This is a genomic window from Brevibacterium sp. LAARM2_SD2 (assembly GCF_057364785.1).
This window is the reverse complement of sequence record NZ_JBNFOM010000031.1, coordinates 1-49271: the sequence shown is the minus strand read 5'-3', so window position 1 is coordinate 49271 and position 49271 is coordinate 1. Positions and strand designations below refer to the sequence as shown.

At 68.9% G+C, this 49271-nt stretch carries 44 protein-coding genes, 1 tRNA gene and 1 pseudogene; 18 read left to right on the top strand and 28 right to left on the bottom strand.

All coding sequences use genetic code 11. The features are described from left to right. Positions 1-84: 84 nt before the first annotated feature. Positions 85-1005 carry an NADP-dependent oxidoreductase gene (locus tag AC2W7K_RS16300; RefSeq protein ID WP_198500690.1) on the bottom strand — a complete coding sequence of 307 codons (921 nt, stop codon included), beginning with the start codon at positions 1003-1005 and terminating at the stop codon, positions 85-87. A 136-nt stretch (positions 1006-1141) separates the two neighbouring features. Between AC2W7K_RS16300 and AC2W7K_RS16295 the strand changes: the two genes are divergently transcribed. Continuing rightward, complete coding sequence (locus tag AC2W7K_RS16295; RefSeq protein WP_198500689.1) at positions 1142-2290, top strand: putative glycolipid-binding domain-containing protein; 1149 nt, start codon at positions 1142-1144, stop codon at positions 2288-2290. A 97-nt stretch (positions 2291-2387) separates the two neighbouring features. Here AC2W7K_RS16295 and AC2W7K_RS16290 read toward each other — a convergent pair whose 3' ends face one another. Beyond that, the gene (locus AC2W7K_RS16290) at positions 2388-4550 is read right to left on the bottom strand and encodes a 3-hydroxyacyl-CoA dehydrogenase NAD-binding domain-containing protein (protein WP_198500688.1); all 2163 of its coding nucleotides are present in this window, start codon (positions 4548-4550) and stop codon (positions 2388-2390) included. Between the two features lies 1 nt (position 4551). Further along, the gene (locus AC2W7K_RS16285) at positions 4552-5760 is read right to left on the bottom strand and encodes an acetyl-CoA C-acetyltransferase (protein ID WP_198500687.1); all 1209 of its coding nucleotides are present in this window, start codon (positions 5758-5760) and stop codon (positions 4552-4554) included. Positions 5761-6122: 362 nt separating this feature from the next. Between AC2W7K_RS16285 and AC2W7K_RS16280 the strand changes: the two genes are divergently transcribed. Next, the gene (locus AC2W7K_RS16280; protein ID WP_198500686.1) at positions 6123-6515 is read left to right on the top strand and encodes a hypothetical protein; all 393 of its coding nucleotides are present in this window, start codon (positions 6123-6125) and stop codon (positions 6513-6515) included. A 9-nt stretch (positions 6516-6524) separates the two neighbouring features. Here the strand turns inward: AC2W7K_RS16280 and AC2W7K_RS16275 are convergent, their stop codons facing one another. Further along, positions 6525-7379, bottom strand: a complete 855-nt coding sequence (locus AC2W7K_RS16275) for an SA1002 family membrane protein (protein ID WP_198500685.1) — start codon at positions 7377-7379, stop codon at positions 6525-6527. 191 nt (positions 7380-7570) lie between these two features. Here AC2W7K_RS16275 and AC2W7K_RS16270 point away from each other — a divergent pair, with 191 nt between their 5' ends. From AC2W7K_RS16270 to AC2W7K_RS16250, 5 genes are all read left to right on the top strand, one after another. Beyond that, positions 7571-8887 (top strand): C45 family autoproteolytic acyltransferase/hydrolase, encoded by a 1317-nt coding sequence (locus AC2W7K_RS16270; protein WP_198500684.1) that lies wholly within the window; start codon positions 7571-7573, stop codon positions 8885-8887. Positions 8888-8908: 21 nt separating this feature from the next. Beyond that, positions 8909-9400 carry an HD domain-containing protein gene (locus AC2W7K_RS16265; RefSeq protein ID WP_198500683.1) on the top strand — a complete coding sequence of 164 codons (492 nt, stop codon included), beginning with the start codon at positions 8909-8911 and terminating at the stop codon, positions 9398-9400. A 222-nt stretch (positions 9401-9622) separates the two neighbouring features. After that, positions 9623-10288: a M48 family metalloprotease gene (locus AC2W7K_RS16260; protein ID WP_486006400.1), complete on the top strand. Its 666-nt coding sequence runs from the start codon at positions 9623-9625 to the stop codon at positions 10286-10288. Further along, positions 10285-10491 (top strand): hypothetical protein, encoded by a 207-nt coding sequence (locus AC2W7K_RS16255; RefSeq protein ID WP_486006399.1) that lies wholly within the window; start codon positions 10285-10287, stop codon positions 10489-10491. Before AC2W7K_RS16260 ends, AC2W7K_RS16255 begins: the two co-directional genes overlap by 4 nt. 73 nt (positions 10492-10564) lie before the next feature. Continuing rightward, on the top strand, positions 10565-12085 hold the full coding sequence (locus AC2W7K_RS16250; protein WP_198500681.1) for a hypothetical protein: 1521 nt from the start codon (positions 10565-10567) through the stop codon (positions 12083-12085). 106 nt (positions 12086-12191) lie between these two features. On the opposite strand, the gene AC2W7K_RS16245 is transcribed toward AC2W7K_RS16250, so the two are convergent. Continuing rightward, positions 12192-12593 (bottom strand): hypothetical protein, encoded by a 402-nt coding sequence (locus AC2W7K_RS16245; protein ID WP_198500680.1) that lies wholly within the window; start codon positions 12591-12593, stop codon positions 12192-12194. A 334-nt stretch (positions 12594-12927) separates the two neighbouring features. Continuing rightward, positions 12928-13000: transfer RNA gene (locus tag AC2W7K_RS16240), tRNA-Thr, on the bottom strand. Between the two features lie 279 nt (positions 13001-13279). Here AC2W7K_RS16240 and AC2W7K_RS16235 point away from each other — a divergent pair. Continuing rightward, positions 13280-14371: a M20/M25/M40 family metallo-hydrolase gene (locus tag AC2W7K_RS16235; RefSeq protein ID WP_232623851.1), complete on the top strand. Its 1092-nt coding sequence runs from the start codon at positions 13280-13282 to the stop codon at positions 14369-14371. Between the two features lie 69 nt (positions 14372-14440). Here AC2W7K_RS16235 and AC2W7K_RS16230 read toward each other — a convergent pair whose 3' ends face one another. Together AC2W7K_RS16230 and tmk are read right to left on the bottom strand one after the other, a co-directional pair. Further along, positions 14441-15598 carry a DNA polymerase III subunit delta' gene (locus tag AC2W7K_RS16230; RefSeq protein WP_198500678.1) on the bottom strand — a complete coding sequence of 386 codons (1158 nt, stop codon included), beginning with the start codon at positions 15596-15598 and terminating at the stop codon, positions 14441-14443. After that, a pseudogene (gene tmk / locus AC2W7K_RS16225) lies at positions 15595-17354 on the bottom strand (dTMP kinase). Before tmk ends, AC2W7K_RS16230 begins: the two are co-directional and overlap by 4 nt. Before the next feature lie 1429 nt (positions 17355-18783). On the opposite strand from tmk, the gene AC2W7K_RS16220 reads away from it, so the two are divergent. Further along, positions 18784-19518 carry a lipoate--protein ligase family protein gene (locus AC2W7K_RS16220; protein ID WP_198500892.1) on the top strand — a complete coding sequence of 245 codons (735 nt, stop codon included), beginning with the start codon at positions 18784-18786 and terminating at the stop codon, positions 19516-19518. A gap of 312 nt (positions 19519-19830) precedes the next feature. On the opposite strand, the gene AC2W7K_RS16215 is transcribed toward AC2W7K_RS16220, so the two are convergent. The 4 genes from AC2W7K_RS16215 to AC2W7K_RS16200 all read right to left on the bottom strand — a co-directional run bounded on the left by AC2W7K_RS16215 (position 19831) and on the right by AC2W7K_RS16200 (position 25696). After that, the gene (locus AC2W7K_RS16215) at positions 19831-20181 is read right to left on the bottom strand and encodes a ribbon-helix-helix domain-containing protein (protein ID WP_198500677.1); all 351 of its coding nucleotides are present in this window, start codon (positions 20179-20181) and stop codon (positions 19831-19833) included. Then, positions 20168-20461, bottom strand: coding sequence for a BrnT family toxin (locus AC2W7K_RS16210; RefSeq protein WP_198500676.1), 294 nt, complete (start codon positions 20459-20461; stop codon positions 20168-20170). Before AC2W7K_RS16210 ends, AC2W7K_RS16215 begins: the two co-directional genes overlap by 14 nt. Positions 20462-20776: 315 nt before the next feature. Beyond that, entirely contained in the window at positions 20777-23611 is a 2835-nt protein-coding gene (topA, locus tag AC2W7K_RS16205; protein ID WP_198500675.1) for a type I DNA topoisomerase, read from the bottom strand. A gap of 135 nt (positions 23612-23746) precedes the next feature. Then, on the bottom strand, positions 23747-25696 hold the full coding sequence (locus tag AC2W7K_RS16200) for a methyltransferase (protein ID WP_344251398.1): 1950 nt from the start codon (positions 25694-25696) through the stop codon (positions 23747-23749). Between the two features lie 152 nt (positions 25697-25848). Here AC2W7K_RS16200 and AC2W7K_RS16195 point away from each other — a divergent pair, with 152 nt between their 5' ends. After that, complete coding sequence (locus AC2W7K_RS16195) at positions 25849-28125, top strand: DEAD/DEAH box helicase (RefSeq protein ID WP_198500674.1); 2277 nt, start codon at positions 25849-25851, stop codon at positions 28123-28125. A gap of 93 nt (positions 28126-28218) precedes the next feature. Here the strand turns inward: AC2W7K_RS16195 and AC2W7K_RS16190 are convergent, their stop codons facing one another. The 4 genes from AC2W7K_RS16190 to AC2W7K_RS16175 form a co-directional block, all read right to left on the bottom strand. Next, positions 28219-28536: an Rv3654c family TadE-like protein gene (locus AC2W7K_RS16190; RefSeq protein WP_198500673.1), complete on the bottom strand. Its 318-nt coding sequence runs from the start codon at positions 28534-28536 to the stop codon at positions 28219-28221. Further along, on the bottom strand, positions 28533-28904 hold the full coding sequence (locus AC2W7K_RS16185) for a TadE family type IV pilus minor pilin (protein WP_198500672.1): 372 nt from the start codon (positions 28902-28904) through the stop codon (positions 28533-28535). The genes AC2W7K_RS16190 and AC2W7K_RS16185 overlap by 4 nt, the downstream gene beginning before the upstream one ends. Before the next feature lies 1 nt (position 28905). After that, positions 28906-29289 (bottom strand): DUF4244 domain-containing protein, encoded by a 384-nt coding sequence (locus AC2W7K_RS16180; RefSeq protein WP_198500671.1) that lies wholly within the window; start codon positions 29287-29289, stop codon positions 28906-28908. A 170-nt stretch (positions 29290-29459) separates the two neighbouring features. Next, the gene (locus tag AC2W7K_RS16175) at positions 29460-30377 is read right to left on the bottom strand and encodes a LysR family transcriptional regulator (RefSeq protein ID WP_198500670.1); all 918 of its coding nucleotides are present in this window, start codon (positions 30375-30377) and stop codon (positions 29460-29462) included. Between the two features lie 99 nt (positions 30378-30476). On the opposite strand from AC2W7K_RS16175, the gene AC2W7K_RS16170 reads away from it, so the two are divergent. Beyond that, the gene (locus AC2W7K_RS16170) at positions 30477-31511 is read left to right on the top strand and encodes an MBL fold metallo-hydrolase (RefSeq protein ID WP_198500669.1); all 1035 of its coding nucleotides are present in this window, start codon (positions 30477-30479) and stop codon (positions 31509-31511) included. 214 nt (positions 31512-31725) lie between these two features. Further along, positions 31726-33084, top strand: coding sequence for an MFS transporter (locus AC2W7K_RS16165; protein ID WP_232623848.1), 1359 nt, complete (start codon positions 31726-31728; stop codon positions 33082-33084). Between the two features lie 136 nt (positions 33085-33220). On the opposite strand, the gene AC2W7K_RS16160 is transcribed toward AC2W7K_RS16165, so the two are convergent. The 6 genes from AC2W7K_RS16160 to AC2W7K_RS16135 form a co-directional block, all read right to left on the bottom strand. Further along, complete coding sequence (locus AC2W7K_RS16160) at positions 33221-33817, bottom strand: GNAT family N-acetyltransferase (RefSeq protein WP_198500668.1); 597 nt, start codon at positions 33815-33817, stop codon at positions 33221-33223. A 142-nt stretch (positions 33818-33959) separates the two neighbouring features. Next, positions 33960-34607 (bottom strand): type II secretion system F family protein, encoded by a 648-nt coding sequence (locus AC2W7K_RS16155; RefSeq protein ID WP_198500667.1) that lies wholly within the window; start codon positions 34605-34607, stop codon positions 33960-33962. Positions 34608-34613: 6 nt separating this feature from the next. Continuing rightward, positions 34614-35303, bottom strand: coding sequence for a type II secretion system F family protein (locus AC2W7K_RS16150; RefSeq protein ID WP_198500666.1), 690 nt, complete (start codon positions 35301-35303; stop codon positions 34614-34616). Then, on the bottom strand, positions 35300-36469 hold the full coding sequence (locus AC2W7K_RS16145) for a TadA family conjugal transfer-associated ATPase (protein WP_211978042.1): 1170 nt from the start codon (positions 36467-36469) through the stop codon (positions 35300-35302). Before AC2W7K_RS16145 ends, AC2W7K_RS16150 begins: the two co-directional genes overlap by 4 nt. Next, complete coding sequence (gene ssd, locus AC2W7K_RS16140; RefSeq protein WP_211978043.1) at positions 36466-37473, bottom strand: septum site-determining protein Ssd; 1008 nt, start codon at positions 37471-37473, stop codon at positions 36466-36468. Before ssd ends, AC2W7K_RS16145 begins: the two co-directional genes overlap by 4 nt. Positions 37474-37691: 218 nt before the next feature. Next, complete coding sequence (locus tag AC2W7K_RS16135; protein WP_486006398.1) at positions 37692-37862, bottom strand: hypothetical protein; 171 nt, start codon at positions 37860-37862, stop codon at positions 37692-37694. A 438-nt stretch (positions 37863-38300) separates the two neighbouring features. Between AC2W7K_RS16135 and AC2W7K_RS16130 the strand changes: the two genes are divergently transcribed. The 4 genes from AC2W7K_RS16130 (at position 38301) to AC2W7K_RS16115 (ending at position 43660) form a co-directional block, all read left to right on the top strand. Further along, positions 38301-38744: a hypothetical protein gene (locus AC2W7K_RS16130; RefSeq protein WP_486006397.1), complete on the top strand. Its 444-nt coding sequence runs from the start codon at positions 38301-38303 to the stop codon at positions 38742-38744. Between the two features lie 1208 nt (positions 38745-39952). Further along, positions 39953-40534 (top strand): hypothetical protein, encoded by a 582-nt coding sequence (locus AC2W7K_RS16125; protein ID WP_486006396.1) that lies wholly within the window; start codon positions 39953-39955, stop codon positions 40532-40534. Positions 40535-41203: 669 nt separating this feature from the next. Next, positions 41204-43138, top strand: a complete 1935-nt coding sequence (acs, locus tag AC2W7K_RS16120; RefSeq protein WP_198500663.1) for an acetate--CoA ligase — start codon at positions 41204-41206, stop codon at positions 43136-43138. A 114-nt stretch (positions 43139-43252) separates the two neighbouring features. After that, positions 43253-43660: a phage holin family protein gene (locus AC2W7K_RS16115; RefSeq protein ID WP_140955493.1), complete on the top strand. Its 408-nt coding sequence runs from the start codon at positions 43253-43255 to the stop codon at positions 43658-43660. Positions 43661-44025: 365 nt separating this feature from the next. Here AC2W7K_RS16115 and AC2W7K_RS16110 read toward each other — a convergent pair whose 3' ends face one another. Both AC2W7K_RS16110 and nth read right to left on the bottom strand, forming a co-directional pair. Then, on the bottom strand, positions 44026-44799 hold the full coding sequence (locus tag AC2W7K_RS16110) for an NUDIX hydrolase (protein ID WP_249120904.1): 774 nt from the start codon (positions 44797-44799) through the stop codon (positions 44026-44028). Then, positions 44796-45536: an endonuclease III gene (gene nth, locus AC2W7K_RS16105; protein WP_211978045.1), complete on the bottom strand. Its 741-nt coding sequence runs from the start codon at positions 45534-45536 to the stop codon at positions 44796-44798. Before nth ends, AC2W7K_RS16110 begins: the two co-directional genes overlap by 4 nt. Before the next feature lie 199 nt (positions 45537-45735). On the opposite strand from nth, the gene AC2W7K_RS16100 reads away from it, so the two are divergent. Further along, positions 45736-46413, top strand: a complete 678-nt coding sequence (locus AC2W7K_RS16100; protein WP_137827074.1) for a Crp/Fnr family transcriptional regulator — start codon at positions 45736-45738, stop codon at positions 46411-46413. A gap of 157 nt (positions 46414-46570) precedes the next feature. Here the strand turns inward: AC2W7K_RS16100 and AC2W7K_RS16095 are convergent, their stop codons facing one another. The 4 genes from AC2W7K_RS16095 to sp36 are packed head-to-tail and all read right to left on the bottom strand — an operon-like array spanning position 46571 to position 48955. Beyond that, entirely contained in the window at positions 46571-47335 is a 765-nt protein-coding gene (locus tag AC2W7K_RS16095) for an MBL fold metallo-hydrolase (protein WP_344251400.1), read from the bottom strand. Next, on the bottom strand, positions 47332-48306 hold the full coding sequence (locus AC2W7K_RS16090) for an NUDIX hydrolase (protein ID WP_140955490.1): 975 nt from the start codon (positions 48304-48306) through the stop codon (positions 47332-47334). The genes AC2W7K_RS16095 and AC2W7K_RS16090 overlap by 4 nt, the downstream gene beginning before the upstream one ends. Next, entirely contained in the window at positions 48296-48769 is a 474-nt protein-coding gene (locus AC2W7K_RS16085) for a RidA family protein (protein ID WP_140955489.1), read from the bottom strand. The genes AC2W7K_RS16090 and AC2W7K_RS16085 overlap by 11 nt, the downstream gene beginning before the upstream one ends. Before the next feature lie 30 nt (positions 48770-48799). Then, positions 48800-48955 (bottom strand): Sp36 family protein, encoded by a 156-nt coding sequence (gene sp36 / locus AC2W7K_RS16080; RefSeq protein ID WP_171007136.1) that lies wholly within the window; start codon positions 48953-48955, stop codon positions 48800-48802. Between the two features lie 99 nt (positions 48956-49054). Between sp36 and AC2W7K_RS16075 the strand changes: the two genes are divergently transcribed. Then, a partial coding sequence (locus tag AC2W7K_RS16075; RefSeq protein ID WP_486006395.1) for a hypothetical protein occupies positions 49055-49271 on the top strand: 217 nt, incomplete at its 3' end.

Below are 49271 nucleotides of genomic sequence, written 5' to 3'. Positions count from 1 at the left end.
GAGCTGCGGGCGGCAGCGACCGCGGCGCTGGGGATCGGCTGAGCCCCGGCCGCGGACGGATCCGCCGGCCGGGATGCGGGCCGGTCAGGGGACGATGACGAGCTTGCCGCGGGTGTGCCCGGTCGCGCTCGAGCGGAACGCGTCGGCCACCTCGGCGAGGGGGAAGATCTCTGCGACATCGACGGTGAGCTTGCCCGCGTCGACGAGCTCGGTGAGCCGGGCCGTCGTCGCTCCATCGGGACGCACCCAGATGTAGCGTCCGCCGTGCTCGGTCACGGTCGGGTCGGCGATCGAGGCGTGGGCTCCGTCGTCGGCGAGGACGGCGAGCGTGGTCTCGAGCTGTCCGCCGACGAAATCGGCGACGGCGTCGACGGGACCGCCTGCGAGCTCCGTGACCCGGTCGGCCAGGCCCTCGCCGTAGGTGACGGGTTCGGCCCCGAGACCCGTCAGGCAGTCGTGGTTGCGCTCCGAGGCGGTGCCGATGACACGGGCGCCGGCGGCCTTGGCGATCTGGACGGCCATGCTGCCGACACCGCCGGCGGCACCGTGGATGAGGACGGTCTTCCCGTCGAGGTCGCCGAGGGCGTCGAGGGTGCGCAGGGCGGTGTTGCCGGCCAGCGGCAGTCCCCCGGCCTGTTCCCAGGTCAGTCCCGCGGGCTTCTTCGTCACGGCGTGGACGGGGACGGCGACCTTCTCCGCGAAGGTGCCGCCGCCGAGGACGTCCTTGCGGGCGTAGGCGACGACCTCATCGCCGATCTCGAACTCCGGGGTGTCGAAGCCGAGGCCGATGACGGTGCCGGCGACGTCCCAGCCGGGGATGACGGGGAACTGGGTGGGCAGGAACTTCTCGAGCCCGCCGCCGACGAGCTTCCAGTCGACGGGGTTGACCCCCGCGGCCTTGACCTCGATGAGGACGGAGGCCGGCGGGACCTTCGGATCCTCGATCTCTCGGACGGTGATGTCGTCGAAGTCATCGGTGAACTGGTCATAGACCGCTGCGCGCATCGCGCCTCCTCAAAGGGGCTGTCGAGTCAGATGTGCGGGCACCGTTGTGCGCCCGTGCGACGCACAACGCCCCCGGCCCGCGCGCTATTCCGCCGGAGTCCCCGACGATGTCAGTGCCCCGGCGTAGTCTCATGACATGACTGTGCTCGCGGATCCTCCGCCACCGGACTATGTCTGCGACCGTCTCATCCTCAGGCGGTTCGACGATGCCGATGCGTCGTTCGTCCACGGCCTCCATGCGAATCCGGATCTCCTCCGCTTCATCCCGAAGGCGGCGCTGCCGCGGATCGAGGACGCCGCCGCGTGGATCACGACGGAGAATGACTCGGCGTCGCCGGGACGCGGCTGGTGGTGCGTGACTCTCCACGACGGCACCCCGGTCGGCGCTGCGGTCCTCAAGCCGATCCGCTACAGCGCCGGGGAAACGGGGGACGAGGTGGAGATCGGCTGGCGGTCCCATGCCGCGCACGCGGGCAGGGGTTATGCCGCCGAGGCGGGGGCGCTGCTGCTCGCTGCCGGTTTCGCCGGCGGACTCGAGCGGAGCATCGCCGTCGTCCGCCCGGACAATCCCGCCTCACAGGCGGTGGCCCGGCGCATCGGGATGACTCCGCTCGGTGCCACCACAAGGTACTACGACACGACGATCGAACACTTCGAGGCGACCTCCGCCGATGCACGCTCACGGCAGGTCGCTTGGAGGGGTCTCGACGATCCTGATCGCCGCGACAGCGCCGAGGTGCTCCTCGCCGACGGTCTCCACGCCGTCGGACGGCAGGTCACGGACGACTACGCGGCGGCGTGGACGGTCGACGCCCGCGACGGGTGGATCACGAGGACCGTCGCGGTCGCCGTGCAGGGCCGCGGCTGGTCGCGCGCGCTCAGCCTCACGCGGGATCCGGACACGGGTCGCTGGTCGAGTGAGACTGAGCAGTCGGGGACGCCGCCCTTCCCTTTGCCGTCGCCGGGCATCGTCGACGCCGATGCCCTCGACGGTGCGCTCGACTGCGATCTCGGACTGTGTCCGCTGACGAACACGATGCCGATCCGCCGGCTGTCCCTGCAGACCGACACGACGGCCGAGCATTCGCTGACGATGGCGTGGATCGACATGCCCTCCCTCAATGTCATCGCCAGTCCGCAGATCTACACGGGCATCGACGCCGACCGCGTCCGGTACACGAGCGGGACGCGGGATTTCACGGCTGACCTCACGATCGATGAGGACGGACTGGTCCGCACCTACCCGCAGCTGGCCGAGCGCACGGCGGTGGACCGACCGGCCTGACTCTGGGTCGAGCACACCGGAGGCCCGGACGAATCGCGTCGTCCGGGCCTCCGGTCTGTGGGCGCTGTCGGAATCTCGCCGAGCCGCTGACGTCAGCTCACTCGTAGGTCTCCCCCGACTTCGCGCGGGCGAGCAGCGACTTCGGCGGGGTGAACCGCTCACCGTAGGTCGCGGCGAGTTCCTTCGCCCGCTCGACGAAGCCGGGCAGCCCGCCCTCGTACTGGTTGACGTATTGGAGGACGCCGCCGGTCCAGGCGGGGAACCCGATGCCGTAGATCGAGCCGATGTTGGCATCGGGCACCGAGGTGAGCACGCCCTCGTCGAGGCATTTGATCGTCTCGATCGCCTCGGCGAAGAGCATCCGCTCCTGCAGGTCGGCGAACGGCTCTTCCCTCGATCCGGAGTCGAAGTGCTCGCGCACGCCGGGCCACAGGTGGGTGCGCTTGCCGGTCTCGTCGTACTCGTAGAATCCGGCGCCGTCCTTGCGTCCGGTGCGCCCCTGATCGACCATCCAGTCGATGACCGCCTCGGAGGGGTGCTCCTCCCAGTTGCCGCCGCCGGCTTCGACCGCGGCGCGGGTCTCCTGGCGGATCTTCTGCGACAGGGTGAGCGTGAGCTCGTCGAGGAGCTGGAGCGCACCGGTCGGGTACCCGGCCTGGAGGGCCGCCTGTTCGACGCTGGAGGGTTCGACGCCCTCGCCCACGGCGGCGACCGCCTCGGCGATGAAGGTCCCGATGACCCGCGAGGTGAAGAATCCGCGGGAGTCGGTGACGACGATCGGGGTCTTCCGGATCTGCTGGACGAAGTCGAAGGTCCGGGCCAGCGTCTCATCCGAGGTGTTCTCCCCGGTGATGATCTCGACGAGCGGCATCTTGTCCGCGGGTGAGAAGAAGTGGACGCCGATGAAGTCGGCCTGCCGCTCGACCCCGGTCGCGAGTTCCGTGATCGGCAGGGTCGAGGTGTTCGAGCCGAGGACGGCGTCGGGGGCGACGATGTTCTCGATCTCCCCGAAGACCTGGTGCTTGACGGGCACGGACTCGAAGACGGCTTCGATGACGAAGTCGACGCCGGCGAAGTCCTCGACCGAGGCCGACGGGTGGATGCGCGCGAGCACCGCCTCGGACTTCTCCGGGGTCGTCTTGCCCTTGGCGAGCGCCGCCTCCTCGCGCTTGACCGCGTAGGCCTTGCCCTTCTCCGCGGCGGCGAGTTCGACGTCCTTGAGGACGACGTCGATGCCGGCGCGTGCGGCGGTGTAGGCGATCGCGGCCCCCATCATCCCGGCGCCGAGGACGCCGAGCTTCTTCACCTGACGGGATTCGACGCCGTCGGGTCGGGAGCCGCCGGAGTTGATGTGGCCGAGGTCGAAGAAGAACGCCTTGATCATGTTCTTCGCCACCGCGGTGTGGGTGAGGTTGACGAAGTAGCGGGTCTCGACGGTCAGCGCGGTGTCGATGTCGACGAGCGCACCTTCGACGGCCGCGGCCATGGCCGCGCGCGGGGCCGGCATCGGGGCGCCCTTGAGCTGGCGGCGCAGGGTCGAGGGCAGCGCGGGCAGCAGCATCGCGATCGACGGTGAGGTCGGGGCGCCGCCGGGGATCTTGAAGCCCTTGACGTCCCACGGCTGCACCGCGTCGGGGTTGGCCTTGATCCAGGCCTTCGCACGGTCCTCGAGATCCGCGGCGGGGGCGAGCTCATCGATGAGACCGAGCTGCTGGGCGTCGGCGGCGGTGAACTTCGTGCCCGGCAGGATGACCTTCTGCAGGGCGTTCTGCAGGCCGATCATCCGCACGACGCGCGAGACTCCGCCGCCTCCGGGCAGCAGTCCGAGGGTGACCTCGGGCAGTCCGAAGCGCGCGGACTTCACGTCGTCGGCGGCGATCCGGTGGTGGGTGGCGAGCGCGATCTCGAGGCCGCCGCCGAGTGCCGCACCGTTCATTGCGGCGACGACGGGCTTGCCGAGCTTCTCGAGGCGACGCAGGAGCGACTTGATGTGCTCGACCTGCGCGGTCTCCGCCTCGGCGTTCTCCGGATCGGCCCGGCGCAGGCGGTCGAGGTCACCGCCGGCGAAGAACGTCTTCTTCGCCGAGGTGATGACGACGCCGGTGATGTCGTCGACGTTGGCCTCCAGCCAGTCGACGGTCTCCTCGAGGGCGGCGCCGAAGTGGTCGTTCATCGTGTTGACCGAGGAATCGGGGTCGTCGAGGACGACGGTGACGATGCCGTCGGCGTCGGTGGTGCGGGAGTAGTGAGCGTTCGTCATGTCAGACCCTTTCGATGATCGTCGCGATGCCCATGCCTGCACCGATGCACAAAGTGATGAGGCCGCGGTTCAGGTCGCGGCGTTCGAGCTCGTCGAGGACGGTGCCGAGGATCATCGCCCCGGTTGCGCCGAGCGGGTGGCCCATGGCGATCGCCCCGCCGTTGACGTTGACCTTCTCGTGCGGGATGTCGAGGTCCTTCATCCACTTGAGGACGACGGCGGCGAAGGCCTCGTTGAGTTCGAAGAGGTCGATGTCGTCGACGGTGAGTCCGGCCTTGTCGAGGACCTTCTGCGTGGCCGGGGTGGGGCCGGTGAGCATGATCGTCGGTTCGGAGCCGACGACGGCGGTGGCGACGATGCGGGCGCGCGGCTTCATCCCCATCGTCTTCCCGACCTCCTCGTCGCCGATGACGACGAGGGCGGCACCGTCGACGATGCCCGAGGAGTTCGCGGCGGTGTGGACGTGGTCGATCTCCTCGACCCAGTGGTACTTCTGCAGGGCGACGTCGTCGAAGCCGGTCTGCTCGGCGAGCTTCGCGAACGCCGGGGGCAGCTGGGACAGGGAGTCGACGGTCGAGCCGGGGCGCATGTGCTCGTCGCGGTCGAGGATCGTCACCCCGTTGAGGTCCTTGACGGGCACGACGGAGCCGTCGAAGCGTCCGTCCTCCCACGCCTCGGCGGCGCGGCGCTGGGACTCAGCGGCGTAGGCGTCGACGTCGTCGCGGGTGAAGCCCTCGGTCGTCGCGATGAGATCGGCGCCGATGCCCTGCGGCACGAAGTAGGTGTCGTAGTTCGTCGTCGGATCCTGCGACCAGGCGCCGCCGTCGGAGCCGAGAGGAATCCGCGACATCGATTCGACACCGCCGGCGAGCACGAGCGATTCGAAGCCGCTGCCGACCTTCTGCGCGGCGAGATTGACGGCTTCGAGCCCCGAGGCGCAGAACCGGTTGACCTGGACGCCGGCGACCGATTCGTCGAGCCCGGCGACGAGTGCCGCGGTGCGGGCGATGTCCGAGCCCTGTTCGCCGACCGGGGAGACGACGCCCAGGACGATGTCGTCGATCGCGGCATCGTCGAGGTCAGGGTTGCGCTCGCGCAGGGCGTCGATGAGTCCGACGACGAGGTCGATGGGTTTGGTGCCGTGCAGCGCTCCGCCGCGGTTCTTCCCGCGCGGCGTGCGCACTGCGTCGTAGATGAACGCTTCGCTCATGTGGTCCTCACAGTCTTGAGGGCGCGCAGTGCGACCGTGTGATCGCCCGCGCGGATCCCTGCAAATGGTGGTGAATCGGGGTGTCGGGCGGCATGCGCCGTCCGACGGCGCTCACGCTCGATCGAAGCTGATCGATCGTTCACTAATACTCACGGTCACCATTGAACACCGCATCGCTGTGATGGTCAACACACCGGACTCACCCCTCGCCGAGGCGGTCGCCGGGCACCCGTGGCACTGTGACGAAGGTCTCAGTGCCGGCCCGCCTCCGGACTCGTCTGACAACAGCCGCAGTGCTTATGATGAGGCGACTGCCCTGTCCGAGCAGTCGCCTCATCCCGCACTCATCCCTCAGGAGACTCATGTCCGTGATCACCCCTGCCCGCCTGCGCCCGGGCCTCGCTCTCGTTCTCGCTGCCGGTCTCCTCGCCGGGCCGATCGCCCTCGACGCGACCCCCGCCGAGGCGGCGACGAAGTCGTGCAAGGTCTCGATGTCGAACTCGAAGCCGAAGCAGTACTCGTGGACGACGGTCAAGGTCTCGAAGGTCGGGGCGAAGGCGAAGGTGACGACGACCGCGCACTACAAGACGACGAAGACGAAGAAGAACGCGACCGCCTCGAAGAAAGGCGCGGCGAACCTCGACTACTACATCTCGGGCGCCACCCCGGGCAAGAAGGTCAAGGTCACCGTCACGGCGAAGAAGGGCAAGACGTCGTGGTCGTGCTCGACGTCGTTCACCCCGAAGAAGAAGTAGCCTTCCGCCTCAGTGCTTCGGCCTGTGCCGCCCGGTCCCGTCGGTCCTCTCCGGATCGGCGGGACTCTGCGTTTCCGGGGTCGACTCTGCTGCTCGCGGGGCCCGTTCCGCGCCTGCCCTGCCCTCAACCTGCTCGCTGCGTTCGGTGATCTCGGCGTTCTCCCCCGCCTCGGCGCCGGAGGGGTCCTCCGTGACGGTCAGGCGCTCGACCTGCACGACTCGACCCTCGCCGGGCTCCTCGGTCCGGTCGGCCGCCTCGGCGCCGGAGGACGCGGACACCGCAGCCGTCGCACTGTCGTCGTCGGTGGAGAACGGGGCATCGAGGCGGATCTTCGCGATCGCCACGGCGACCCAGATCGACAGGAGCACCGGGAGGAGGATCGCGATGAGGGCCGAGGGGTCGAGGATCGAGGAGAGGTAGGAGTTGAGCTCCTGCGTGAGGTCGCGCTCGTTGACGACGCGGCCGAGTCCGTTGAGCTGGTCGAAGATCACCTGGTAGACGGTGACGTAGATGAGGAACCACTGGATGTAGTACTCGGTGATCGCGAGGATCTCCAGGCCGACGCCGGTGCGCTTGAAGATCGGCTGGACGATGAGGAACATGATGATCCCCGACGCCAGAGCCACGGAGATGACGCCGAGGAAGAGGCCAGGGCCGATGTTGATGAGTGCGACGCCGACGATGTAGAGGCCGAGCATGACGATGAGGATGACCATCCCGACGACGGTCATCGCCAGGCCCAGGCCGATGGCGCCGAGGAACCCGCCGATCCGCTTCCAGTCGCGGTTGCCCGGCGGGGTCGTGAGGATGCCCATGATGATGAACAGTCCGCACAGGACGACGAGGTGGACCAGCAGCGACATGTCATTCTCCGTTCGCCTCGACCGGAGCCGATGATGCCCAGGCCGCTTGCCCTCAAGGGTACACAGCCTCGGGGTCAATGACGCCGCCACAGGCCCGGTGACCACGGAGAACACCGCAATCCGCCCATACCTCGCGTAGAGTTGTCAATATTTTCTTGACACTCGACAGAGTGTCAACCTAGCCTTGACACATGACTTCTTTCACTTTCTACGGAATCACCGAAGACCGCCCCTCGACCCGCTGGCAGGCACTGTTCGACACCGTGTGGCCGGCCTACCGCGCCTGGTACCTCAGTGAGGGCGACTGGGCTCGACCCGATCTGGCCACCGCGGAGGCCAAGCTGCGTGAGCACATGCCCGAGCTCGTGCCGACGTGGGAGCGCCTCGTCGAACTCACCGGCAACGATGAGACGGCCGCGCGGATGCTCACTCTGTGGAACCCGCCGCGCTTCCTGCCCGGCTGCTCCCAGGTCGCCATGTCCTCTCCCGAACCGGCGCTGCTGCGCAACTACGACTACGGCCTCGAACTCTTCGAACAGGTCCACGCCTCCACCCGGTACGGCACCCGACGGGTAATCGGCACCTCCGACTGCCTGTGGGGTCTGCTCGACGGGTTGAACGAGGACGGGCTGGCCGTGTCCCTCGCCTTCGGCGGACGGCCCGGCGACGGGGACGGCTTCGCCGCGCCGCTCGTCGTCCGTTTCCTCCTCGAGGTCGCCGGTGATGTGCCCGAGGCCCTGCGCCGGCTCGAGACCGTTCCGGTGTCGATGTACTACAACCTCACGATGGTCGATGCGACCGGCAGGACCGTCACCGCGTACGTCGGGCCGGGAATGGCCCCGGAGATCATCGAGGATCCGGTCGCGACGAACCATCGGGGACGGCACCCGGACTACCCCGACCACGCTCGCCGGTTCCGCAGCGTCGAGCGTCAGGAGCTGCTCACCGAGGCACTCGAGGACGGGCGCGGAGTCGAGGAGATGGCCGAGGCGATGCTCGCACCGGGAGTCTGGAGCGGAGACTACGACAACGCATTCGGCACCCTGTACACTGCCGTCTATCGGCCCCTGAGGGGCGAGGTCGAATACCGCTGGCACTCCCGCAGTTGGACCCGCAGCCTCAACTCTCCAGAGGAGATGATCGTTGTGACACTCGACGACGACAGCACCGAACCGGTGGATCTCAGCGACTCCGGCACCGCGTCCTCCAACGCGGGGACGGCCGGCAGCGCGCACTCCGGAGGCGGCACCCGGTTCACGGCAGCCGATGCGCATGCCGATCCCGGAGTGGAGGCGGTGGCCGAGCTCATCGCCTCGGCGCGGGAGGCGATCAACGGTCTCGCCCACTCCCCCGACCCTGCGGCGTTCACCGCCCTCATCTCCCTGTCCTCCGAAGTCGGGGAGGCACTCGGCACGAGCGCCCGCCTGCTCGCCGAGCACAATTCGTGGGCCCGCGTCGCCGAACTCGCCGACGTCAGCCGCCAGGCCGCCTGGCAACGCTGGCGCTGATCGCACCCGTCAGGAGGCACCATGAACGGCACCGAGGATCTCATCACCCGCGCCGAAGCGATCGCTCGGAAGGCGCACACCGGCCAGGTCGACAAGGCGGGCCAGGACTACATCGACCATCCGCGGCGGGTCGCAGCCAACGCCGCCGCCATCGCCGAAGAGCAGGGTCTGGACTCCGCCGATGCCGAGTTCGCGATCGCGGCGGCGTGGCTCCACGATGTCGTCGAGGACACCTCGGTGAGCGCGGAGGATCTGCGTCGTGAGTTCCCCGCCGAGGTGGTCGACGCGGTCGACGCGGTGACGAAGCGCAGCGGCGAGGCCGTCGAAGACTACTTCGCCAGGGTCCGGGCCGACCGGCTGGCCGTCATCGTCAAGACCGCTGACCTCGCCGACAACACCGACCCCGCCCGGCAGGCCGCGCTCGACGATGAGACGCGCGTGCGCCTGGCCGCGAAGTACCGTCGGGCCTATGAGCTGCTCGGCGTCGACCTGCTCGGGGAGGACGCCGACTGAGCCCGTCGACGACCCGCGGCAGGCGGTGCTGTCGGGAACCGCGCTGAGGCACCCTCGCATCGGCAATGGTGGTTGCGGTGTTCTGTGTTAGTGTTTCGCAGGCTTTCGGCCGGACGGCCCCGTCCGTGAGCCCGGCGCCTGACGGGTGGTCCCTGCCGCCTCGGCGCTCTCATCCCCATCCCCCGGCTCGCCTCGAGTCGACGACGAAGAGGACACAGATCCATGACAGCCAACCAGACTCCCACCCCGGTGAGAGCCTACGGCCCCTCGGTCAGTCAGCTCCGCCACCGTGCCGAGATGCCGATGCTCGTCCTCGGCATCGTGCTCACTGCGATCGTCTCCATCGGCGCGCTCACCTACCTGCTCCTGGGCCTGCGCCTCGATGAGTGGGCCGTCGGCATCCTCATCGGCCTGTTCGCGCCGATCGTCAGCTTCATCTACATCCGCTATCTCTTCTGGTCGCAGATCTCCAACGGCGTCGAGGTCACGGATGAGCAGTTCCCGGAGCTCTACCGGGTCTACCACGATCTCGCCGTGGAGATGGGCTTCGGTGCCGGCACGGGACGGATGTCGACGATCCCGCAGATCTACGTCATCAACGGCAACGGAATGATGAACGCCTACGCATCGAAGTGCCAGCTGCAGCGCGGCTATGTCGTCGTCTACAGCGACATCGTCGATCTCGCGTACATGTACGGTGACTTCGGGGCGCTGCGCTTCATCATGGCCCACGAGCTCGGGCACATCAAGTGCGGTCACGTGAACCTGTGGCGCAACGGCATCTCCAGCCGATCCTCGCCCTGCTGCGGCTCTCGCCGACGCTGTCGCGCGCCCAGGAGTACACGGCTGATCGCACCGCGTCGTTCTACGCCCCGCAGGACGCGATGAAGCTCATCGCCCTCTTCGCCGGCAAGAACATGGCCAAGCACGTCGACGTCGACGCCTACATCCGCTCGGTCGATCGGCACAAGAACGGGTTCTGGCTGCGTCTGTCGAACTTCCTCGCCGGTCATGCCGTCGGGTTCCGCCGGATGAAGGCGCTCAGTCTCGTCAAGACCCAGGGGTGGAATGTGCAGGGCAAGATGCTCTGAGGCCGGCCGAGGCTCACGAGCCTCCCAGCCTGTATGTGATGACTGACACACGCCGGGGTGGAAGAATGAAGGCGTGCGCTCAGTCCTCGTCTCGGCGAATGCCCTCGGATCCGGTCGTCCTCTGCGTCTGCTGCTGTGGCCTCTGCTCGCCGCCGTCGCAGTCTTCATCCTTGCGCTGGCGGTTCTCGCCCCCGCGCTCGCGCAGCTCGAACGCTCCATCGCCGCGAGCAGTCAGCCCGGGCCTCCGGCGGACGAGTCCGCGGCGGTGAGCGTCGAATCGCCGCCGAGCTTCTCCGTCGCCGTCGGGGTCGATGACACGGTCTCAGAGATGCCGGCCCTGCAGAGCGCCATGGTCGACTACCTCGCGTTCTCCGACGAGTATGCCAAGCGCCTCAAGGAGGGTGCCCTGGTTGAGGAGTTCGGAACCGAGGAGCGTGTGCTCTCCCCCGCCGGGGCCCGCGCTCAGGTCGAGGACGGGACGTCCGTTCTCGCGGTGGTCCTGCCGGCGCAGCTGACACCGACGGTGCTGTCGGACATCCGCGACTACTCCGCGGGACGGCTCGCTGAGGCACCGACGTATCCGATCACGATCGTCGCCGGACCGCAGGCCCTCAACGAGGACCGCTTCATCGTCTCGAAGTACGAGGACGAGGTGGTTCGGCAGGCCAATGAGTTCGTCGCCGACCAGATCCGCACCGTCGCCGGCGAGCTCACGTGCGATCCTGCCGGCAGCAGCCTCGACTGTGCCCGGTCGACCGATGAGACCGCGCGGGCGTTCGAGCGCCCATTCACGACGACCGTCGACGAGGTGTCGGGCCCTGACCCGGTCGACTACTTCGGCCCGGACGCTGACGGTGCGGCAGCGATGCCGTCGGCTGGGGACCCGCCTGAGGCGACCGCCCAGGTCAACCCCGTCGCCGAGGATGTTGTCAGTGATGAGCCTGCGTGGGCGTCGTCCGCGTGGATGCCGTCCGTGGTCATCGCGTCGGCGCTCGCGGCACTGACCTTGGCATTGACGGCGTCGTTCGTCGTCAATCGGGCGGCGGGGCTGAGCATCGTCCTCGTCGGTCCGTGGCGCACGATGCGCACGCAGCGACCGTTCCCCCGGCAGACTCTGCTGAAGATCAAGCTGCTCATCGGAGCGGTCGGTTCGGTGGTGCTCGGTCTGGCCGCGGCCATCGCGGCAACCGGTATCGGCACGTTCGTCTTCCAGCATGCCGGTGGACATGCGGAGGTGCGCTTCGTCGCGGTCCTCGTCTTCAGCGGTGTGGTATCCGCGATGCTCGTGAGCATCGTGCTCGCGAGCAACGACCTGGCCGGCACAGTGTTCGGTGGCTTTGCTGCCCTGGCTGCGGTCATCGTCGTCGCGGCGAACTCGGGACTGCCCCGCCTCCTCACCCTTCCCGTCAGCGATCTCGACCTGGCGATTCAGCTGGAGATGCTCGTGTCATTGGGAAGCCCGACGACCCTGCTCGCCGAGATCGTGCCGACGCTGCTGGGATTCGCCGTCGCGACGGTCGTCGCTGCAGTGGCTGGCGTTGTCGGAACCCGCTTCTACGACCGTGCGCACAGCACGAAGGTCGACGTGCGGTGAGGTTCCGTCGCGTCGTACGGTCGACATGACGGTGCTCTCTGGTGTTGCCGTCGTACGCATACCCGTCTCCCCCTAGATTCTCTGGACCCTGTCGGGCTGGTGACTGTCAGAGGTCCGAGGGGCTGTCCGGCGGCGTGAAGTAGCGCCTCCGAAGGAGATGGAGGACAAGCCAGACGACGGCGCCGGCAATGACCGCGGTGACCACCAGATCGATGATGTCGGTACCACGACTGAAGAAGCCTGGAACCACGAACGCGAGAACGCAAACGCTCAGCAGTGCGGCACCCTGCGGAACGCTGCCGACGAAGCTCTTGACCTCGGGCCGGAGGCCCCTGGATCGGAAGTACCACCAGACACCTCCGGCGGCGAGCGTCGAGAGGACCATGAGGACCCCTATGCCGTTCACAATCGGCTGCTGGCGAAGCAGCGCTTTCACGATCTCCGCGAGAGACCCCCATGCGCACAGCGTGGTGACACCGAGCAGCACGGTGCAGGTCTTCGACGTCATACGGTTGCGCGCCTTTCGTTCAAACGGGCCCGTGGCGCGTCGTCCGCCGGGCCTGTTGGGAGCCGGAGTGTCCTCTCGCCGTCGTCGGCCATGTCTTCACGTCATTCACCGTAAGCAGGTGGCTTCGGCATGGTCAATTGCTGCGCCGATCCGGTGCGTCATCACCGGCCCGCACGCCGCCGACGCGTGACTCGGCATCGGCACGCTTGACATAGCTAACCGTGCGCACAGCACGAAGGTCGACGTGCGGTGAGGTCCCGTCGCGTTGCAGGGTCTGGGGGACGAATCAGGCCGGCTGACTCAGCATGTCTGCTGGTCAACCGGCCTGTTGCCGAGCCGCCTGCGGGAATCGAACCCGCGACCTATTCATTACGAGTGAATCGCTCTGCCGACTGAGCTAAGGCGGCAACCGCACCAACTCTAGCCAATCCGAGCACCGCGGGTCAAAACGGACTACGGACCACCTCGGTGCCTGGAACCACCCACCCCACACGTGCGCGTGCATGCCGCTGATCTGCGGTTTCAACCGCCCCGACGACGGTGATCCGCGACTCTCCCACGACCTCCATCTGCTGGTGAGAACGGGTGCGACACGTGTCACACTCAACCGACCCGCTAACCTTGGGTGATACCGACTGCGAAACTGAGAGGCCGATTACGTGAGAGAGTTCGATTCGACAGAGTTCATGAGCGACTTCCAAGCGCTCATCGAGTGCGAATCGTTCTCCCATGACCCCGCGGCGCTGGCCCGCAGCGCCCAGCTCATCTCCCGCATCGGCACCGGCCTCCTCGGAGCCGCGCCGCACGTCATCGAGACCGACGGCCATCCGCACCTGCTGTGGCGCTTCGGCTCCGGAGAGCGCGAGGTCGTCCTCATCGGCCACCACGACACCGTCTGGCCGACCGGCACGATCGAGTCCTTCCCCTTCTCCGTGGCCGACGGGGTCGTCCGCGGGCCCGGTGCCGATGACATGAAGGGCGGAATCCTCATCGCCCTCTACGCCATGGCCCGACTCCGCTCCGAACGCGGCAGCCTCGACGGCGTGAGCGTGCTCATCACCTCCGATGAGGAGCTCGGCTCCCCCGGGTCACGGCAGATCATCGAAGACGAAGCGCGCGGCGCGAAAGCCGCCCTCGTCTTCGAAAGCGGCGCCCCGGACGGCTCGGTGAAGATCGCCCGCAAGGGCGTGGCGATCTACTCTCTCGAGGTCGCCGGTCTCGCCGCGCACGCCGGAGTCGAACCCGAGAAGGGCATCAACGCCACCGTCGAGATCGCCAACCAGGTCGTGTCGATCGCCGCCCTCCACGCCCCGACAGTCGGGACCTCCGTCGTGCCCACCGTCATGCGCAGCGGCTCGACGACGAACACCGTCCCCGCCGAGGCGGTCGTCGGCATCGACTCCCGTGCCGCAACCGTCGCCGAACAGGAGCGCATCGACGCCGAACTGCGGGCGCTCACCCCCACCGTCGCCGGTGCCCGACTCGATCTCAAGGGCGGGATCAACCGGGGTCCGCTCGAAGAGGAGATGGCACTCGGCCTCTACGCCCGCGCGCAGCGCCTCGCCTCGCACCTCGGCCACCCGCCGCTGCGGTCGGTGGCCGTCGGCGGCGGCTCGGACGGCAACTTCACCGCCGGAGTCGGGACACCGACCCTCGACGGTCTCGGCACCGTCGGCGGCGGCTCCCACGCACGCACCGAACACGCCCTGCAGGTGTGGATCCCCCGCCGCGTCGAACTCACCGCTGCCCTCGTCGGCGAACTCCTCGACGAGGACTGACCACAGCAGACTGTTCACGGCATCCGCCGCTCCGAGTCCGGCTCCATTCGTGCAGAGGACGGGCAAGACTCAGGCGGCACCGTCGCGGTCGGTGAGCAGCCAGGGATTCGACAGCAGCACGAACGCCGATTCGACGATGAGCACCGGTGACATGTTCGTGGCCAGACGCCGCCGCGCCTCGGCGATCGCATCGATGCGCAGCAAGGTGGTGTCCGCAGTGTCCCGGTTGCCCTGTTCGGTGATGAGTTCGTCCTCGCCGGCATTGATCCACCCGTCCCGCATGCCCAGCTGGTACATGAGGATGTCGCGGTAGAGACTCATGAGCTCGAGGAAGATCCGGTCGAGTTCGTCATTGCGGGCCCGCACCGACCGCCGCTTCTGCTCCTCCTCGAGCTTGCGGATCTGCGCTCGCGCCGACGGCGGAACGGTCTTCTCCCCGGCGATGCCGAGGGTCTCCATGAGGTCGCTGCGCTCCTTCGCATTGCGCTCCTCGACCCGGGCCTTCGCCGTCTCCGCGGCTTCGTCGACGATGCGCCCGGCCAGCCGGATCGTCGCCCCCACCGAGGTGAGTTTGCCCGGAATCGCGAGGATCTTCCTCCGCTCGTCGGCCGCGAAGTCGCTCAGCGCCATGTACTTCGCCCGACCGATGTGGTTCTGGGCGACGGCCGCGGCCCAGCGCGCCCGCTCGGGATCGACATGGTCGCGGTCGATGAGCAGGCTCGCCACGGCCTCACGTGAGGGAATGCGCAGGCGCACGGGACGGCACCGCGATCGGATGGTCGTGAGGACGTCGATGGGGCTCGGGGCGCAGAGCAGCCACACGGTCGCCGGCGGGGGTTCCTCGATCGCCTTGAGGAGGACGTTCGCGGTGCGCTCGGTCATCCGGTCGGCGTCTTCGATGATGACGACGCGCCACGGGGAGTTGACCGGTGCGGTCTGGGCCTTGCCGACGAGTTCGCGCACCTCGTCGATGGCGATGACCGACTTCTGCGTCGACATGATCGTCAGCGACTCGTGGTGGCCGGACATCACCCTGGCCGTGACATCATTGGGCGCCTCACCGCCGGAGATGAGCGCGGCCGCAAACGCTCTGGCCGCGTTCGACCGACCGGAGCCGGGCGGACCGGTGAAGAGCCACGCATGCGTCATCGCCGCCGGCGAATGAAGCGCGTACTCGAGTTGGCGAACGACGTCGTCCTGTCCGACGAGTTCGTCGAAGACGCTCACCGGGACCCTCCGGGACCGTTGAAGCGGTTGCGGTTGCGCTCCCGCTGCTGGCGCACACGCTCCCGGGCCTGCCGTTCGATCTCAGCCTGTGCCTGGAGGCGTTCGCGGCTCATCTGCCGGGCGCTGCGGGCCGGAAGCACAGTCGTGGCCGCTTCGTCGGAGCCGTTCGACTCCTCAGTCGCCGAGGTCTCGATGATCGTCGTCGGCGCCTCATCGGGATCGTCCTCGTCGGTCACCGGTGCCTGCGGCCGGAACGTGCCTGCCGAGAGCACCGTGGTCTCGGCTTCCTCTCGCTCATCCGGCGTCGCTGCGCTGCTCGTGCGCTGCTCGATCTCGACGGCGTCGTCATCGCCGACGACGTGGGCGGCTTCGGTCACCGAGTGCACTCGGGTCTCTGCCTCACCGTCGGTGACGAGCGGTCCCTCATCGCCATCCTCTGCGTCGGGACCATCGCTTGCCGACTCCGGTGTCCGCGCGTCATCGTTGGTTTTGGTCTCGTCGTCTGTGCTGCCCCGGTCCTCGGTGCTGCGACCGAGGAACGGCTCGCTCCGGTCGGCAGTCGTCTCGTCGGCATCCTCACGCAGGTCGGCACCGAGGTCGACCTTGTCGGTGGGAACGCTATCGTCATCATCGGTCGGTGATCCGACCTCGCTGACGGGGACGAAACGCGCCCGCGGACCGTCGGCGGACTCACGTGACGGTCGCTCCTCCGAGGCCGTTGCCGCAGACGCATCGTCTGCCGCGTCGCCCTCGGCGGTGCGGGTCGACTGTCCGACGGTCGGCGAGTCCTCGGGCACTAACGGGGCGGCCTGCGTCGCAGGCAGCACGCGCTCGCCGGTCCCCCGGCCAGCCTCATCGCGGCTGGGCGAATCGTCGTCCGCGCCACCGGCGGGTGAGGGCGTCGTGGTCTCAGCGCTGTCCGGCCCGTCGCTCTGCGGCCTGGGTGTTGCGGCGGCCGCCGCGCCTCCGACGGCCGGCGTCGCCGACTCGGCGTCGGTCGCGGAACCGGGGACCGCCTCGGCGACGGAGCCCTTCCTCAGGGTGTGCGGCAGGCGCGCATGCACGGCTGCGAGGATCTGCCCTGCCAGCTCCTCCTGGGTCACGGACGCGTCGAGGACGACATAGCGCTCGGGGTCCTTCTGGGCGCGGTTGAGGTAGGTCTGACGGACCCGCTGATGGAACTGCTGGTTCTCCTGGTCGAGGTAGTTCGACTCCCCGCGGGCGCTCATCCGGGCGGCGGCGACCTCGGGTCGATGTCGAGGACGATCGTCAGGTGCGGGATGAGTCCTTCAGTGGCCCAGCGGCTGAGCGCGAGGATCGTCTTCGGGTCGAACTCGCGGCCGGCCGCCTGGTAGGCGACGGTCGAGTCGATGTAGCGGTCGGTGATGACGATGCTTCCTGCCTCGAGGCCGGGATCGACGAGCGAGGCCACATGGTGGGCGCGGTCGGCGGCGAAGAGGAGGGCTTCGGTGCGGGCGCTCGGCGGTTCGGCGTCGAAGAGCACCGAGCGGATCTTTCGCCCGAGTTCGGTGCCGCCGGGTTCCCGGGTCGCCTCGACGCTGTAGCCCTCGTCGGCGAGTTCACGGGAGAGTCGGGTGATCTGCGTGCTCTTGCCCGATCCGTCGCCGCCTTCGATGGCGATGAAGAACCCGGGGCCGAAGCGGTCGGCGAGGGCGCCGACGCCGTCCTTGTTCGCGTCCTCGGACTGGCTGGGCGGGCGGAAGCCGTGGACGATGTCGACCGAGAGTCCCTGCATGCCGTGCGGGTCGAAGATGCAGAGGCCGATGATGCCGGCGACGAGCGCGGCGAACCCGATGACGACGAACGCGACATCGGCCGGCGGCAGGGTGAAGATCGCGTCGGTGCTGATCGGGGCCACGGTGATGTCGGCGGCGTTGATGAGGAGGGCGATGAGGGCACCGCCGACAGCGCCGATGCGGCGGGAGAAGACGTAGACCTGGGAGCGCACGCCGATGCCGACGAGGAACGCGACGACGCCGGCGAGCACGACCTTGCCGGAGAGTTCGTCGATGGCGCCCGTGGCGATGAGGAGGACACCGGAGACCGTGAGCGCGAACGCCGAGACGCGCGGGCGGGACATGCCCGGCGCGAACGTCGGCCCCATCTCGAAGCCGATGGCCCATCCGAGGAGGGCGACGACGAGCATGAGCGCGTACCCGGCCTGACCGAACTCGTGTTCGACGGCGGTGGGTTCGGCGAGGATGAAGGTCGCACCGAGGACGCCGAAGAGGGCGATCGGGACCCACGGCTTCTCGATGCTCGCCGGGGGCCTGGCGACCCGCGCCTTCGCGACCGGGAACGACCCGGTCGTCGACGATTCCGCGTGCAGTGCGCGTTCGGGCGTGAGGTAGATCATCACGGCGCCGATGACCATGGCGATGCCGACGAGCAGGCTCATCCAGCCCAGCGCACTCGTTCCGGCCACCGCCCCGCCCATGATCTGGAAGGAGCAGGCGAGGAAGAGGAGGACGGTGGCGGGAACGCCGACCCGGCGCCACGGCTTCTCGTTCGTGAAGGGGGTGAGGCTCATGAGGAGGCCGATGACAGCACCGAGGACGAGACCGGTCACCCAGGTCAGCCACGCGCTCGGGGCGAGGCTGAGGACGATGAGGAGGGCCGCCTCGACGACGGCGGAGATGCTCAGGGCCCGTTTGCGCACGGCCGGCCCCCGACCGGCAAAGACCTTCGACGGGATGAAGAGACCCGCACAGGCGAGGACGAAGACGATGAGCAGGGACAGGCTGCCGGCCTGATTGTCGAACTCGCCGGCGCCGAGGGTGTCGGCGAGCGTCGTGAACGCGCGACCGCTGACGGTCGTGAAGAACCCGCTGGTGCCGGCTACGACGTAGCTGATCGCGGCAAGGACGATGAGGGCGCCCCACACCGCGGTTTCGGTGACCAACCGGCCAGGAGCGCCGGGAAGTCGATGTCCTGTAGTCGTCAACATGCTCACGCCACTACCCTATCTTCAGGTGCTGACATATCTCTTGGAAGCCCCGTGAGTCTCGGCTGGCCTTCCGGTGAGTCCCGCCGGTGTCGGGTGCGCGGTCGCCGCCAGTGTCCGGCGTGTGTGGGCCATCCTCTACTCTTGATCCGTGACGACAGACCGTGAACCCGCACCGGACGATGCCGGCCCCACGACCGGAGACGACTCCCGCACCCCGATGGATCGCGTCGAGACCGAGGGCCTGTCCCCGATCGACGAGCTCGCGTTCGCCCGTGTCCTCCTCGACTCGGTCAAGGCCGGGCGCCGAGGCGCGACGCTGCGGCTCTACCGTCCCGCCCCGACCGTGGCCTTCGGTGCCCGCGACCGCTTCCTCCCCGGCTTCCCGGCCGCCGTCGAAGCCGCCCGCGACCACGGGTTCACCCCCGCTCTGCGCAGCCTCGGCGGACGCGCCGCCGCCTACCATGAGGGCTCTCTCGTCATCGATCACATCGAACCGAGCGATTCCTTCATCACGAACACCTCCGCGCGCTTCAGCCGCTTCGGCGAAGATTATGTCTCAGTGCTGCGCGGCATCGGCGTCGACGCCCGCCTCGGCGAGATCCCCGGCGAATACTGCCCGGGAGAGTACAGCGTCAACGTCGCCGGACGGATCAAGGCCATCGGCACCGCGCAGCGCGTCGTCTCCGGGGCGTGGCTGTTCTCGTCCTCGGTCATCGTCACCGACCCCGATCCGATCCGCGCCGTCCTCACCGACGTCGAGGCCGCACTGGGCGTGACGTGGGATCCGCTGACCGGCGGGGCGATCAGTGAGGTGCACCCGGAGATCACGGTCGATGCCGTCGCCGAGGCGTTCGCCTCCTATTTCGCCCGCGACTTCGCGCTCACGCCCAGTTCGCCGACGGCAGACGAACTCGCCGCCCTGCCCGCACAGGCCGCCGGACACGTGCTCTGAAGACGGTGGCGGCGGTGCCCTGGGAGATGCTCTGCACGCGGGGTCCGGGTGGGCGTCCGGTGGCGGGGAGACGCAAACGGACTTCACGGCGGCCTTCCGCGGCCACCCCGGATTGTGCGCCAGGTTCAGGGTGGAATCTGCTCCGATTTGACCCTGAACCTGGCGCACAACCACCGTCGTTGCGGCGCACACTCGATGTGAGGCCGCTTTTCGGCGGTCCGCCGACCGCTGAGCATGTGAAGAGCCCCCGGGTACGTACCCGGGGGCTCTCACTTGCGTGAAGCAGCGGCCTGACTCGAGGAGTCTGCGTCTTCACTGCTGGCCGGGGATTACGCAGCCTGCTTGAGCTCGCGCCTTCACTGCCGCCACATCGCGTTCCAACCGGTCCAGTGCCGCAACGAGATCTTCGTCGCCGCGATTCGACAGTCCCTCGGCGATGAACTGTCGCGTGAGCGCTGAGACGGACACTCCTGACTCCTCCGCGAGCGCCTGGAGCTTCTCAAGAACATCAACAGGGACTCGCACGGTCAGCAGCGGTGAGGCACTTCGATTCGATTTGCGCCACTCACCTTCTGCCAACTTGTCCCGGTAATCAGCGGTATCGGCATCCAATTCGGCGCGCAGTGCTGCGCGCGCCTCGGGAGGAACACTACCTTTCGTCATGACGGCTTCCTTCGTAGAGCTTGCGATGCGATTCATTGGCGGGCCAAGCATTGCCGCCGTAGAGCAGACCTTCGTGCCTGACAACGATGACGACCAGCACCTCTGCCCGCGTGGAACTCCACCCGATGTATCGATCAGATTTGCCGGATCTGCTGGCCGGATCAGGCGTCAGCAGGAGGGCTTCCGGATCATCGATTGCCTCCTCTGCCTCTGTCTGCGTGACACCATGGCGCCGCCACATGTGTGCAGCTGCGCGCGAATCCCACTCGATCGCCGTCACACAGAAAGTGTATGACATTCGTTATACAGTGCAATAGCCCTTTACGCCGCAGAGTTTCCTACTGCCCACTGGCAGTCAGCCGGATTGTGCGCCAGGTTCAGGGTGGAATCAGCTCCGATTTCACCTTGGAGCTGGCACACAATCACCGTCGATGCGGCACACCTTCGATGTGAGGCCGCTCTTCGGCGGTCCGCCGACCGCTGAGCATGTGAAGAGCCCCCGGGAACGCACCCAGGGGCTCTCGCACGCGCAGAACGCAGAGCAGTCGCCTGACTCGAGGAGTCCTGCCTCGCCGCCGGCCTCAGGCCGCCCGGCTCAGGGGGTCTTCGGCTTGGCCGCAGTCGTCTTCGAAGCCGTGGTCTTCTTCGCCGCCGTGGTCCGTGACGTCGTCGACTTCTTCGCCGCAGTTGTCTTCGCCGCGGTGGTCTTCGCCGTCGTCGACTTCTTCGCCGCGGTCGTCTTGGCTGCAGTCGTCTTCTTCGCCGCCGTCTTCTTGGCGGGAGCCTTCTTCGCCGGTGCCTTCTTCTTCGCCGGGCCCTTCGCACGCTTCTCGGCGAGGAGTTCGGCGCCACGCGCTGGAGTGATCGACTCGACGTCGTCATCCTTGCGCAGGGTCGCGTTCGTCTCCCCGTCGGTGACGTAGGGGCCGAAGCGACCGTCCTTGACGACCATCGGCTTCTTCGTCTCCGGGTCCTCGCCGAGTTCCTTGAGCGGGGGCTTGGCCGTGCGTCCGCCGCGCTGCTTCGGCTCCGAGTAGATCTTCAGCGCCTCCTCGAGGGTGATCGTGAAGATCTGCTCCTCATCGGTCAGCGACCGCGAATCCGTGCCCTTCTTCAGGTACGGGCCGTACCGGCCGTTCTGCACCGTGATGTCCGTGCCCTCCTCGTCCTGGCCGACGATGCGGGGCAGGCTGAGCAGCTTGAGCGCGGTCTCGAGGTCGATCGTGCCGACGTCCATCGACTTGAAGAGCGAACCGGTGCGCGGCTTGGGCTTCTTCGCGCCGCGCTTGGGCTTCTCCTCGGACTCGGGCAGCACCTCGGTGACGTAGGGGCCGAACCGGCCGTTCTTCGCCACGATCGTGTGCCCGGTCTCCGGGTCGACACCGAGTTCACGGTCGCCGTCGCCCTGGTTCTCGATGAGTTCGGCAGCCTTGGCGGCGGTGAGCTCATCGGGAGCGAGATCGTCGGGAATCGACACGCGCTTCGGGTCCTCGCCCTCGACCCCCGAGGTGACCTCGAGGTACGGGCCGTAGCGTCCCACGCGCAGGGCGACGCCGTCGCTGATGCGCACCGTGTTGACTTCGCGGGCGTCGATCTCGCCGAGGTCGTCGACGATCTCCTTGAGACCCTCGCGGTCGAGGCCCTTCCCGCCGAAGTAGAACCGGGCCAGCCAGGCCTTGCGATCCTCTTCGCCCATCGCGATGCGGTCGAGTTCGGATTCGAGATCGGCGGTGAATTCGTAGTCGACGAGTTCGGTGAAGTGATCTTCGAGCAGGCGGACGACGGAGAACGCCAGCCAGCTCGGCACGAGCGCATTGCCGCGGGAGGTGACGTAGCCGCGGTCCTGGATGACCGAGATGATCGAGGCGTACGTCGAGGGGCGGCCGATGCCGAGCTCTTCGAGCTGCTTGACGAGGCTCGCCTCGGTGAAGCGCGGCGGCGGGGCGGTCGTGTGACCGTCGGCGGCGACCTTGACGACGGAGAGCTTCTGGCCCTGCTCGACCTGCGGCAGGCGGGATTCGCCGGACTTCGTGTCGTAGCGGCTCGCGTCCTGACCCTCCTCGTAGGCGGCGAGGAAGCCGCGGAAGGTGATGACGGTGCCCGAGGCGCTGAAACCTGCCTCATGGCCGTCGCCGAGGTCGGCTGCGACCTTGATCGTCGCCGTCGAGCCCTTCGCGTCGGCCATCTGACTGGCCACGGTGCGCTTCCAGATGAGGTCGTAGAGACGGAACTCGTCGCCGCTGAGCGACTTCGCCACCTGCGCAGGCGTGCGGAACGAGTCTCCGGCGGGACGGATCGCCTCGTGGGCCTCCTGCGCGGACTTCTGCTTGCTCGCGTACTGGCGCGGGGACTGCGGGACGTACTCCGGACCGTAGAGCTCGGTGACCTGGCGTCGGGCCGCGGCGATCGCCTGCCCGGACAGCGCCGAGGAGTCGGTGCGCATATAGGTGATGTAGCCGTGCTCGTAGAGCGACTGGGCGGTGCGCATCGCCTGGCGGGCGCTCATCCGCAGCTTGCGGCCGGCCTCCTGCTGCATCGTCGAGGTCGTGAACGGGGCGGCGGGCCGCCGCGAGTACGGCTTCGATTCGACGCCGGAGACGGTCAGCGCGTTCTTCGCCGGCCCCGCGAGCAGGGTTGCGAGCTCTTCGGCCTTCGCCTGGTCGACGACGACGGCGGACTTGGTCTTCAGCTCGCCCTTGTCGTTGAAGTCGCGACCGCTGGCCACCCGCGACCCGTCGAGGGTCGTGAGGTTCGCGGCGAACGGGTTCGACCCGTCGGGCAGTCCGAGATCGACGTCGAGGTCCCAGTAGTCGGCGGAGACGAACGCCATGCGCTCGCGTTCGCGTTCGACGACGAGCCGGGTCGCGACCGACTGGACGCGGCCGGCGGACAGGCCGGCGCGGACCTTGCGCCACAGCACCGGGGAGACCTCGTATCCGTAGAGGCGGTCGAGGACGCGGCGGGTCTCCTGCGCGTCGACGAGGTCGATGTCGATCTCGCGGGTGTTCTCGAGTGCCCGGGAGATCGCCTCGGGGGTGATCTCGTGGAAGACCATCCGCTTGACGGGGATCTTCGGCTTGAGCACCTCTTTGAGGTGCCACGCGATGGCTTCGCCCTCGCGGTCCTCATCGGTGGCGAGGAAGAGTTCGTCGGCGTCCTTGAGCAGGCGCTTGAGTTCCGTGACCTTCTTCTTCTTGCCCGGATCGACACGATAGTAGGGGTCGAAGCCGTTGTCGACGTCGACGGCGAACTTCCCGTACGGCCCCTTCTTCATGTCGGCGGGCAGCTCCGACGGCGTCGGGAGGTCGCGGATGTGTCCGACTGAGGCCTCGACGTCGTAGCCGTCGCCGAGGTACCCGACGATCGTGCGCGCCTTCGTCGGGGACTCGACGATGACGAGACGACGGGGCTTCTTCTCGGTTGTGGCCACGCTCACTCATTCCTTTCGGGGCACGGGGTGATCGACGAGATGGTCGATCCGAGCCAATGTAACACTGTTGTTGTCCGGGTTCTTCCCGGGGTGCGTTGGCGGTGGCCCATACTGTGGCATCCGCGTCCCGTCGTGTCAATCGCCGCCGGGAAGCAGCATGCCGGCCGCGACCAGCCCTCTGACCTGGGCGATGAGCTGGTTCCCCAGCGCCGCCTCGTCGACGCCGAGGAGCTGGGCGAGCGCCGCGGCGGTCTGGCGCAGAGTGAGACTGCCGTCGGCGACGGAGAGGAACCCGGCCAGGGCCGTGTCGACGTCGATGACGCGTCCGAAGCCGATGCCCTGTTCGACGGTGATCGACGTCGGGTCCGTCTCCCCCGGCACGAAGTGCCGATGCTCGACGAGGTCGGGTGAGCGGGTGAATGCGGTGGCCGCGATCTCCTCGTCACCGGCGGACTCCGCCCAGGCACCGAGTTCGTGGATCGTCTGGACGAACGCGCCGATTCCGTGGGGGTTCGTCGCCGGCGCCGAGGTGATGCGCACCCGCGCGCGGAACGCCGGCACAGCCCCCGCCTCGGCGAGGTCGGTCCGACCCAGGGTAGTGCCGGTGGCCTGCGGGGAAAGTGATGAGGAATCGTTATCTGCCCGGTGCATGAGGACGTAGCCGAAGACGATCTCCGTGACCTTCCGGGAGGCGAAGTCGTCCAACCACGCCGAGGTGGCTGCGTTCCACTCGGCACTCGCGCGGGGGATGCCGCCGTCGCGGATCCAGGTCTCGGCGTAGGTGACGGGGTCGAGGATCTCGCGTTCGATGACGAACACGGAGGTCTCCGCGGCCGCGGTAGAGGTGTCGCGGGAGTCCCTGGCTGGGGTGGCAGTGGCGGTGTCATGGGAGGCAGCAGTCGCAGTGGTGGTGTCGTGGGAGGCGGTGGGCTCGCGAGTCCCGTCGGCAGTGCTGCTGACCCAGGTCTCCGGACCGCTCGTCGAATCGGGCGTGACCTCCCAGTTGCCCAGGCACACGGCTCGACCGCCGGGGGCAAGGACGGAGGGGATCTCGGTGAAGAGCTCCCGGACGAGCCGGTCGGCGCGCATCCCGCCGTCCCGGTAGTCGAACGCGGGCAGCGCTGCATCGGCCTCCGCACCGCGCGGGGTGATGACGAACGGCGGATTCGACACGAGGAGGTCGACGGTGCTGTCGATGGGGTCGAGCAGCGATCCCTGACGCAGGTCGAGGTTGGTGACCCCGTTGAGCGCGGCGCCGAGTGCGGTCAGGTGCAGGGCACGGGCGGAGATGTCGGTGGCGATGACGCGGTCGGCATGCCGGGCGAGGAGGAGTGCCTGGATGCCGCAGCCGGTGCCGATGTCTGCGGCGAGCGCGACGTGGTCGCGCGGGGTGAGAGAGACAAGTGTCCGTCCCGCGCCCCCGACGCCGAGGACGAAGTCACCGTCGAGGACGTCCGGGCTGGTCAGGGTGCCGTGGTCGCTGACGAGGTAGAGGTTCTCATCCCCCGGTCGCAGACCGCGCGGGACGCCGACGGGAAGGTCGAACGGGGCGACGGCGAACGGGGCGGTGACGAATGAGGCGGAGGCGTCCCGTGTGGAGGAGTCCCGGTCTCGGTCATCGCCGGTGCCCGGACCGGAGGCGTCAGCGAGGAGGCCGAGGTCGAATGCTGTCGCACAGTCGGCTGCGCCGAGCGCCGCCTCGAGAAGGGCGGTCGGCAGAGTGTCGCGGAGGAGGAAGGTGAGCGCGAGCACGGCGAGCCGCTCGTCGAACGACAGGTCCGCCGACGCCGCCTCCGTGGCGGAAGCCTCACCCGCGCCGCTCGGCGAGTCTGAGCTGCTCGGCGAGTCCGTGCCGCCACCGGGCCCGGTGTCCGCGCCCCTCGCCCTGAGTACCTGCCGGCAGTGGCGGAGGGCGGGGGCTGCGTTGTTGCGGGCGAGCGCGTCGGAGACGGGTCCTCCCCAGAACTGCCGCAGCCGAGGCTCGGTGTACCCCGCCGCATAGAGCGCAGCACCGAGCCGTTCCGCGCCGGCACGCTGCTCGGCGCTCAGGGACGGAGTCCCGCTCCCGTCACCGCGGTTCCCCACCACAGTGGTGGCACGGCTGTCAGAGTTGTCACGACTGTCCGGGGTGTCACGAACGTCAGGGGTATCGCGAACGTCGGGGGTGCGGCTCACATCTGCTGTCTCTTCGGTCACAGGTGAATCCTAGTCACAGGCGACTGCGCCATACTGGGATCATGGCCGATTCCCCTCTCCACGACATCGTCTCCGGGTTCGGTGTCAGGGACGATCGGATCGTCCACACCCGCGATATTCCACAGCGGTTCGAACACGAGTCGGACTGGCCGGAGTGGGTCGATGAGGAGTTGCGGCACGCGACCCACGCGATCGGCGTCGACCGCCCGTGGCGGCATCAGGTCGAGGCGGCGCAGGCGGCCCGTGACGGCGAGGACGTCGTCATCGCCACCCCCACCGCCTCGGGCAAGTCGCTCGGATTCTGGCTGCCGGTGCTCGAGTCGATCCAGACGACGCGGGAGGGTCTGCGGACCTCCTCGGCGATCTACATCGCTCCGACGAAGGCACTCGCCGCCGATCAGCTGACGAAGCTCGAGCAGCTCATCGTCCGCGGTGTCCGCCCGGCGGCGTATGACGGCGACACGTCGCAGGCGGCCAAGGACTGGGCGCGCCGGCACGCGAACATCATCTTCACCAACCCGGACATGCTCCACCGCGGGATCCTTCCCCAGCACGAGCGCTTCGCCCGGCTGTTCAAGTCCCTGCGCTTCATCATCGTCGACGAGGCCCATCGGTATCGCGGCGTGTTCGGCTCCCATGTCGCGCTCATCCTCAGGCGGCTCCTGCGCATCGCCGCTCACTACGGCGCGCATCCGGTCGTCATCGGCGCCTCGGCGACGATGGCGCAGCCGGATGCGGCGTTCGCGCGGCTGACCGGGCGGCCGGCGCACCCGGTGACCGAGGACGCCTCCCCGCGTGCCGCGGGCAGCTTCGCGCTGTGGGAGCCGCCGGTGTCACCCGACGGTGATCGTCGCAGCGGACTCGCCGAGGCGGCCGACGTCCTCACCGACGCGATGTGCGCAGGCTTCCGCTCGATCGCGTTCATCGCCTCCCGCCGCGGCTCGGAGGCGCTGGCGTCAACGGTCCGCGAGCAGGTGGGAGCCGTCGATGACTCCCTGACCGGCAAGGTCGCCGCCTATCGCGGCGGATACCTCGCGGAGGAGCGCCGCGCCTTGGAGGCGGCTCTGCGGTCGGGGCGTCTGCTCGCGGTGGCATCGACGAATGCCCTCGAACTCGGCATCGACATCTCCGGACTCGACCTCGTCATCATCTCCGGCTGGCCCGGCACTCTGGCCTCGCTGTGGCAGCAGGCCGGCCGTGCGGGCCGGGCCGGACAGAAGTGGATGGCCGTCTTCATCGCCCGGGACGACCCGCTTGACACGTACGTCGTCCACCACCCGGAGGTCATCTTCGACGCTCCCGTCGATGCCGGGGTCATCAACCCCGGAAACCCGTATGTCCTCAGCGGGCATCTGTGCGCGGCCGCGGCCGAGGTGCCGCTGACACCGGCCGACCTCGCCCATTTCCCCGACAATGCCGCCGAGGTCGTCGACGACCTCGTCGAACGGAAGATGCTGCGGGCAAGGCCTGCCGGGTGGTTCTGGGCCAAGGACATGCCCGCCACCGACCTCGCCGACATCCGCGGCACCGGCGGCGGTCAGTTCCGCCTCGTCGAGGCGAGCACGGGAACGCTGCTCGGCACCGTCGACGAGGCGGGCGCGCACACCGGTGCCCACCCGGGAGCCGTCTACACGCATCAGGGCACGGACTTCCTTGTCGCCGACCTCGATCTCGACGAGAGAGTCGCGTTCATCGAGCGCGCCGAGGTCGACTACACGACGCAGCCGCGGTCGACGACGGAGATCTCCATCGTCGACACCGCCTCCCAGCGCACCCTGCCGTCGGGGGTGACCGTGGCCAGCGGCACCGTCGACGTCACCGATGAGGTCATCGCCTACCGGATGCGGGCGAAGCGCGGTGGTGCGATCATCGCCGAACACGACCTCGACCTGCCCGAGCGCACCCTGCGGACCTCGGCGGTGTGGTGGACGATCCCGCAGGCTCTCCTCGAGGAGACGGAGGTCCTCAAGGCCGATCTGCCCGGAGCCGTCCATGCCGCCGAGCACGCCTCGATCGGCCTGCTGCCGCTCTTCGCCGGGTGCGACCGCTGGGACATCGGCGGGGTCTCGACGGCGCTGCACGCCGACACCGGCATGGCCACGGTCTTCGTCTACGACGGACTGGCCGGCGGGGCCGGATTCTCCGAGCGCGGCAGCGAGGTCATCGAGGAGTGGCTCGGCGCCACCCGGGATGCGATCGCGGCCTGTGAGTGCGTCGACGGCTGCCCGTCGTGTGTGCAGTCGCCGAAGTGCGGCAACGGCAACGAACCGCTCGACAAGGCGGCCGCCCTGCGCCTGCTCCGCGGCGTCCTCGACTGAGGCCACCGGCGTCGACACCGGACGCTGTCATCGACACCTGAGGTCGCGGTCGCCCGCACCCGACGCCAGGGCCCCGCAACGACAGCCCATTCCCTACCGTCCCGCCACAGCCTCCTCCCGCACCGCCGGCAGAGGACCGGGGATGTCGACGTCGACCTCGACGAACGCACTCTGCTGCGCGCTCGAGGCCCGACAGTCCCGCAGCGTCGCACCGTTGCGCTCGGCCACCTCCTTCGCCGTCTCGCAGGGGTCGCCGGTGGTCAGACCCCGCGCGGCGTCCGCGGCGGCAAGCGCTGCGAGATCGGCGGCGGCCTGAGCCGTGCTGTGGGCGACGAACGCCTGGCTGAGGGCCCCGATCGCCGTGACGAAGGCGACGATCATCCCGCACAGCCCGATGACGATGTTCGTCATGACCCGTCTCCCCGTCCGCCCTCGGAACGCGCCGTCGCCTCGGCGCTGACCTCGTCGAGGAAGAAGATCGCGTCGGGCAGGGCGATCGTCACGGTCACGGTCGCATACCCGCCGTCGGTGCCGACGGTGACCGTCGAGGACGTACCCGCGTGCTTCTTCGCCTCGTCGACGACGGCGGCCCGCGGTTCGCCGCGAGCGATCTCACGTGCGGCCGACCGCGCGGCGTCGAAGGCTCTCAGCTGGGAGAATCCCACGGCGGCGGCTCCCGCGAGCACGACGACGAGCAACACGAGGGCCGGGAGGACGACGGCGAACTCCGCGGTCGCCGTGCCGGCGTCGTCGTGACCGCGGGACCCGGGCGCGCGCATGTCAGGCGCCGAGGCCGAGGGCTGCCTGGATGACGCCGGTGACGAGTTCCTTGATCGGCTCCGATTTGAGGATGACGACGAGAAGCGCGGCGAAGCCGCAGGCCGCGAGCGTGGTGATCGCGTACTCCGCCGTCGTCGCCCCGGTGTCGGCACCCCACCCCGCGTCTGCCCGCAGCGCACCGTCGAGGTGGTCATCCGCTCCGGAGTGGTCGGCCGGCAGGCGGTCGGTTCGCGGCGCCGATTCGAGCGACGACGCGGTGTCGGCGCTCGTCCCGGAACCGACGGAATCGCCGCCGGCCGCCGGTGCGGGTCCACTCCCCCACGCGGGATAAGTCGGCGCGGTGCCTGTGCGGAATGTGTCTGTGCCGGTGGTGTCTGTGCTCATGGTCTCCTCCTCGAGGACGGTTCCGCACACTCTGCGCGGACGGACCTCCAGACTGGTCAGCGAGCACCGCGGAGGTCGAGGCCCGAGAACACCCCTGTGGACTCCGCTCGAGCGTCCACAGGCCCAGCGCACACGAGTTCGCGACTCGTCCACAGGCGACTGCACGCAAGTCAGTACGCGAGCCACTCCCAGGTCGGACTCTGCTCGATGAAGTAGTCGACGATGCTGCTCACCCGCCGCGGCACCGGATGCCCGGTCTCGTAGACGGCGACGATCGAGTTCGGCGCCTGAGGATCATCGATGGGGATGTAGGCGATGCCGTCGTCGGAGTCCCGGCCCTCGGCCTCCGAGCCGATGTTGCCCACCGAATAGCCCAGCCCCCGGCGCACAAGTCCGCGCACCGTCTCCGGACTCGCACTCTCCCAGCGGACATCGGGCTCGACTCCGGCCCCGCGGATCATCGCCTCGACCCTGTCCCGCGACGGCGGCTGGTTGAAGAGGATGACCGGCATCTCGGCGACCTCGCGGAAGGCGATCTCCTTGCGGCCGGCCAGCGGATGGTCGGCCGCGAGGAGGATCACCTGGCGGAAGCTCGCGATCTCCTGCGCCGGCACCGTCGGCGGAAGCTGACCGCCGAAGGTGAGGACGAGATCGAGGCGACCGACGTCGAGCTCTCGCCGCAGATCCCCGGTCGCCCCTTCGGTGAATGAGATGTCCAACCCGGGATGCGCCTCGGCGAAATCACTGATCAGCTGCGGCAGCAGATACGGCCCGAGCGGGAAGATGCACCCGACCCGGACCGAACCGACGATCGTCGACTGGTCCCCCATGGCGACGTCGGGGATCTCGCGGGCCAGATCGAGCATCGCCCGGGCCCGCGACACCAGGGCCGTCCCCGCGCTCGTCGGCCGAACCCCGGCCGTGCGACTGCGCACGAGCAGACGGGTGCCCACGGCCCGCTCGAGTTCGTTGAGCGCCGTCGACACCGTCGCCTGCGTGACGCTGCACGTGCGCGCCGCAGCCGTGATCGACCCGTCGTCGAGGGCGGCGAGGAAGTATTCGAGCTGGCGCAGCGTGATGTCGCTCATTGAGATTCCCTATGTGCGTTCGACATTTAATTAATTGGATCAATTTTATGACCTCGGCCACACTGGATGAAACCCCGACACCGACGAGAGGTCACCACCATGCCATCCACCAGCTCCACTGCCACCCGCGTCATCACCCTGGGCGTGGCAGGCGGACCCCGCTGGTGGCCGGCCACCGCCTCCGAAGAGCCCTCGGGCATTGCGACCGCCGTCGTCGTCGGCGACGCCTTCTACCTCATCGACGCCGGCTCGGGCACCGGCCGCAACCTCGTCCGGGCGGGCCTGCCGATGGAGCGGATGCGGGCGATGTTCCTCACCCACCTCCACTCCGACCATGTCGCCGCCCTCCCGAGCCTGCTCCTCTTCAGCAGCTACGAAGCCAAGAGCGAGAACAGCGACCCGATCCGTATCATCGGCCCCGGTGACCGCGGCACACCCCCTCCTCTGTCGGAGCACGCCGCAGCGTCCGACGGCACGGCCGCCCGCACCCCGCTCTACCCGGAGAAGCCGACGCCGGGCACCGCAGACATGGTCGACCTGCTCTTCCGCGCCTTCGCCACCGACCTCAACGACCGCTACCTCGACGGGCTCAAACCCACCGCGAAGCAGCTCTTCACCGCCTCCGACATCGCGGTGCCCACGACCATCGGCTATCACCCCGATGACGATCCGGCCCCGGAGATCAGACCGTTCGCGATCTACGAGGACGATCGCGTCCGAGTCCTCGCCACCCTGGCACTCCACCCACCCGTGGCACCGGCGTTCGGCTTCCGCATCGAGACCGATGACGGCGTCGTTGCGATCTCCGGGGATACGACGTTCACCCCGAACATGATCGCGCTCGCCGACAATGCCGACATCCTCCTCCACGAGGCGATCGACGAAGAGTGGATCGACGCCGTCCACGGCTCGCCGACCGACCCCGTCGCCCGCGCCTCACGGGCCCACCACCTGAGGTCCCACACGACTGTCGCCGATGCACTGAGGGTGGCTGACTCCGCTTCAGCCAAGCAGCTCCTCCTCCATCACATCGTTCCCGGTAACAACCGGTCGAGCATCCAGGCGCAGCTGTCCGCGGTTCGGAACTCGCGGGCATCCATCCCACACGACCGAGACGAGTTCATCCTGCGCTGACACCGGTTCGGAGCCGCCACCTCGGCGAGCGACTCCGGATCACCATCACGACGGTGCCGACCCAGCGCACCACTGACCGGCCGCACCACCGGGCCACCGCACCCGCACCGTCGCCGCACACCGCGCTGACGCTCCACCCTGCGCCGATGCCTGCCTGCACGTTCGACGATCTGCACTCCTGGCAGAGAATTCCGCACGATCCGAGGAGAATCCCGTGACCCAGCCCTCTGCACCCCTGCCCGAAAATCCGCCCGCACACACCCCGGACCCCAAGGAAGTGCGCACCGTGCTCGCCTCCGGCTTCATGGGGACGATGCTCGAGTACTACGACTTCATGCTCTACGCGACGGCGGCCAGCCTCGTCTTCGGGCCGCTCTTCTTCTCCGGTCTCGGCCCGCAGGGGGCGCTGCTCGCGTCGTTCTCCACGCTCGCCGTCGGCTACCTCATCCGTCCGCTCGGCGGCATCATCCTCGGTCACTTCGGCGACAAGATCGGACGCAAGCCGATCCTCGTCTTCACCCTCGCCCTCATCGGCGTCGCCTCGGTGGGCATCGGCCTGCTGCCGACGACGCAGGACGGCAACTACTTCGGTGTCTTCGCCCTCGTCTTCCTCCGCGTCCTCCAGGGCATCGCCGTCGGCGGTGAGATGACCGGAGCCGCCCTCATGGCCGTCGAGCACGCCCCGGAGAAGAGCCGCGCCTTCGCCGGCGCGATCGCCGTCTCCGGCGGTCCCGCGGGCACCGTGCTCGCCGCCCTCGTCGTCGCGACGACCGCCGTCATCTCCGGCGATGACTTCCTCGTCTGGGGATGGCGCGTGCCGTTCCTCCTCAGCGCTGTCCTCGTCGTCGCCGCGTTCATCATCCGCCTCAAGGTCACCGAGTCGCCGCTGTTCGAGCAGCTCGAGGAGGAGAAGAAGGAGAAGCGCCTGCCGATCCTCGACGTCTTCAGCAAGCACCTGAAGACGATCCTCATCGGTGTCGGCGTCTACACCTCGATGGTCTTCACCCAGCAGATCGTCACCGTCTACGGTCTCGCCCTGGCCACCCAGAACGGCGTCGACGTCTCCGACTCCCTCTACCTCAAGGCCGGCGGAGCGCTCGGCCTCATGCTCACCACGGTCCTCTTCGCCCGCCTCAGCGACCGGATCGGCACGACGAAGGTGCTGATGATGGGCGCCATCGCCGGCGGCGTCCTCGCGATCCCCATCCTCCTCATGCTCAGCAACGGCACCGTGTGGGGCTTCGTGCTCGCGATCGTGCTCGGCAACGTCATCATCCAGGGCGCTCTCTACGGACCGTTCGCGGCCTTCATCGCCCGGCGCCTGCCGACGGCCGTGCGCTTCACGGGCACCGCGCTGGTCTACAACATCGCCTCGACCCTCGGCGGGCTCGCCCCGACCGTCGCAGCGGCCCTGGCCGTCGCCTTCGCCGGCAGCGTCCTGCCGCTGGGCTTCCTGTGGATCGTCGTCGCGCTCATCACGGTCCTCTCGCTCATCGTCGCCCCGAAGTCCGGCCCGGCAATGGTGCACACCTCGCGACCGGTGACGATGGACCGCCACGGCATCAAGCGCTGAGGTCGGCATCAGAGGCCGGCGGCTCACGCTTCAGGTGCCCTGCCGCCGAACCTCGTCAGCTGCCGGTCCGAGGGGGCGTCCCGATCCCGGGACGCCCCCTCGGACCGGCAGCTGCGCCCAGAAACATTCTTGCGAGTCAGCCGGACCAGTCGTCGCGCAGGATCGCCATGATGACCTCGTCGTGGCGGCGGCCGTTGAAGAACACCGCCTCGCGCAGGCGGCCCTCTTCGACGAATCCGGCGTTCGCGTATGCGGCGATCCCGCGAGTGTTGAAGGCCCAGGTGCGCAGCTCGACACGGTTTAGTCCCAGCTGCAGGAAGCCGTAACGCAGGGTCAGACGGACGGCGTCGGTGCCATAGCCGCGCCCGTGGAATTCAGGTCCGAGGATGATCGCCAGGGTGGCGGATTGGTTGATGGCGTTGCGCCCGAATAGCGTGACGTGACCGATGAACTCACCACTCTCGATGAGCTCGATGCTGAAGCCCACGGAGCTGCTGTCGGTATTCGCACTCCACTGCAGGAACTGCTCAGACACCGCACCTTCGGGTCGCGGCAGAACGGTGGCATTCTGAAGCACGACGATTGCGGGATCGAACCACCACTGTTCAAGGTACGGCAGGTCCTCCTCGCGCAGGGGACGCAGCCGAACGGACTGCCCGGCGAAGAGGCTCTGCGCGTACTGTGCGGCCTCGTCGACATCGTCAAGGCAGTGGAACGGTGGAACTGAAGGCATGGGGCGACCTTATCAAGAGCTTCCGAGGGGTCCGATCCAGCTGCGAGCCGCGTCCCCCACCGCGTGGATCACCGGCGCATGGATCACTGGCGCAGGAGTCCACGATGAACCGCTGAGCGAAACTGTCTGCCCCGGCACCGAGTCAGAAGAACACCGAGGTGAGATCGGTCAGCAGGGAGATGACGACGGGCACGACGGAGAGGAGGAGGAACGCCGGCAGGATGCACACGCCGAGCGGCACGACGAGGCGCACCCCGAGTGCGGCGGCCGCTTCCTGCCGCCTGCGCCGTGAGGAGTCCCGCAGCTCCCCGGCGACGGCTTCGATGAGCGGGGCCGGTCCGACCCCGGTGTGCTCGGAGAAGACGAAGACGTCGAGGACCGGTCGCAGCCGGTCGTCCTCGGACAGGTCGTCACCGCCGATCGTCTTCGCCCGTGCGATCCGCAGCAGCCCCGACCGGTCGCCCGTCGCCTCGGCGGTGAGGGTGAGCGCCACAGGGATCGGCAGTCCGGCGGTGAGGCAGATCGCGACGAGGTCGAGGTCGAATGCGAGCTGTTCGTCGGCGACCGCGGTCCGCTCATTCGCCGAGGCGGTGCCCCCGTCCCCGCTCCTCGCCGAGGCAGCCCCACCGGCCGTCTGACCGGCCGTCAGACCGGTCGTCCCAGGACCGGGACCGGACCGGCGGCCCGCCCGGACACCACCGCTGAGCAGCATCTCCAGCCGTCCCGCGGGGCGGGCGGTCCACAGCAGCACGGCCGCGGCGACGAGGAGTCCGACGAGGATCGCAGCCATCGTCCCTCAGCGCTCCGCCCGGGTCATCATCCGCATCATCCACCACCGGCCGAGCGCGTAGAGGACGATGCCGCCGCCGATGCTCAGCTGCCCCGGCAGACCGGTGAGGAGCGCGAGCGGGCGGACGCCGATGAGCAGGCCGAGGCCCATGCCGATGAGGGGAAGCCAGCTGAGGACCCGCACGGTGGCACGGGGTCCGGCCATCGCGATCCGCCGCTCCCGGCTCGCATCGAGGGCATCCCGCTGAGCAGCGGCGTAGCGGAGGATCATGTCGGCCGCGGGCGCCCCCGACCGCTCAGAGACCGTCCACACCGCAGCCATCCCGGTGAGCACCTCGGCGGCCGCGGCGGGCAGACCCTGACCGCGGGCGGCGATCGCCCGCCCGGGATCGTCACCGAGCGCGATCGCCCGGGAGATCGGACGAAGGCGATCGTCCTGCCCGGCCAGCGTCGCCATCACCGCCTGCGGGGTCATCCCCACCTTGAGCAGATGCGCGCAGCTCTCCACCGCCCCGATCGCCCACAGCTGGTCGGCCTCGGCCTCCTCCCGTCCGCGCCGCGCCAGTGATCGCGGTCCCGGCGGGCCGCCTCGGCGAGGGTCTGCCGCCAGGAGCTGGGCCAAGCGCGCCCGCGGATCGGGTGGGGCCGCGAGCACGATCCCGGCGGCGATGAGCACGGCGACGGTGAGGACGATCATGCCGACCGCGTCTCGAGGACGGCTTCGAAGCGGGCGAGCGCACGCCGGTTGAACTCCCCGGCCGACCGCGGGGAGGGTCGACCCCACACCGGTTCCATCGTCATCGTCTCCCCCTCCGGCCCGGTCGGGATCGCCAGCTCGGTGAGCCCGCGGTCGGAGCCGACCCGGCGGAGGTGGACGACGAGGTCGATCGCGGTCGCGAACTGCGCATGGACGGCCTGCGGACTCATCCCCGCGAGCGCCCCGAGCGCGGCCAGGCGACTGGGGACCGCCTCGGCGGTGTTCGCGTGGATCGTCGCGCACCCGCCTTCGTGCCCGGTGTTGAGCGCGGTGAGCATGTCCCTGACCTCCGGACCGCGGCACTCCCCGACGACGAGGCGGTCCGGACGCATCCGCAGGGCGTTGCGGACGAGATCGGTGAGCGTGACCTCGCCCCCGCCCTCGACATTGGCCTGCCGGGCCGAGAGCTGGACGACATGACCGTGGCCGATGATGAGCTCGCGGGAGTCCTCGACGACGACGATCCGGTGGGCGGGGTCGACGAGTCCGAGGAGCGCGCCGAGGAGGACGGTCTTGCCGGTGCCCGTGCCCCCGGAGATGAGGATGTTCGCCCGCGAGCGCACCGCCTCGGCGAGGAGGTCGTGCACGGCGGCCGGGATGAAGCCGTCGCCGAGGAGGTCAGCGACGGTGAACCCGGACCGTCGAGGCACCCGGAAGGAGATCGTCGTGTGGTCCCCGGAGATCGGGGGGACGATCGCGTTCATCCGCACCCCGTCGGGCAAGCGGACATCGACGAACGGACTCGAATCGTCGAGGCGACGCCCGCCGAGCGCGGCCAGGCGCACCGCGAGCGAGCGCACGTCGTCCTCGGAGCCGAGGGAGAGGTCGAGGCTGGTCGGCCCGGATCCGGTGTCGGCGAAGATCTCACGCGGGCCGTTGACGAAGACGTCGGTGGTGCCGGGCACCTCGAGCACGGCCTGGAGCGGACCGGCACCGGACAGCTGCGCGGACAGGCGGGTGACGAGATCGAGGAGGGCCGCCGAACCGAGCACCCGGCCGGTGCGCTGGACCGCCTCGGCGACGGCGGCGGTCGTCACCGGTCCGGGATTGTCGAGCAGGGTCTTGCGGACCTCGGCGACGAGGGAGGCGTCGAGCCATTCGCTCATCCGACCCACTCCCCGAGGAGCCGATCGACGAGGCGGCCCAGGCGCGCCCCGCCGGGGATGCCCTCACCGCGGTCGACGGCGGCGGAGAGTCCGCGATCGTCGCGGATGCTGCCGGCCAGACCGAGTCCGATCGAGTCGGCGAGGAGGTCGGAGTCGAGGCCGCCGGCTCCGGTCTCCCGGACGACGAGGCGCACATCCGGGTGCGAGTGGGAGAGCCGTTTGGCCACCTGTGAGGCGGCGACCGCGGAGCGGACCCGAGCGGGGGCGACGAGGAGGACGTGGTGGCAGCGCCGCGTCCACTGCGGCGGTGCGTGGCGAGGCAGGTCGACGATGACGAGATCGAAGGCCTGACCGGCGGCAGCGAGGACGTCGTCGAACACCTCCGGGGCGAGATCGAGGGTGTCATCGCGTCCCCAGGAGAGGATCGCGAGTCCGTCGTGGACGGGCAGGGCGTGGCGCAGCGCCGAGGGGCGCAGCTGGCCGCGGGAGGCGCTGAGGTCCGCCCAGCGAGGGCCGGGCACCTGTTCGGCGCCGAGGACGAGGTCGAGTCCGCCGCCGAGCGGGTCGGCGTCGACGAGGACCGTCGAGACCTCCTTCGCGGCGCGTCTGGCCAGGGCGCTGGCGAGCACCGAGGCGCCCGCTCCCCCGCAGCCGGCGACGATGCCGACGGTCACCCCGGGAGTGACCGGGGGCTCGACGGCGGCGATGATCCGCTGGCTCAGCCATTCCGCGGCCGAGGGCAGCATCGCGAGCTGTTCGACGCCGAGGGTCGCGGCTCGCCGCCAGGCCGATGCGGGTTCGTCTCCGTCGAGGACGACGAGGATGCGGTCGGCGCGGTCGGTCATGGGGACCTCGCGGACGTCCTCGCCGAGGAGGATGAGCGCCGCGCCCTGCCAGCCGCCGGAGTCCGGTGGCAGCACCGTGAGCTCGATGCCGATGCTCTCGGCAACGCGGGCGCACTCCTCGGTGATGGCGCCGAGGTTGGTGATGAGGGCGATCTGCATGCGCACAGCCTGCCCCCGGCGGTCCCCTCCCCGCCAGGGTCGGGAGTGGGCCTGTGGACAGAGCGGAGAAGGGGCGGCTCCTGTGCATCTGAGTCACAGGAGCCGCCCCTTCGGCGACGATGCGCGCATCACCACTGGTGACGGCGCTGAGCGTGGACGGCCCGGGCGGGATCGACCCGCGCTGTGCGCTGGGCCCGTCCACAGGCCCAGCACACGAGTCAGCCGCGCTGGATGCCCTCGATGTTGCGCAGCAGGCCCTCCTTGCCGTCGGAATCGCGGACCGTGAACGTCGTTCCGCGATCCTCGAGCGCGAGGAACCATTCGCCGGGGTAGATCGTGAAGACCGGCAGGCCGGTCTTCTCGTCGACGGCCTCCCGCGGCTCGGGCACGGCGAACCAGAAGGCCTGGATGACCCCCCGCTCACCCTCGTCCGCACCGCTGCGGTCGCTCGAGGCAGCCGCATCGGTCGACGCCGAGTCGGCAGACGAGCACCCGTGCCGGCCGCAGGCGCACCGGTGCGGGCGTCCCTGTCGGAGTCCTCCCGGTAGTTCGCCATCGGCACGTACTGCGTCGGCTCGTCCGAGTCGGGCGGAGTCGTCCGCTCGCTGCTTCCGCTGCCAGCAGCACCGTCGCGCTCGCTCGGGGCGGCGGAGCGGGTGGTGTCCGTGCGGGCAGTGTCCGCCCCGGCTTCCGTGCGGGCAGAGTCGGTGCCCGCGGTTTCCGTGCGATCAGCGTCCGTGCCCGCGGTTGCGGTGCGGTCGCCACCGGATGCGGCAACGTCCCGGACGGCGGCCGCGTCGAATCGCGCAGTCGCGTCATCATCCCGGGTGACATCGGCGTCCGTGCCGGCCGACGGGCCAGCTGTCGCCGAGTCTCCACCTGCGGAGCCGCCCGCGGCCGCGGTCGTCGCGCCGGCAGCTCCCGTCGCGGAGCTCGAGGAGTCCGACGACCGGCGGTCGTCGGCGACATCGGTGCCGGTCGGATCGGCGCCGGGCGCCTCATCGATGTGTCCGTCAGCGGTGACGACGGTCGCCTCCGTCGTGCGGATGTTCGTCTCATCGCCGTCCGGGGTCGCCGTCTCGTCGACGACGGTCGTCTCGGTGCTCTCCTCGGTCACACCGCCGGGGCCGCCGACGAAGATCCCCATCGGACCGGGACCCGGCTCGTCCTCGCCGGTCGCTGTCGAGGAGGCCACGGTGTTGCCGTCGGCGAACCGGGCCGCTGCGGTGGTCTCGGAATCAGCGGGCGTTCGGTCCCCTGCGGATTCGTAGCTCGTGGCCGTCGCCGACCTCTCCGCATCCGTCTGCCCGGTGCCGCGTGCCGCCTCGGTGGCCGTCGAGGCCGACCCTGACGTGGCCGATTCTCCTGTCGCCGAGGCGGTCGTGGCCGAGTCCGCGTCAGGTGCGGCGTGGCGTCCGCGGCGACGTTCGGACACCGAGGTGATCCGCTCCGAGCCGGCGTCCGCCGAATCGTCGTTCCTCACGGCCTTGCTGATCGCGACGGTGTCATCGGGTCCGCGCTCGGCGGACCGATCCGAGGTGTCGCCGCCCGCGACAGCACCGTCAGAGACAGCACTGTCGGCACCACCACGGTCGGCGGTGCCGGCTTCCGAGGCAGCCCGGTCGGCAGGCACACCGTCTGCTCCGGCGCTGTCACTCGTCGAGACGTCGCCGGATCGCGTCGAGGCGGCCCCGGCAGCGACTGCCGCACCGGCAGCCCCGGCGGCTACTGACGCACCTGCGGCGACACCGGCATTGTCGGAGCCACGGTGGTCATCCTGGCCGGAATCACGGCGGTCACCCTGGCCGGCGTCGGTTGCGCGACCGTCGGTTCCGGCGGCCCCGGCACCGGTCGGATCATCGCCGACGAGCGGTTCGTCCGAGACCACGGTCTCCGATTCCCACGACTCCTCCTCGCGCTGCGCACCGAACCCGAAGGTCTGGGTCGGCTCGCTCTGCGAATGCTGAGGATCGCGCGGATGCTGAGCGCCGAGGTAGGTCTGTCCCGACCCGGTGCTCTGCACCGACTGCTCCTCGGATCCGGCAGCCGGCGGGGCGAAGGACGAATCCGACCGCCCCGCGGAACCGCTGTAGTCCGACGACGGGTAGGAGTGACGCCCTGCGTGTCCCTGTTCGCCGCCGGTGGGCTGGGCGGAATACCCCGGCTGGTCGGAGGCGCCGGTGGCACCGTATCCCTGTCCGTGTGCCGTGGGATCCGCGGTGAACTGCTGCTGGCCCTGGGGGTCGAATGAGCCCGACCCGGACTGGCTGTCGAACTGACCCGACTGGCCACCAACCTGCTCCTGGCCCTGTCCACCGAACTGGCCCTGCGCACCGAACTGACCCTGCGGTCCCGGCTGGCCCTGTGCGCCCCAGCCGTCCTGGCCGGGTGCGCTGCCGAATGCGGCAGCCTGAGCGCCGGGCACATTGGCCTGGGGAGCCGGGTGCTGTGCCCGCTTGCCCACCGGTCGCGCCTTGGGGTGCGCCTGGACGCTCTCGCGCGCGTCGAATTCCTTGCCGAAGAACGGCAGCATCGTGAAGACCCCGGCGAAGAACGCCACGAGAGCGGCGAAGAACGCGAGGTAGGCACCGACATGCCAGTACGGCACCGAGGTGACGAGATCGACGAACGCGTACGTGAACGCGACGGCGGCGAGCACGGAGATGAACTGGTCGATACCGAGCGATCCGACCCGCAGGCCGCCGTTGCCGAGCTTGTTGACGAGCACCGCCGCGACGATGAGGAGGATCGCGAGCACATTGAAGACGAGAGTGCCCATCGCATCGATGTTCCACGACCACAGCGGCAGCGGGATGAACTCGAACCTCTTGAACGGGACGAAGAGAACGATGAGAGCGAGCAGTCCCGCGAAGAGCAGGAAGAGATCACGCAGCGTCAGCGGGCCGATGAGGCCGGGACCCGAGCGCCGTGGTCGCTGCTGCCCGGGCGCTCCCGGCCCGAACTGGGCGGGACCCGACCCGTACTGCGATGGTCCGGAGCCGTACTGCGACGGTCCGGAGCCGTACTGTCCCGGACCCGCACCGTACTGCGACGGTCCTGAACCGTACTGAGCCGGACCTGACCCGTACTGGGAGGGGCCCGAGCCATAAGGCCCTGGCTGAGCACCGGGCTGGCCGCCGGCGGGCGGCCCGTACGCTGATGGACCGGAACCGTACTGGGCAGATCCGTACTGACCCGATCCGGCCTGGGCAGCTCCGGGCTGTCCGGAACCGTACTGTCCCGGCTGACCGCCCTGCCCGGGACCGTACTGTCCGGGGCCGGAACCGTACTGTCCGGCGCCGGCGGGCTGACCGCCGAACTGCTGACCGCCGTAGGCTCCCGCCTGTCCCGCAGGCGGCTGATTGTTCGGCCCTGCATTCGGCGCGTTCTGGTCATGCCACGGCGGCACTCCCTGGCCGTTGGGGTATTGCGGCGAACTCATCGCGGGCTCCAGTCGATCGGGGAACAAGGTCATGTCTGCAGCGTCCATCACCGCAGGCCTAGGGCCATCCTTGCAGACCTCGGCCCTCATGTGCAGTCATTCGACACCGACAGTCCCCTTGTCCGACGCCGGCGACCGTGCGAACCCGGCAAGTCTTAGCACAGCAGGGTGCCGATGACTACCCCCGACTGACGCTGTTCAGCGCCTGAACGGCGGTGACCGCACCGCCTGGCCCGGGTATACAGTGCAGAGAGAATCTTCGTTCCATCAAAGAAGCCGGAGGGAATCATGACCGACAGCACCGAGGCGACCGAAACCTTCGCCCCGCCCGAGGAGTTCGCGGCCGCAGCCAACGTCAAGGCAGACGCCTATGAGCGCGGTTCCGACGACTTCGAAGCGTTCTGGGCGGAGCAGTCGCGTGACCTCGTCGATTGGCAGCAGGACTTCACCGAGGTGCTCGACTGGTCGAATCCGCCCTTCGCGAAGTGGTTCGCCGACGGCAAGCTCAACGTCGCCTACAACGCGCTCGACCGTCATGTGCTCGCCGGCAACGGCGACCGGGTCGCCATCAAGTTCGAAGGCGAACCCGGCGATTCCCGTGAATACACCTATGCCGAGCTCCTCGCCGAGGTGTCGAAGGCGGCGAACACGCTCACCGAGCTCGGCGTCAAAGCCGGCGATCGCGTGGCGATCTACCTGCCGATGATTCCCGAAGCGGTCATCGCGATGCTCGCGTCGGCCCGCCTCGGCGCTGCTCATTCCGTCGTCTTCGGCGGGTTCTCCGCCGATGCGCTGCGCTCGCGGATCATCGACGCCGAGGCGCGGGTCGTCATCACCGCCGACGGCAGCTACCGTCGCGGGAAGGAGACGAGCCTCAAACCCGCCGTCGACGAGGCCCTGTCGACGGGAGACACCCCGGTCGAATCCGTCCTCGTCGTCCGCCGCACCGGCCAGGACGTCGACTTCACCGAGGGCCGCGACATGTGGTGGCACGACACCGTGGAGAAGGCGAGCCCCGAGCACGAGGCGGAGTTCTTCGACGCGGAGAACCCTCTGTTCATCCTCTACACCTCCGGCACGACGGGCAAGCCCAAGGGCATCCTCCACACCTCGGGCGGATACCTCACGCAGGTCCTCTACACGATGAAGGCCGTCTTCGATGCGAAGCCGGAGACCGACGTCTTCTGGTGCACCGCCGATGTCGGATGGATCACCGGACACTCCTACGTCGCCTACGGCCCGCTGGCCATGGGCATGACCCAGGTGATCTACGAAGGCACCCCCGACACTCCCGATCAGGGTCGCTGGTGGGAGATCGTCGAGAAGAACAAGGTGACGACCCTCTATGCGGCACCGACGGCGATCCGCACGTTCATGAAGTGGGGTGAGGACATCCCCGCGAAGTACGACCTGTCCAGCCTGCGCCTGCTCGGCAGCGTCGGCGAACCGATCAACCCCGAGGCCTGGCGCTGGTACAACCGGGTCATCGGCGGCGGTCGCTGCCCGATCGTCGACACGTGGTGGCAGACGGAGACCGGCGCCCACATGATCGCGCCGCTGCCCGGCGTGCTCGCGACCAAACCGGGGTCGGCTCAGCGTCCGATCCCCGGCATCGCCGTCGACGTCGTCGACGACACCGGTGAGAACCCGGCCGGACCCGAAGGCGGCCTCCTCGTCATCCGCCAGCCGTGGCCGTCGATGCTGCGCGGGATCTGGAAGGACCCCGAGCGCTTCAAGGAGACCTACTGGTCGCGGTTCCCCGACACGTACTTCGCCGGTGACGGGGCGCGCCGCGACGAAGACGGGGACATCTGGTTCCTCGGCCGGGTCGATGACGTCATGAACGTCTCCGGCCATCGGCTCTCGACCGCTGAGATCGAGTCCGCGCTCGTCGCCCATCCCTCCGTCGCCGAGGCGGCGGTCGTCGGTGCGGCCGACGACACGACCGGGCAGGCCGTCATCGCGTTCGTCATCACCGTCGGCGGAGTCGAGGACAGCCCGGAGACCGCCGAGGAGCTGCGCCAGTTCGTCGGCAAGGAGATCGGACCGATCGCCAAGCCCAAGCAGGTGCACATCGTCTCCGAGCTGCCGAAGACCCGGTCGGGCAAGATCATGCGGCGCCTGCTCAAGGATGTCGCCGAGAACCGCGAGGTCGGGGACGCCACGACCCTCGCCGATTCCTCGGTGATGAAGCTCATCGAGGAATCGGTGGCGAAGTCCTGATCCGACGGTGGGATCGGCGCGGGCCGAATTCAGTCCGCAACGTCTTTGGCGAGCACGAACGTTGAGACTACTCTTAAGGAAGATTGTCACACCGTTCTGTCGATAGGAGCACTCATGGCCGAGAGGTCGATCAGCGAACTGATCAAGGACATCGGCGACGATTCCAAGGCGATCGCCGAGGAGGAGCTCGCCCTGGCGAAGGCCGAGGCCACCGCCGGTGCGAAGAATCTGGGCATCGGTTCGGCACTCGCGCTCGTCGCCCTGTTCTTCCTGTTCCTGTCATCGTTCATGGTGATCTTCGCCGGCGCCTCGGCGTTCCGTGAGGGACTCGGATGGCCGTGGTGGGGAAGCTTCCTCATGATCTTCGGCATCCTCGCGGTGCTCGCAATCATCCTTGTGCTCATCGCGGTGCCGATCCTCAAGAAGGGCAACCCGGTGCCCGGCGGGGCGATCGCCTCGGCGCAGGCACTCGTCGCCGCCGTCAAGCGGGCCCTGAAGAACCCCTCCGGCCCCCGCTACTGAGCCGGTGCCCCGCGACCGGGGCACCGACAGCAAGCAGGCGAATGGCGCCGAGACTCCCCCGGGAGCTCGGCGCCATTCGCGTCCCACCCGGGTTCGCCTCGCGTCGCGTCCGGCAGGCACTGCCTGCGCGACTCGCCGGCAGCGCCGAGATCGTGTCGGCCAGAAGTACTCGCGCGGTCGACAAGTTGTGGGGCATTTCGACTTTTCGCCATCATTCACTGTCAGCGCGAAACCTCTGACCGGCAGAACGACGTTTCGCCAGCAGAACGACATTTGCCCACCCACCGTCCCCGCGGGACGTTTCGGTGGAGCCCACCCACCGAGGCGGCTCCGGGCCTGCGAAGCCCTCCCCCGAGACCGCGTCCTCAGAAGTCAATGTCGATGTGGGCGTCGCGGTCCCAGTCGACGGCCCAGCCGAGCTCGTCGAGGGCGAAGTCGAGGATGCCGGCGGTGAAGCCCCACACCTTGAAGACGCCGACGTCGAAGGCGGGGGTCGTCAGCGCGAGGTCGGGACGGGAGAAGCTGCCGCGGTTGGCCGGGGCGACGAGGTCTGCGATGGCGACGCGGTAGACGGAATAGGACTCGGCCTCGTCCATGACGGCGACGACGCCGGGCACCGCCCAGTAGCCGATGACGGGGGTGACCTGGAACTTGCTCACCGGGATGTAGAGCGGCTCGAGCTGGCCGAGGACGTCGACGCTGGCGGGGACGATGCCCGCCTCCTCTTCGGCTTCGCGCAGGGCTGCGGCGATGAGCGAGTCGTCCTCGGGATCGCGTCCGCCCCCGGGGAAGGCGACCTGACCGGGGTGGTGTCGCAGCGTGCTCGCGCGCTGGAGGAGCACGAGGTCGACGTCGGCGACGCCTTTGTCCTCCAGAGCCGGCAGCACGTCGCGTCCGGCGGCGGTGCGAGGCTTCCCGCCGCGACCGAAGAGCATGAGGACGGCGGCGTCGCGGACGACGGCATCGCCGCGGGCCTTCGCCCGGCGCAGCCACAGCGGCGATCCCTTAGAGGCGGCGAGGCGGGTGAGCTGGTCGCGCAGCTCGGCGTCGGCAGGGCTGTCACTGCCTGCCGCCTCGGCGCCGGTCGACCCCGATCCCGTACGGTCGGCATCGTGGAGCCCGTGGAGGAAATCGCTCATGCCAAGGGCGCCATCTCGTACCGGAACATCTCACGGGCCTTCTCGGGGTCGAGTTCGCCGATGCCGAACGACGGGCACAGGGTCATGAGCGGGCACGCTCCGCACGCGGGCCTGCGGGAGTGGCAGATGCGACGGCCGTGGAAGATCACCCGGTGCGAGAGCAGGGTGAGGTCCTTGGTCTCGAAGAGTCCGGCGATGTCCTCTTCGGCTTTGACCGGGTCCGTCTCCGTCGTCCACCCGAACCGGCGGGCGAGGCGGCCCATATGGGTGTCGACGGTGATGCCCGGGGTGTCGAAGGCGTTGCCGAGGACGACGTTCGCCGTCTTCCGTCCGACGCCGGCGAGCTCGACGAGCTCCTCCATCGTCCGCGGCACCTCACCGTCGTACTTCTCGACGAGATCGCCGGCGAGCTTGACGATGTTGCGGGCCTTCGCCCGGTAGAACCCGGTCGAATGGATGAGCTCCTCGACCTCGCCGAGGTTGGCCACCGCGAGCGCGTGCGCGTCGGGGAAGGCGGCGAAGAGCCCGGGGGTGACCGAATTGACGCGGATGTCCGTCGTCTGCGCGGAGAGCACGGTGGCGATGAGGAGCTGGAACGGGGTCGCGAAGTCGAGTTCGACCTGGGCGTTGGGGTACACCTCGGCGAGGATCCGGTTCATCTTCCGGGCACGTCGCTTCTTCCCCAGCGGGGTCTCCTTCGCGAACTTCCGCGCGCTCTTCTCTGCCACCGTCAACACGACTCACCATCCTAATCCGCGGGAATCGAAACCGCAGTTGTCCCGCTCACACATGAAGGGGACCCAAGCGAGGCAGTCTCCAGGAAACGACAACACACCCTCATATTCCTCATTCATCCGCCCACACGCGCGCATTTGGTGGTATAGGTACCCTTGACCAGGTAGATTTATGTGTGGAGACCATCACAAGGAGGACATTGTGGATACAGAAGTTGTGCGGGGCGCAACACTATTTGCCGGACTCGATGACGAATCGACGAGCGCGCTGATGAAGTTCATGAACCCGCGGAGCCTCCGCCGGGGCACCGTGCTCTTCCACGAAGGCGATGCCGGAGACGAGCTCTACATCGTGTCCACCGGAAAGCTCAAGATCGGCCGCGAGTCCTCCGACGGCCGCGAGAACCTGCTCTCCGTCGTCGGACCGGGTGAGATCATCGGCGAGCTCAGCCTCTTCGATCCGGGTCCGCGCTCCTCCACCGTCACCGCGGTCTCCCAGTCCGAGCTGCTCAGCCTCAAGCACGAGGACCTCACGACGTGGCTCAAGGATCGCCCGCAGGCGGGACTCAACCTGCTCAAGGCGCTGGCCCAGCGCCTGCGCCGGACGAACGAGACCGTCGGCGACCTCGTGTTCTCCGATGTTCCCGGTCGTGTCGCCAAGGCGCTGCTCGACCTCGCCGCGCGCTTCTCGAAGCCGGCTCCCGACGGAGTGCTCGTCGCGCACGACCTCACCCAGGAGGAGCTCGCCCAGCTCGTCGGCGCCTCCCGCGAGACCGTGAACAAGGCTCTCGCCGACTTCGCCGCCCGTGGCTTCATCCGCCTCGAGGCGCGCTCGGTCGTCATCCTCGACATGGAGCGCATGCGCAACCGCGCCCGCTGATCACACCCCGCAGGCCTCTAACCGGCCTCCAGAGTGAGACGAACGCCCCGACAGCTGTCGGGGCGTTCGTCGTCCGTCCGATAAGTCCGGGTCCCTCCCTGAGCGTCATCGTCGCCCGCCGGTGGTCAGACACCCGAGGCGGTCGTCCGCGCAGCTGCTACGCGTCCTCGGCAGAGAGCTCACCGAGGTAGCTGAGCTGGGCGCGCACGATCTGCTCGGCGGCCCCGCGGACGCGGGGATCGACGTCGTGGTAGACGATGTCAGTGACCTCGGCCGCCGTCGTCGCACCCTGGGCGAGGGCGGCGCGGACTTGGCCGATGCGCTCCTGCCGGTGGGTGCGGTAGTGGTCGATCACCTCGGCGGGGTTGTCGATCGTCGGACCGTGCGCCGGTTCGATCCGGGTGTACGCACCGGCATCGAGAAGCGCACGGAGGCGATCGAGGCTGTCGAGATAGTCGCCGAGGGAGCCTTCCGGGTACGTGACGATCGTCGTCCCCTCCCCGAGGATCGTGTCGCCGCTGAAGAGGACGCCGTCGTGGAGAAGGCTGATGCTGTCACTCGTGTGCCCCGGGGTCGCGACGACTTCGAGGACATCGGCAGGATCGCTGCCGAACGCGATCCGCTGTCCATCGCGCACCGGCGGGGTGTGGTGGGCGAATCGGTCGAGCACCGCGAAGACGGGCGCCTCGGGCGCCCATTCGTCGACGGATCCGAGCATCTCGGAATGATCGGCGTGCTGGTGGGTGAGGACGATCGCGGTCAGTCTCCGGTCCCCCACCTCGGCGAGGATGGCCTCCCGGTGCTCCGCCAGCTCCGGTCCCGGATCGAAGACCACCGCCGAGGTATCATCGACCGAGGCGATGACGTAAGTATTCGTCCCGGTCAGGGTCATCGGTGAGGGATTGTTCGCGCGGATCCTCATGTGTCCTCGTTCTCCTCGTCGACCACGGCGTCGTCGTCTTCACCGCCCAGGCTCATGAGGCTCGGGCTCTCGTCCTTCTCGTCGTCGCCGACGGCCACCTCGTTGTCGCGCAGCGTTCCCTTGCGGTGGAAGTCGCGGCGGGGTTGGATGATCAGCCGCCATTCGCCGTCCTCGTCGATGATCTCCGGGCGCAGCGGGTGGATGTCGCGCACCTGCGCCATGGCGGCGCCGACGCTGTGGACGGGCACGAGGCTCTCGACGATGAGGCGGGTGCTCGCGCTGATTCGGTTCGGATCGTCGGCGGCATCGGCGAGGATCTCCTCGGGCCGCTGCCACCGCCCCGAGCTCTCGTTCGAGGTGAGGAAGTCGACCTCCTGGCCGAACGGCACCGCGGCGAGGAAGTACGTCGTGTCGAAGCGGTGGAGCTGCGTGGCGGTGTTGATCCACCGCATCCACGGTTTGAGCAGATCCGGGCGCAGCTTGAGATCGCGCTCCCGCAGCACCTGCGTCCAGCCGATCTCGTTCGACAGGAGCTTGTACCGGACGGACTGCCAGTCCGTCTGCGGCGAGGCGACGAGGTCATGGTCGACGTTCTCCGCGAGCATGACGCCGGTCGCCGCGAACGCGACCCGTGCGGCCGCCGAGAACTGCTGCAGAGCCCGCGACTTGTTCTCCAGCGCCAGCGTCCGCGCACAGCGCGTCGACTTCCACCCGGTCACCGGAACATTGCGCAGGTCGGTGGGTCGCAGCTCCCCCACGGGGTAGGCGAGCCGGTTGCGGTCCTCGACCCCGCGCACGTCGAGCTGGCGGGTCACGAACGTCTCGAGCCCCTCCCGGGTGTCCCGGACGAGGATGATCGCCGAGGCGGGACGGGGAGGCTCGGGAACGGGCCGCCGCCCCTCGGTGCGCCAGAGATCGAGCAGCCAGGTCAGCTCCGAGGAGACGGGCAGATTGCGTCCGCTAAGCGGCATCGTCCTCGACCTCGACGACGACCTCGACCTCGACAGGGGTGCCGAGGGGCAGGGTGTTGACGCCGACGGCGCTGCGCGCGTGCTGGCCCTTCTCGCCGAAGATCTCACCGTAGAGCTCGGAGACGCCGTTGATGACGGCCGGCTGCTGGGTGAAGTCGTCGGTCGAGTTGACGAAGCCGGTGACCTTGACGACGCGGACGATCCTGTCGAGATCCCCGATCACCGAGGCGATGGCCGCCAGGGCGTTGAGCCCGGCGATCCTGGCCAGCTGGTAGCCGGTGTCGACGTCGACCTCGGCGCCGAGGTGGCCCGTCGTCGGCAGGGAGCCGTCGACGACCGGCAGCTGACCCGAGGTGTAGACGTAGTTGCCAGTGCGCAGCGCGGGAACGTAGACGCCGGCAGGGGCGGCGACCGTGGGCAGCTCAAGGTCGAGTTCGGCGATGCGGTCGAGCACTTTCGACATGGGTGGTCTCCTTCGACGATGTGCGGTGGGTCAGGCCTTGGGGCGCTTGAGGTAGGCGACGAGTCCGTTGTTGTCCGGTCCGGGCACGACCTGCACGAGCTCGTAGCCGTCCTCACCCCACTGGTCGAGGATCTGCTTCGTCGCGTGGACGATGAGCGGAACGGTGGCGTATTCCCACTTGGTCATGGCTCTCCTTGCCTGGTTGTCGTCGCCGGCGCCCGGGCGGGATCGGCGTCGCCGGTGCCCGGAGGACCCGCGACGACGCCGCTCCCCACACTAGCGGAGATGCGCTGGGCGTGGGGCATCGCCGACACATGCGAAGCGGGGCGAGACGACATGGTCTGTCGTCTCGCCCCGCTGGGTCTGGCTCAGTTGCCGCCGACGGCCGGGAGCTTCGTCCCCGCCGCCGTCGCCTCCGCCGCCGGTCGTCTCCACCGCCGCCGCCTCCGCCGCCGCCGGTGCCGCCTCCGCCACGCCGCCGTTCTGGGAGCCGCCGCCACCG

Coding starts and splice junctions, on each gene's coding strand:
- AC2W7K_RS16095 (WP_344251400.1), bottom strand. CDS start 47,335: ATGAGGATCCGCGCGAACAATCCCTCACCGATGACCCTGACCGGGACG.
- AC2W7K_RS16235 (WP_232623851.1), top strand. CDS start 13,280: ATGAGCGACTTCCAAGCGCTCATCGAGTGCGAATCGTTCTCCCATGAC.
- AC2W7K_RS16155 (WP_198500667.1), bottom strand. CDS start 34,607: ATGGCTGCGATCCTCGTCGGACTCCTCGTCGCCGCGGCCGTGCTGCTG.
- AC2W7K_RS16195 (WP_198500674.1), top strand. CDS start 25,849: ATGGCCGATTCCCCTCTCCACGACATCGTCTCCGGGTTCGGTGTCAGG.
- AC2W7K_RS16145 (WP_211978042.1), bottom strand. CDS start 36,469: ATGAGCGAATGGCTCGACGCCTCCCTCGTCGCCGAGGTCCGCAAGACC.
- AC2W7K_RS16175 (WP_198500670.1), bottom strand. CDS start 30,377: ATGAGCGACATCACGCTGCGCCAGCTCGAATACTTCCTCGCCGCCCTC.
- AC2W7K_RS16085 (WP_140955489.1), bottom strand. CDS start 48,769: ATGTCGAAAGTGCTCGACCGCATCGCCGAACTCGACCTTGAGCTGCCC.
- AC2W7K_RS16275 (WP_198500685.1), bottom strand. CDS start 7,379: ATGTCGCTGCTGGTCCACCTCGTCGTCCTGTGCGGACTGTTCATCATC.
- AC2W7K_RS16215 (WP_198500677.1), bottom strand. CDS start 20,181: ATGACGAAAGGTAGTGTTCCTCCCGAGGCGCGCGCAGCACTGCGCGCC.
- AC2W7K_RS16255 (WP_486006399.1), top strand. CDS start 10,285: ATGAAGCTCATCGCCCTCTTCGCCGGCAAGAACATGGCCAAGCACGTC.
- AC2W7K_RS16220 (WP_198500892.1), top strand. CDS start 18,784: ATGGATCGCGTCGAGACCGAGGGCCTGTCCCCGATCGACGAGCTCGCG.
- AC2W7K_RS16090 (WP_140955490.1), bottom strand. CDS start 48,306: ATGCCGCTTAGCGGACGCAATCTGCCCGTCTCCTCGGAGCTGACCTGG.
- AC2W7K_RS16185 (WP_198500672.1), bottom strand. CDS start 28,904: ATGCGCGCGCCCGGGTCCCGCGGTCACGACGACGCCGGCACGGCGACC.
- AC2W7K_RS16180 (WP_198500671.1), bottom strand. CDS start 29,289: ATGAGCACAGACACCACCGGCACAGACACATTCCGCACAGGCACCGCG.
- AC2W7K_RS16260 (WP_486006400.1), top strand. CDS start 9,623: ATGACAGCCAACCAGACTCCCACCCCGGTGAGAGCCTACGGCCCCTCG.
- AC2W7K_RS16170 (WP_198500669.1), top strand. CDS start 30,477: ATGCCATCCACCAGCTCCACTGCCACCCGCGTCATCACCCTGGGCGTG.
- AC2W7K_RS16265 (WP_198500683.1), top strand. CDS start 8,909: ATGAACGGCACCGAGGATCTCATCACCCGCGCCGAAGCGATCGCTCGG.
- AC2W7K_RS16290 (WP_198500688.1), bottom strand. CDS start 4,550: ATGACGAACGCTCACTACTCCCGCACCACCGACGCCGACGGCATCGTC.
- AC2W7K_RS16150 (WP_198500666.1), bottom strand. CDS start 35,303: ATGATCGTCCTCACCGTCGCCGTGCTCATCGCCGCCGGGATCGTGCTC.
- AC2W7K_RS16285 (WP_198500687.1), bottom strand. CDS start 5,760: ATGAGCGAAGCGTTCATCTACGACGCAGTGCGCACGCCGCGCGGGAAG.
- ssd (WP_211978043.1), bottom strand. CDS start 37,473: ATGCAGATCGCCCTCATCACCAACCTCGGCGCCATCACCGAGGAGTGC.
- acs (WP_198500663.1), top strand. CDS start 41,204: ATGACCGACAGCACCGAGGCGACCGAAACCTTCGCCCCGCCCGAGGAG.
- AC2W7K_RS16300 (WP_198500690.1), bottom strand. CDS start 1,005: ATGCGCGCAGCGGTCTATGACCAGTTCACCGATGACTTCGACGACATC.
- AC2W7K_RS16190 (WP_198500673.1), bottom strand. CDS start 28,536: ATGACGAACATCGTCATCGGGCTGTGCGGGATGATCGTCGCCTTCGTC.
- AC2W7K_RS16160 (WP_198500668.1), bottom strand. CDS start 33,817: ATGCCTTCAGTTCCACCGTTCCACTGCCTTGACGATGTCGACGAGGCC.
- AC2W7K_RS16115 (WP_140955493.1), top strand. CDS start 43,253: ATGGCCGAGAGGTCGATCAGCGAACTGATCAAGGACATCGGCGACGAT.
- AC2W7K_RS16110 (WP_249120904.1), bottom strand. CDS start 44,799: ATGAGCGATTTCCTCCACGGGCTCCACGATGCCGACCGTACGGGATCG.
- sp36 (WP_171007136.1), bottom strand. CDS start 48,955: ATGACCAAGTGGGAATACGCCACCGTTCCGCTCATCGTCCACGCGACG.
- AC2W7K_RS16295 (WP_198500689.1), top strand. CDS start 1,142: ATGACTGTGCTCGCGGATCCTCCGCCACCGGACTATGTCTGCGACCGT.
- AC2W7K_RS16245 (WP_198500680.1), bottom strand. CDS start 12,593: ATGACGTCGAAGACCTGCACCGTGCTGCTCGGTGTCACCACGCTGTGC.
- AC2W7K_RS16280 (WP_198500686.1), top strand. CDS start 6,123: ATGTCCGTGATCACCCCTGCCCGCCTGCGCCCGGGCCTCGCTCTCGTT.
- AC2W7K_RS16270 (WP_198500684.1), top strand. CDS start 7,571: ATGACTTCTTTCACTTTCTACGGAATCACCGAAGACCGCCCCTCGACC.